Here is a 56,780-nt window from a genome sequence, read left to right as displayed (position 1 = left end):
GGCGCACTGCGCGACGGCTCAATCCACCACGCCGGGGGCGAACGGCCACGGCTGCGGGCATAACCTGCTGGGTACCGCGGCGCTTGCGGGCGCGGTGGCGGTAAAAAGCTGGCTGGAGCAGCACGGCGGCAGCGGAACGGTGCGTTTTTACGGCTGTCCCGGTGAGGAAGGCGGCTCCGGGAAAACCTTTATGGTACGTGAAGGTCTGTTTGATGACGTTGATGCCGCCGTCACCTGGCACCCGGAGGCCTTTGCCGGGATGTTTAACGTCAGCACGCTCGCCAACATTCAGGCGGCCTGGCGTTTTCACGGCGTGGCGGCGCATGCGGCCAACTCGCCCCATTTAGGGCGCAGCGCGCTGGACGCCGTGACGCTGATGACTACCGGCACCAACTTCCTTAACGAGCACATCATAGAGAAAGCGCGCGTCCATTACGCCATCACCGACACCGGCGGGATTTCGCCCAACGTGGTGCAGGCGCAGGCTGAAGTGCTGTACCTGATCCGCGCCCCGGAGATGGCCGACGCGCAGCAGATCTACCAACGCATCGAAAAAATTGCCCAGGGCGCGGCAATGATGACCGAAACCACCGTCGAATGCCGCTTTGATAAAGCCTGCTCCAGCTACCTGCCGAACCGCACGCTTGAGGCTGCGATGTACCGCGCATTGCAGCACTACGGCACGCCGGAGTGGACCGATGAAGAGCGCGACTTTGCCCGCGAAATCCGCGCCACGCTGACGCCAAACGATCTGCAGAACAGCCTGAAAAACATTGCCGCCACGGGGGGAGAAGCAGGCAAAGCCTTTGCCCGCCGCCATCAGGAGACGCTGCTGGTGGATGAAGTCGCGCCCTATGCCATCACCGATAACGTGCTGGCGGGTTCAACAGACGTGGGTGACGTCAGCTGGAAAGTGCCGGTCGCCCAGTGCTTCAGCCCCTGCTTTACCGTCGGCACGCCACTGCACACCTGGCAACTGGTGGCGCAAGGACGAACCTCCATCGCCCATAAAGGCATGCTGCTGGCCGGGAAAGTGATGGGCGCAACTGCACTCAATCTGCTGCAGGATGCAGACCTGCTGAAAACATGCCGTGAAGAGTTCGAACAACAAATAGAAGAAAAACCGTACGCGTGTCCGATCCCACCGGGCGTGACACCGTCACCTTTAAAATAAAAAAACACAACACAACAACACAACACTCCCGAGGAACGCCCATGAGTATGTCATCCATACCTTCGCATTCCCCATCCGGTAAGCTCTATGGCTGGGTTGAAAGGATCGGCAATAAAGTGCCGCACCCTTTCCTGCTGTTTATCTATCTGATTGTGATTTTGATGGTTGCCACCGCCGTGCTCTCGGCCTTTGACGTCAGCGTGCGCAGCCCGGCAGACGGCAGCCTGGTGGCGGTGAAAAACCTGCTCAGCGTTGACGGGCTGCACTGGTTTTTACCGAACGTGATCAAAAACTTCAGCGGTTTCGCTCCGCTGGGGGCCATTCTGGCGCTGGTGCTGGGCGCCGGGCTGGCTGAACGCGTGGGCTTGTTACCCGCACTGATGGTAAAAATGGCGTCCCACGTCAGCGCGCGCTACGCCAGCTACATGGTGCTGTTTATCGCCTTCTTTAGCCACATTTCATCCGATGCCGCGCTGGTGATTATGCCGCCGATGGGGGCGCTGATCTTCCTCGCCGTCGGGCGCCATCCCGTGGCGGGTCTGCTGTCGGCCATTGCGGGCGTGGGCTGCGGGTTTACCGCCAACCTGCTGATCGTCACCACCGACGTGCTGCTCTCGGGCATCAGCACGGAGGCGGCGAAAACCATTGATGCGGCCATGCACGTCAGCGTGATCGACAACTGGTACTTTATGGCAAGCTCGGTGATTGTCCTGACGATTGTCGGCGGGCTGATTACCGATAAGATCGTCGAGCCGCGTCTGGGCAAATGGGAAGGCCGTAGCGATGAAAAGCTGGAGACGCTGAGCAAAGAGCAGCGCTTCGGCCTGCGCGTGGCCGGGCTGGTCTCGCTGGCGTTTATCGCGCTGGTGGCGCTGATGGTGGTGCCGGAAAACGGCATACTGCGCGATCCGGTTAAGCATACCGTCCTGCCGTCGCCGTTTATTCAGGGCATCGTGCCGCTGATTATTCTCTTCTTCTTTGTCGTTTCGCTCGCCTACGGTATCGCTACCGGCAAAATCCGCCGTCAGGGCGATCTGCCGCAGCTGATGATCGAGCCGATGAAAGAGATGGCGGGCTTTATCGTGATGGTATTCCCGCTGGCGCAGTTCGTGGCGATGTTTAACTGGAGCAACATGGGCAAGTTTATGGCCGTGGGCCTGACCGACGCGCTGGAGGCTGCCGGATTAAGCGGCGTACCGGCATTTGTCGGGCTGGCGCTGCTGTCATCCCTGCTGTGCATGTTTATTGCCAGCGGCTCCGCCATCTGGTCAATTCTGGCGCCGATCTTCGTGCCGATGTTTATGATGCTCGGGTTCCACCCGGCGTTTGCCCAGATCCTGTTCCGCATCGCGGACTCCTCGGTGATCCCGCTGGCGCCCGTCTCACCTTTCGTTCCGCTGTTTTTAGGCTTCCTGCAGCGCTATAAGCCCGAGGCCAGACTGGGTACCTACTATTCGCTGGTTTTACCCTACCCGCTTATCTTTTTAGGGGTATGGCTGGTGATGCTGGTGGCATGGTATCTTGTCGGCCTGCCGATTGGGCCGGGGATATACCCGAGGCTAAATTAAAGGATTGAAAATGCTGAGATTACTCGAAGATAAAATTGCGACGCCGCTCGGGCCGCTGTGGGTGATCGCGGACGAGCAGTTCTGCCTGCGCGCCGTTGAGTGGGAAGAGCACAGCGACCGCATGGAGGAACTGCTTGATATTCATTACCGCGCACAGGGTTATGAACGCATCAGCGCCACCAACCCGGGCGGGCTGAGCGACAAGCTGGCGGCGTATTTTGAAGGCGATCTCAGCATCATTGACACTCTGCCAACCGCCACGGCAGGTACCCCTTTTCAGCGCGAAGTGTGGCAGGCGCTGCGGTCGATTCCGTGCGGGCAGGTCATGCATTACGGCCAGCTCGCGGAGCAGCTAGGCCGCGCAGGCGCCGCACGCGCGGTGGGTGCCGCCAATGGCTCTAATCCGGTCAGCATTGTGGTGCCCTGCCATCGGGTCATTGGCCGTAACGGCACCATGACCGGCTATGCCGGCGGCGTGCAGCGCAAGGAGTGGTTACTGCGTCACGAAGGGTATCTCTTGCTGTAAATCCCAGGCTTTTTGTGCTTAATTTTCTACCGGTTAGGCTAAAAATCCATAATCAAGCTGTGGAATTTCAAGAAGATGGCAACACGTTGCCGTCTCTTGTCCTTATTGAGGGTTTGTCAGGCTTACGTACTTACCAAAAAGATGTTAAAATTGACCAATATCAATTAAGGCTTGAGCAAACCTATGATCCCGGAAAAGCGAATTATACGACGCATTCAGTCTGGCGGTTGTGCTATCCATTGCCAGGATTGCAGCATCAGCCAGCTCTGTATCCCGTTTACCCTGAATGAGCATGAACTCGATCAGCTTGATAATATCATCGAGCGCAAAAAGCCGATTCAGAAAGGGCAGACGCTGTTTAAAGCGGGAGACGAACTGAAATCGCTCTATGCTATCCGCTCTGGCACCATCAAGAGCTACACCATCACCGAACAGGGTGACGAGCAGATCACCGGCTTCCACCTGGCAGGCGATCTGGTGGGCTTTGATGCCATCGGCACTGGTCACCACCCGAGCTTTGCTCAGGCACTCGAAACCTCAATGGTTTGCGAAATTCCGTTTGAAACCCTGGACGATCTGTCCGGTAAGATGCCTAACCTGCGTCAGCAGATGATGCGTCTGATGAGCGGTGAGATCAAAGGCGATCAGGACATGATTCTGCTGCTTTCCAAAAAGAATGCAGAAGAGCGCCTGGCCGCGTTTATCTACAACCTCTCCCGCCGCTTCGCCGAGCGCGGTTTCTCGCCGCGTGAGTTCCGTCTGACCATGACCCGTGGCGATATCGGTAACTACCTGGGCCTGACCGTTGAGACCATCAGCCGTCTGCTGGGTCGTTTCCAGAAGAGCGGAATGCTGGCCGTTAAGGGTAAATACATCACTATCGAAAACGGCGAAGCGCTGGCCGTTCTTGCCGGACACGCCCGCAACGTGGCGTAACTCTCCGCATGTTGATAACCAGACTGATAAATTCACGTGATTTATTGGTCTGGTATCATCGCTTCCGCTTTAAGACATTTTCACCGTAGCACGTCCCCACACAGCGCCTGAAAGGTTGTCGTTGAGGTTATGAATTGAGAGAAAGTTTGTTTTTCGTTTCAGTCGTGATCGCCTCAGTGACCTTTATATTCATCTGGATCATGCTTGTCGGTCCGATGAAGGGGGAGGAAAAAACCTACGTTCAGGATTCCACGACCTTTGCGATAGCGGTGATGGTGCTGCTGTTCATTGCGTTTATCGCGGTGACATCCACCGTGCTTTTCCTCTGATAAATTTTCATGAATTATTGATCTGGCAAAAGCTCCCCTCTGTTTCATTCAGGATATATAGGTTACTCTTTTAATTACAGACTGTGGTGACAGTAGTAAGGAGACCTGTATGGCCAAGTATCAAAACATGCTGGTAGCTATCGATCCGAATCAGGACGATCAGCCGGCATTACGACGTGCTGTGTATTTACATCAACGGATTGGTGGCAAAATCAAAGCATTTTTGCCGATCTATGACTTCTCGTATGAGATGACCACCCTTCTGTCGCCTGACGAGCGCACCGCTATGCGTCAGGGCGTCATCAGCCAGCGTACCGCGTGGATCCGTGAACAGGCGAAGTATTACCTGGAAGCGGGAGTGCCTATTGATATTAAAGTGGTCTGGCATAACCGACCCTTTGAGGCCATTATCCAGGAAGTGGTTGCCGGTGGGCACGACCTGCTGCTGAAGATGGCGCACCAGCACGACAAGCTGGAGTCCGTAATCTTCACTCCGACCGACTGGCATCTGTTGCGTAAATGCCCTTGCCCGGTCTGGATGGTGAAAGACCAGCCGTGGCCTGAAGGCGGGAAAGCCGTTGTGGCGGTGAATCTCGCGAGCGAAGAGGATTATCACAATTCGCTCAACGAGAAGCTGGTGAAGGAGACCATCCAGCTTGCCGATCAGGTTAACCATACCGAAGTGCATCTGGTGGGCGCCTATCCGGTTACCCCGATCAATATCGCCATTGAGCTGCCGGAATTTGACCCAAGCGTCTATAACGACGCGATCCGCGGTCAGCACCTGCTGGCGATGAAAGCGCTGCGCCAGAAGTTCAGCATTGACGAGAACATGACGCACGTGGAAAAAGGGCTGCCTGAAGAGGTGATCCCGGATCTAGCCGAACATCTGCAGGCCGGGATTGTGGTGCTGGGCACCATTGGCCGGACCGGTATCTCTGCTGCCTTCCTCGGCAATACCGCCGAACAGGTGATCGACCATCTGCGCTGCGACCTGCTGGTCATCAAGCCGGATGAGTATCAGACGCCGATTGAGCTGGACGACCCGGAAGACGATTAACGTAAACATCAAAGCCCGCCGCTCCGGCGGGCTTTTCTCATCAGCTCTCCATTACCGGCTTCGGCTGTTCACCTGACTCATCCTGCATCCACGGCGCGTGCAATACCATGCTGGGCAGCGCCAGCTTAATCTCCTGGGCGTTCAGCCCTTCAAGAATACGGATATTGATCTCCTGCTGGATGTCCATGTATTTGTTGTAATCCGCGGTATTAACGATATGGACGACTTCGAACGTCAGGCGGTCGCGGTCGAATCCCAGAAAATGGGCACGATCGAATTTTGTCTCGCCGACATCGGTAATGATCTGCCTGACCATATCCCCCACGTAGCGCAACTTATCGGGCGGCGTGTCGCTGGCAACGCCAAAGGTAAAGACGATGCGACGCGTCTGCATGCGTTTGTAGTTGTGAAGCGTCTGCTGAAGCAAAATGGCGTTGCCGCAGACGATCTGCTCCCCGCTCAGGCTGCGGATACGGGTCGTTTTCAGGCCAATGTGCTCTACCGTCCCCGCCACGTCGTTGAACACCACAAAATCGCCAATTTCAAACGGCTTATCAAAGCCGATAGAGAGCGAGGCAAACACGTCGCTGAGGATCGTTTGTACGGCGAGGGCGATGGCAATACCCCCTACCCCAAGGCTGGCAACCAGAGCAGTGATGTTGACGCCCGCGTTAGCAAGGATAGACAGCAGCATCACTGACCAGACGATGGCACGGAGAATAAGCCCCGTGATCACCAGCGTGACCGGGTTTTTATGGCTTCCAGGCGCCAGCATGACGTGACGAAGCCACGACACCACCCCCTGATCCATCCACAGCGCCACCTGGATGGCGAAAACCAGGAACCAGGCGTGGCTCACGGTGCCAAAGAGATGATTCGGCAAGTCAACGAAACGCAGGCTGAAGAGCAGCGCCACCACAAACAGCAGGAAGCGGCTGGTGCGGTTAAGCATATCGGTCAGGATAAAACGCATCCGGTTGGTGGTCGGGTGCTTGTCGCCCCAGGTGGTGATGCCTTTCTTAACGAACGCGATCAGGCGCGTTAGCAGCCAGTACACCAGCAGCGTCACAAAGACAACCGTGGCGGCGCCTATCCAGAATGTCGGCGTCATCATCAGCGCGATGATGTCGAAGCGGGACAGAAATTGCATTACACCTCCTCGTATTACACAAAGGGTAAAGTATAGACAGAGGAGAAACGCTGGCCGCAGAAATAGGAAAACCGCCCCGAAGGGCGGTTTGTCAGGAGAAAGCGAATTACAGCGCTTTCAGAATCGCATCCACGCTGGCTTTGGCGTCGCCAAACAGCATATGGGTATTCTCTTTGAAGAACAGCGGGTTCTGCACGCCAGCATAGCCGGTGTTCATCGAGCGTTTGAAGACAATGACGTTCTGCGCCTTCCACACTTCCAGAACCGGCATCCCGGCGATTGGGCTACGCGGATCGTCCTGTGCCGCCGGGTTAACGGTGTCGTTAGCACCAATAACCAGCACGGTGTCGGTGTCGGCGAAATCATCATTGATCTCGTCCATCTCCAGCACGATGTCGTATGGCACCTTCGCTTCCGCCAGCAGTACGTTCATGTGGCCCGGCAGACGTCCGGCCACCGGGTGAATACCAAAGCGAACTTTGATACCGCGCGCGCGCAGCTTCTCGGTGATTTCCGCCACCGGATACTGCGCCTGCGCCACCGCCATACCGTAGCCTGGGGTGATGATCACAGAATGCGAGTTTTTCAGCATTTCCGCGGTGTCTTCCGCGCTGATCTCACGGTGTTCACCCACTTCTTCGTCAGAGCCGGTAGAAGAACCGTCAGAACCGAAGCCACCGGCGATAACGCTGATGAACGAACGGTTCATCGCCTTACACATGATGTAAGACAGGATGGCACCGGAGGAACCGACCAGCGCACCGGTGACGATCAGCAGGTCGTTGCTCAGCATAAAGCCCGCAGCCGCCGCTGCCCAACCGGAGTAGGAGTTCAGCATCGAGACAACCACCGGCATATCCGCACCGCCGATGGACGCCACCAGATGCCAGCCAAACGCCAGCGCGATGATGGTCATCACCAGCAACGCCAGTACCTGCAGGCCCACGCTTTCGGTACGCACGAAGACCACCAGAAGCACAAACGACACCACCAGCGCCGCCAGGTTCAGCTTGTGACGGTTAGGCAGCATCAGCGGTTTAGAAGAGATCTTACCGCGCAGCTTGCCAAACGCCACGATAGAACCGGTGAAGGTTACTGCACCGATGAAGATACCGAGGAACACTTCGGTCAGATGAATGTTGACCAGAATCGGCTCCATGCCCGGTTCGTGATACAGGTAGCTGTTGAAGCCCACCAGCACCGCCGCCAGGCCCACGAAGCTGTGCAGAATCGCCACCAGCTCCGGCATCTCGGTCATTTCAACGCGCTTCGCCAGGCGAATACCAATCGCGCCGCCGATGATCATCGCCACCAGGATCCACGCCACGTTGCCGGTATCCGGCCCGAAGATGGTGGCAATCAGCGCAATCGCCATCCCGGCGATACCAAAGTTATTTCCCTGCTGAGACGTTTCGTGTTTGGAAAGCCCCGCCAGACTGAAAATAAACAGGATTGCAGCAACAATGTATGCGGCTGTCACTAATCCTCCAGACATATGCTACCCCTTAGCCTTTACGAAACATTTTCAGCATGCGCTGAGTCACGGTGAAACCACCGAAAATATTGATACTGGCGATCAGCACCGCGATAAAGCTCAGGAAGCTGATCCAGCCGCCGTGTCCAATCTGCAGCAACGCCCCTACCACGATGATCCCGGAGATAGCGTTGGTCACCGACATCAGCGGCGTATGCAGCGCATGGGAGACGTTCCACACCACGTAGTAACCCACAACGCACGAGAGTGCGAAGACGGTAAAGTGGCCGAGGAACTCTTTCGGCGCGACGTCAGCCAGCCAGCCGAACAGAATAATGACCAGCGCCATGATGGCGTATTTGCGCCACGGAGAAGCCGGTTTAGCCGGTTCTTTTGGCTCGGGTGCCGCTTTCGGCGCAGCCTGGGGCTGGGCTGAAACCTGAATAGGCGGCGCAGGCCAGGTAATTTCACCTTCGCGAACGACGGTAACGCCGCGCACCACCACATCGTCAAAATCGACGGTGATGTTGCCGTCTTTCTCTTTGCAGAGCAGCTTCAGCAGGTTAACGAGGTTCGTGCCGTACAGCTGAGACGACTGGGTTGGCAGGCGGCCAGGCAGGTCGGTATAGCCGATCACCTTCACGCCGTTAGCGGTCGTGGTCACCTGATTGGCAACGGTATACTCGCAGTTACCGCCGTTTTGCGCAGCCAGGTCGACAATCACGCTGCCCGGCTTCATGGAGTCGACCATCTCGCGGGTGATCAGCTTCGGCGCCGGTTTACCCGGAATAAGCGCGGTGGTAACAATAATGTCGACGTCTTTCGCCTGCGCGGCGAAGAGTTCCATTTCGGCTTTGATAAAGGCTTCGGACATCACCTTCGCGTAACCATCACCGCTGCCCGCTTCTTCCTTAAAGTCCAGCTCAAGGAATTCGGCCCCCATGCTCTGGACCTGTTCCTTCACTTCGGGACGGGTGTCGAACGCGCGCACGATAGCGCCCAGGCTGTTTGCCGCACCGATTGCGGCAAGACCCGCCACGCCCGCGCCAATCACCATCACTTTCGCCGGTGGGACTTTCCCCGCCGCGGTGATCTGGCCGGTAAAGAAGCGTCCAAATTCGTGGGCTGCTTCAACAATGGCGCGGTAGCCGGCAATGTTTGCCATGGAGCTCAGCGCATCCAGCGACTGCGCGCGCGAAATACGCGGCACGGAGTCCATCGCCATCACGGTCACGCCACGGGCCGCCAGCTTCTCCATCAGTTCAGGATTTTGTGCAGGCCAGACGAAGCTCACCAGCGTGGTGCCTGGATTCAGCAGCGCAATCTCACTCTCTTCCGGCGCGTTGACCTTCAGAATCACGGGCGACTGCCAGACTTCAGCACCGTCCACCACTTCCGCGCCAGCCTGAATAAAGGCTTCGTCATCGAAACTCGCCAGCTTGCCTGCGCCGCTTTCAACCGCGACGGTAAAACCCAGCTTAAGCAGTTGCTCCACCGTTTTCGGTGTTGCCGCTACGCGGGTTTCATTGGCTAACCGTTCTTTTGGTACCCCAATACGCATAGTTTTCCCTTCCATCGGTTTTTGATGATGGTTTGTCGATAAATGCCCGCGGTTTGTATCAATTTTCGCCAGCATGATAGCGACGAGAAATGAGTAACCCCGCAAAATAAAACAGTAACAAACTGTCTATAACCTACTGAAAATAGCGCTTGTGATCTACCGCCAGAAAACACTATTTCTTACTTTATCTGTGAAAAATAAGCGATCGGCGTCACTGACAGTGATATTTACCTTAAATTCATCGCCAGAACCGATAAATCGCGCAAGCGAAGCGGTAAAAACATGATATAGCGCCATAAGAGAACAAGTTATTAACATTAAATTAACTTGTAAAAGTCATATGCTTTATCAGTTTTGCTTGTCAAACGCCTGTTTTTTCAACATATCACTAAATGTTATCGAATTCGGTAATTGAGTGAGCACAGGCAGTGAAAAATGGCGCAGACAGCGACGGGTTTTAAATGCCATAATCGGGGCCGTCTCAAATAAACAACAATACCAGTACATGGTTTGCGCAAGGCGAAGGATTATTTTTATGAAGCTTAAGAACACACTCCTGGCGTCCGCACTTCTCTGTGCGACCGCCCTGTCTGCGAATGCCGCAACAGAGTTAACGCCAGAGCAAGCGGCAGCGTTAAAACCTTTTGACCATACGGTCATTGTGGGTCGTTATAATTCTATTGGCGATGCCGTCGCCGCCGCATCAAAAGCCGCGGATAAAAACGGGGCGGCCTCGTTTTACGTAGTTGACCAGTCCGATTACGGCAACAGCGGTAACCAGCGCGTGACCATTGCGCTGTATAAAGATAATGCACCAAAGGCTGACGCGCCGAAAAATCGCGTGATCAACGGTATCGTTGAGCTGCCGAAAGACCAGGCCATTGAGCTGGAACCTTACGACACCGTTACCGTTCAGGGCTTCTATCGCAGCCAGCCAGAAGTGAACGATGCCATCACCAAAGCCGCGAAAGAAAAAGGTGCCTACTCTTTCTATATCGTGCGTCAGGTGGATGCTAACCAGGGCGGCAACCAGCGCATTACCGCATTCATCTACAAAGAAGATGCGAAAAAACGCGTTCTGCAGAGCCCGGATGCCATCCCTGCGGATTCTGAAGCGGGTCGCGCGGCGATAGCCAAAGGCGGCGAAGAAGCGAAGAAAGTTGAAATTCCGGGCGTAGCGACCTCTGCGGCGCCAAGCGCTGAAGTGGGCCGTTTCTTTGAAACGCAGTCCACGAAAGGTGGCCGTTACTCCGTGACGCTGCCGGACGGCACCAAAATTGAAGAGCTGAACAAAGCCACTGCCGCGCAGATGGTGCCGTTCGACAGCATCAAGTTTACCGGCAACTACGGCAATATGACGGAAGTCTCTTATCACGTCGCGAAGCGTGCGGCGAAGAAAGGGGCGAAGTATTACCACATCACCCGCCAGTGGCAGGAACGTGGTAACAACGTGACCATCAGCGCCGATCTGTACAAGTAACAAAACCGTTGACGAAAGGCGGCGCAATGCCGCCTTTTTTGTTACTTTTTTTGAAAATCTGCCACACATCATTGCATGCTTTCGTTACACTCCGTAAAATCCCGCGCCTTAGTGTGATCCACCATTTTTATGCGCCTTAGCGAAATAATTATTCTGGATTGGGACTTTTCATAACAGGAAGCCAATGGAAAAGAAACTTGGCCTGAGTGCTTTAACTGCACTTGTATTGAGCTCAATGCTGGGCGCGGGCGTATTCAGTTTACCGCAGAACATGGCGGCCGTCGCAAGCCCTGCCGCCCTGCTCATTGGCTGGGGCATTACCGGTGTCGGGATATTGCTGCTGGCGTTTGCCATGCTGCTGCTGACACGCATTCGCCCGGATCTGGACGGCGGCATTTTCACCTATGCACGTGAAGGTTTCGGCGAGCTAATCGGCTTCTGTTCCGCCTGGGGCTACTGGCTGTGCGCGGTCATCGCCAACGTCTCTTATCTGGTAATTGTCTTCTCGGCGCTCAGTTTCTTTACCGATACCCCTGAGCTGCGCCTGTTTGGCGACGGCAATACCTGGCAGTCTATCGTCGGCGCCTCGGTGCTGCTGTGGATTGTTCACTGGCTGATTTTGCGCGGTGTCCAGACCGCCGCCAGCATCAACCTGGTGGCGACGCTGGCGAAGCTGGTGCCGCTTGGCCTGTTTATCGTGCTGGCCTTTATCGCGTTTCGTCTTGACGTGTTTTCGCTTGATTTCAGCGGCATTGCGCTGGGCGTTCCGGTCTGGGAGCAGGTGAAAAACACGATGCTGATTACCCTGTGGGTATTTATCGGCGTTGAGGGTGCCGTCGTGGTTTCTGCCCGCGCGCGCAATAAGCGCGATGTGGGCCGCGCCACGCTGCTGGCCGTCCTGGCGGCGCTGGGCGTGTATCTGCTGGTGACCCTGCTTTCGCTGGGCGTGGTAGCGCGTCCTGAACTGGCCGAAATGCGTAACCCGTCCATGGCAGGACTGATGGTGAAAATGCTCGGCCCGTGGGGCGACGTGGTGATTGCCGCAGGGCTGATCGTCTCCGTCTGCGGCGCTTACCTGAGCTGGACCATCATGGCGGCTGAAGTGCCGTTCCTGGCCGCGACGCACAAGGCGTTTCCACGACTGTTTGCTCGTCAAAACCAAAATAATGCGCCATCAGCCTCACTCTGGCTGACCAACATCAGCGTTCAGGTCTGTCTGGTGCTGATCTGGCTCACAGGTTCAGACTATAACACCCTGCTGACCATCGCCTCGGAGATGATTCTGGTACCCTATTTCTTAGTGGGTGCGTATTTGTTAAAAATCGCCACGCGTCCGGCGCACTATGTTGTGGGCGTAGGGGCCTGTATTTACGGCCTGTGGTTGTTGTATGCTTCCGGGCCGATGCATCTGCTGCTGTCGGTTGTGCTGTATGCGCCGGGTCTGCTGGTGTTTATCTATGCCCGCCGCACGCATCAGCTGGAGAACGCGCTGAAACGCCGTGAAATGGCCTTAATCGGGCTGTTACTGGTTGCTGCCGTACCGGCAACCTGGATGTTAATGGGATAGCACTGTCTTTCCCATTGTTGAACTGTAAAGGAGAATACGATGGGAAATGCACCGCTTCGCCCAATACTGATCACCGGTGGAGGCCGCCGTATCGGCCTCGCCCTCGCCCATCACTTTCTCAACCTTCGGCATCCGGTCATTGTCAGCTACCGTACGGAATACCCGTCGATTGAGGGGCTGCGCAAAGCCGGAGCGATCTGCATTCAGGCTGATTTTTCCACCGACGAAGGCATTCTGGCCTTTGCCGAACAGGTTAAATCCACCGCGACGGGGTTGCGTGCCGTGATCCATAACGCCAGCGCATGGTGTGCCGAGAAGCCCGGCACGTCCCTCAGCGATACGCTCTCCGCCATGCTGCAGATCCACGTTAACGCCCCTTATCTGCTTAACCACGCGCTGCAGGATCTGCTGCGCGGCCACGGGCATGCGGCGGGCGACATTATTCACTTTACCGATTATGTGGTGGAGCGCGGCAGCGACAAGCATATCGCCTACGCGGCCAGCAAAGCCGCGCTGGATAACATGACCCGCTCCTTTGCCCGCAAGCTCGCGCCCGAGGTAAAGGTGAACGCCATCGCCCCGGCGATGATTTTGTTTAACGAACACGATGATGCGGAATACCGCCAGCAGGCGCTGAATAAGTCGCTGATGAAAATTGCCCCAGGCGAGAAAGAGGTGATCGACCTTGTAGATTATCTGCTCACCAGCTGCTATGTCACCGGCAGAACCTTTGCCGTGGACGGCGGCCGCCCGCTGCGCTAGTGAAAGCGGCTCCAGAAGAAGATTAACACCCAGGCGCTGAGCCCCCAGCAGACCACTGCCCCGCCCAGCGCCAGGGGAAGCCGCAGAAAACCGGTGAAATACCACAGGGAAAGCAGGTAGAGAAAGTACGGAATGATTGACCACATGCCAAACACGATGGTCGTGCGTAGCGCTTCCGTACCCCGCTCAGAGGCCACAATATAGTGGGCAATCAGCGCAAAGGTCGGGAACAGCGGGATAAGCCCGGCAATATAGTAGTTTTTGGTTTTTGCCAGAATGCCAATCAGTAACACCACCAGCGCCCCCAGCGCGACTTTGATCACCAGCCCCATATTTTTTCCTATAACAATCAAATAACAAGAAACGTCAGAATAACGGAAGCGGCGTTAATTTTGAAAGATTAATGGAAGGTTAAGGTTCCGCGGTGTATTTTGGCTTTTTTCACGAAAACAGACGCTGTATGAATAAGATTGTATATGTTGAAGACGAACCCGAAGTCGGGCAATTGATCGCCGCCTATCTGGGTAAACATGATATGGACGTCATTGTCGAGCCTCGCGGCGATCGTGCCGAAGAGGTGGTCGTCCGTGAAAACCCGGATTTAGTGCTGCTGGACATCATGCTGCCAGGCAAAGACGGCATGACGCTCTGCCGGGACCTGCGCGCCCGCTGGGATGGTCCTATCGTTCTGCTTACCTCACTGGACAGCGATATGAACCATATTCTGTCGCTGGAGATGGGCGCCAATGATTACATTCTGAAAACCACACCGCCTGCCGTCCTGCTGGCCCGCCTGCGTCTGCATTTGCGCCAGCACGCCAGCATCGAACGCGAAGCGCCCGCGCCGTCCCTGACGCCGCACAAAGCGTTGCGCTTCGGTACGCTGTCTATTGACCCGGTTAACCGCCAGGTCCTGCTTTCCGGCGAGCTTATCGCCCTTTCTACCGCAGACTTTGACCTGCTGTGGGAGCTGGCCACGCATGCCGGGCAAATCATGGACCGCGACGCGCTGCTGAAAAACCTCCGTGGCGTGAGCTATGACGGTATGGATCGCAGCGTTGACGTGGCGATTTCGCGATTACGCAAAAAACTGCAGGATAACGCCACCGAGCCCTACCGCATTAAAACCGTGCGTAACAAGGGTTATCTGTTTGCCCCACACGCCTGGGAAACTTGATCGTCGGATAGGATAATCTGCGCGAATTGAAGGCATTGCGCGAAAACGCCCTCCTTTCGCGCATTTATTTTTACGTTTGCGCAACATTTAACTTGCTAAGCACGCAAACTATTCCATAATTAGCTTCTCGACTCTCCTTTCTTCAGCTCATCCCGCTCTTGCGATCGTTTTACTCATTTTCGCCGTGAAGCTTTCACGACATCGCTCCCAGAAATCTTGAAATGAGGATTTAAGCCCATGAATTATGTATAGCTACGGTCAGGTAGAAGCGATAAAAACCAATCTTGAGTGGATTGTTAATCAGGCAACCCTTAACCACACCTCACCCTCACGCACCGATCAAAAAGCGCTCTTTGACCTCCTGGAACTCATCCAGTCTTACGAAATACTGCTGGATCTCATCAGCGAATACGGGGTGGATGTGATTGATACGCACATTGCGGAAGGCCTGGCCGTGACCGAAAAACTCATCGCCAAGGTAAAAAACAGCGCGAAATCCATATAACACGCTCGACAGTCGTGAAAAAACCGAAAGGTTTTCATGTATATTCTGCACATAGCGTTTTTTCGGCGAGATCCAATGAAAAAGCTGTTTGTGCAGTTTAGTGTGCAGAAAATCTGCAATTTAGTGGAAAGGCTATAGCTTCTCTCCCATTCGCAAAGCTATTCAAGGCTCGTCATTTTCTGGTAATCATTAGGTGTTATTCCTGTCAGGCGATAAAATACTCGCCTCATAACATCCGGCCCAGAAAAGCCACATTCAACGGCAAGTTTCTTCGCTGGCATTTTTTCCTTTTCAATCAGTACTTTTGCTCTAGATACGCGCTCGCGTTCGAGCCACTGCGCCGGGGTAAGGCCAATTTCCTGCCGAAATATCCGCGTAAGGTGCCTCTGGCTGAAGTTAATATGCTCTGCCATCATAGCAACCGTTGTCACGTCTTTAATATTCGCGATTGCCCATCTCTGGAGCTCCTGAAGAGCTGTACGGCCATCAAGCGAAAGCGTATTGCTCCTCATAAAGTGAGACTGGTTAACTGGACGCCGGAAAAACATGACCATTTGATCGGCGACTTCTGCCGCAACCTCCCTACCGAGATCTTCTTCAACAAGTCGCAGTGCCAAATCCAGGCCTGAAGTAACGCCCGCCGCCGTTCTCACTCGCCCATCGTCAACATACAACGCATCTGCCTCTACGATTATTTGGGGATGCCTGGCGGAAAGGGTTTTCGCACATGCCCAATGCGTGGTCACTCTTTTTCCATTTAGCTTTCCGGTGAGCGCCAGGAGTAATGCCCCCGTACAAACTGAACCAAACCGCTTGCTTGACTCGCAGAGTGCGTTAATTCCATCCAGCACACGGGGGTCCGGCTGGTAATAAGCAATATCCGGCGCGCCGGCAACAAGGAATGTATCTGCCGTAAGCCCACCGCAGTCTGACAGGGTTGCATCTGCCGTTATCTTTACGCCTGACGAAGACCGAATCACAGGATCGGTAACCGAAACAACGCGCAGCGAGTAAAAGCTGCGCTTAAGAACCCGGTTAGCCTCAGCAAACACATCTATGGGACCACAGACATCAAGCATCTGAACGCCTGGCACCGCCAGAATAAAAACGTTATGACTCATTTTAAGTCTCCGGAGTCCTGAATCATCTCTATGTCCTATAAAGTCTTTAAAATACATTTTGGGACATTCAAGGTAAACCTTATGCTGTATACCTACAACAGAGAAGAGGAGTTTTTCATGATTCGCACAACCGAAGATATCAGTATCCCGGACAGCAAAATGGCCCGTGAAGCCACCGAGTTCATTCGTGACACGGAATCCGATCTGCTTTTTAACCATTCAAGCCGCGTTTACCAATGGGCGGCTCTGGCCGGTCAGAAAAGAGAGGTTAAAGCCGATGCTGAGCTTTTGTACATTGGATGTATGTTCCATGACATTGGCCTGACTCGCGAATACTGTAGCTGCGATAAACGTTTTGAAGTAGATGGTGCAAACGAAGCACGGAAGTTTCTGGAAAGTTATGGCATCGGAACTCAGGATATTGATAAGGTGTGGACAGCAATTGCCCTCCACACCACGCCGGGTATTCCGGAATTCATGGCGCCGGAAATAGCGCTACTTACGGCAGGAGTAGAAATGGACGTGCTGGGAATTGATTTTGAAGTATTCTCACAGGAAGAAATCAGCGCAGTTACCCAGCGTTTCCCACGGACACCGCATTTTAAGGAGGACATTATTCAGGCCTTTTATGACGGCATCAAACACAAGCCGCACACGACATTTGGTAACGTAAAAGCGGATGTACTTGCAGACAAGGATACACTCTTCAAACCTATGAATTTCTGCAGCATTATCCGACAGTCTCGCTGGCAAGGCTGATAACGGACAGCCTGAATAGTACCTGATGGAGGCATCAGGTACTATTCAGGCATGGGGATGTTCGGATAAGAGTAATAGTGCGAAAGTCTCCTTCCGGTCAACTGACAGTATGCCAGTGAAGCCACATTGCATCGCATTGCGTCTTATCCATCCGGTACCAAAGAGTTTTTCTCCGGATTCGGGGAAGATATAAATCTAGATTTCGCAGCTTAAGTACAACTTGCTAAGAATTTCGGCATCAGCGGCGAATTGCATAAGTTTGTAAAAAATTCAACACCTTCAGAAACAAACGCTCGCATCAGATTGAACATTTCAAAATTACCAGCAGTTAAATCGATTCCCTTACAGGTTTAATGTATCTGTCGATGTAAGTCATGAACGTCTATTTATCCACTCAAGGTAATAGCAGGTGATTTATCCGCTGTAGGGATATCCCTTTTAAATCCACTTACAAATGCGCTCGTGTTGGAAGAATATCATGTATGGTATTCTTTAGTTGTTTATATTTAGTACATTGCCCTCAGTAGTTACATCCTATGCTCAATTACATTGTCATTAATTAGTTAGCGAGATAAGAATGAAATCAAACGTAAAGTATACTTTTCATCACTTCGGCATCCCGTTACAGGATGGCGTTTTTGAAGGTGCATACAGCGAAAAAGCGGGGATGTATACAGTTGATAACCCAGGTCAGTTTCGTGTGCAGTGGCATAGATTTAAAGATAGTTCTCCACTCCACAATCTGATAAAAACTGTGCCTCATGTCGCCTTCAAAGTGGACAACCTGCTAAGAGCTATCGAAGATGAAGAAGTAATTCTTGGTCCCTATGAGCCCATTGATGGTTTCTTTGTTGCCATGATTAATGACAATGGCGCACCGATTGAACTCATAGAAACTACACTCTCAGATGATGAAATCTGGGAAAGAGCAAGGTCCGGTCAAGGCGACCTTTACAGGAAGTAATTTTATCCGGGAGCCGTTGTGAAAGTGGCTCTCTGTGAATACTTATTTGAAGCCTGGCAAATAAATCTGAACTTCGCTCATCATCCACTCACGAGCCACATGAAGAAATTGTTTCCTACCACCAGCTTCCCACCGGGCCATTTTGCTGGCGCAATGACTAACCTCTTTCGTTTCGGTATTAATAATATGATCAAGCTTGTTCAGCCGAGAAATTGCTTCAAAACTGAAAGAGAAGACAGGCCTACCGAACGATAAAACGATCGGGCATTCGCCGCAGACGCCCCTATCAGCTGCGTCATACATACGCGTGCTGGATGTTGTCGGCAGGTGCTAATCCTGCTTTTATAGCGAATCAGATGGGTGATAAGAATGCAGAGATGGTCTTCCATGTATACTCTGCGAGGATAAATGTTCTCGATAGCGATCAGGTACCATTTTTGAATCAGCGCTTTGGCGGATATGCTAATGCCCCTAAAGTGCTCCTGAAGGTCAAAACAAAGTAGTTAATTACTTGATGTCCCGGTGATATTTAATGAAAAAGCTGTTTGTGCAGTTTTATCTTTTACTGTTTGTCTGCTTCCTGGTGATGACCATGCTGGTCGGCCTGGTTTATAAATTCACCGCCGAACGTGCGGGCCGGCAGTCGCTGGACGATCTGATGAAAAGCTCGCTCTATTTGATGCGCAGCGAGCTAAGAGAGATCCCGCCACACGACTGGGCGAAAACCCTGAAAGAGCTGGATCTCAATCTGTCATTCGATTTACGCATTGAGCCGTTGAAAGATTTCGATCTGGACCCGCCCGCCATGCAGCGTCTGCGCGACGGGGACATCGTCGCGCTGGATGAGAAATACACCTTTATCCAGCGCATTCCGCGCAGCCATTATGTGCTGGCCGTCGGGCCGGTGCCCTATCTCTATTATCTCCATCAGATGCGCCTGCTGGACATGGCGCTGATGGCCTTTATCGCCATTTCGCTCGCATTTCCGGTCTTTATCTGGATGCGGCCCCACTGGCAGGACATGCTGAAGCTGGAATCCGCCGCGCAGCGTTTTGGCGAGGGGCATTTTACTGAACGCATTCACTTCGACAGCGGTTCCAGCTTTGAGCGTCTGGGCGTGGCCTTTAACCAGATGGCCGATAACATCAACGCCCTGATCGCCAGTAAGAAGCAGCTTATCGACGGAATTGCGCACGAGCTGCGCACGCCGCTGGTTCGCCTGCGCTACCGTCTGGAGATGAGCGAGAATCTGACCGAGGCAGAGAATCAGGCGCTTAACCGCGACATTGGCCAGCTTGAAGCGCTGATTGAGGAGCTGCTGACCTACGCGCGTCTCGACCGCCCGCAAAACGAGCTGAACCTCACCACGCCGGATCTGCCCGCCTGGCTGCAAACCCACATTGATGACGTTCAGAGCGTAAACCCGCAGCGCACGCTGTTGACGCGCGTCACGCCGGGTGACTACGGCGCGCTCGATATGCGCCTGATGGAGCGCGTGCTGGACAACCTGATGAACAACGCCATGCGCTACAGCGAAAGTACGCTCCAGATTGGCCTGGATTTGCAGGGCAACCGGGCCAGCCTGACGGTGGAGGATGACGGACCGGGAATTGCCCCGGAAGCGCGAGAAACCGTGTTTGAACCGTTTGTCCGCCTCGATCCCAGCCGCGATCGCGCCACCGGCGGATGCGGCCTGGGGCTGGCGATTGTCTACTCTATCGCGCAGGCGATGGGCGGCACGGTGCATTGCGAGGAGAGCGAGCTCGGCGGCGCACGCTTCTGTTTTAGCTGGCCGGTGTACCATAACATCGCCCTTCCCGTCCCTGCCTGACCTCAACCGCACGCTGGCCTGACCCGGCGTGCTGTGCTATATGATAAGTATGTTGTAACTAATGAGAGTGTTTATGGCGAACTACGATCTCATCGAACGGCTTAACGGCACGTTTCGGGAAATAGAACACGAACTCCTGACCCTGACCGAGCGTTTGCAGGCCTGTCGCCTGCTGGCCGCGCGCGTCTTTACCCTGCCGGAAGTGGCTAAGGGAGCCGAGCACGATCCGCTGGACACCATCGAGGTCGAACAGCACATCGGCAGCGCGGCCCTTGAGCTGGCGCTAAAACACTATCGTCGCCTGTTTATCCAGCAGCAGTCAGAAAACCGCAGCAGCAAGGCCGCCGTGCGCCTGCCGGGGGTCATCTGCCTGCAAACCGATGCGACATCGCGCGAAGCGCTGGAAAGCCAGATTGCGCATATCAACACCCTGAAAGCGGCCTTTGAAAAGATCATCACCGAAGAGTCCGGCCTCGCGCCTGCCGCGCGGTTTGAGTGGGTGCACCGCCAGCTTCCGGGGCTGATTACCCTGAATGCCTATCGGACGCTGACGGTACTGCGTCACCCCGCTACGCTGCGCTTCGGCTGGGCGAATAAGCACATCATTAAAAACTTCACCCGGGATGAGATTCTGGCCCAACTGGAAAAAAGCCTGAAATCGCCGCGCACGGTCGCCCCGTGGTCGCGGGAGCAGTGGATTGAGCGCCTGGAGCAGGAGTACCACAGCATCGCCTCGCTGCCAGCGGATGCGCGCCTGAAGATAAAGCGCCCGGTGAAGGTGCAGCCTATCGCTCGCGTCTGGTATTCCGGTCAGCAAAAGCAGGTACAGTATGCCTGCCCGACGCCGCTGATTGCGCTTTACGATGCCGATCAGGGCGCGGTGGTACCCGATATCGGGGAACTGCTGAATTACGATGCTGACAATGTTCAGCACCGTTACAGACCTCAGGCGCAGCCGCTACAGCTGATTATTCCTCGGCTGCACCTGTACGTGGCGGGATGATTATTTCAGGCTACCGACCATCGCTTCCGGGCGAACCCAGGCGTCAAACTCCGCCTCTGTGAGATAGCCCAGCGCCAGGGCGGAGGCTTTCAGCGTCAGCCCCTCTTTATGCGCTTTTTTGGCGATCTCGGCGGCCTTGTCGTAGCCAATATGGGTATTGAGCGCGGTGACCAGCATCAGAGATTCATTGAGCAGCTGGCTGATGCGTTCGCGATTGGGCTCAATCCCTACCGCGCAATGCTCGTTAAAGCTCTCCATCCCGTCCGCCAGCAGACGAACAGATTGCAGCACGTTGTGGATCACCATCGGGCGATAGACGTTCAGCTCGAAGTTGCCGGACGCACCGCCCATGTTGACGGCCACGTCGTTGCCCATCACCTGGCAGCAGAGCATGGTCATGGCTTCGCACTGGGTCGGGTTCACTTTACCCGGCATGATGGAACTGCCCGGCTCGTTTTCCGGGATGCTGATTTCACCGATGCCGCAGCGCGGGCCCGAGGCCAGCCAGCGCACGTCGTTAGCAATTTTCATCAGCGAGGCCGCCAGTCCCTTCAGCGCGCCGTGGGTGTGGACCAGCGCATCGCAGGTCGCCAGCGCTTCGAACTTATTGGGCGCCGTGACGAACGGCTGTCCGGTGATGGCAGCAAGCTCCTCCGCCACGCGCACCGCGTATTCTGGATGGGTGTTTAACCCGGTACCGACCGCCGTCCCACCGAGCGCCAGCTCCGCCAGGTGCGGCAGGCTGTTCTCGATATGCTTCAGGTTGTGTTCCAGCATCGCCACCCAGCCGGAAATCTCCTGGCCGAGCGTCAAGGGCGTGGCGTCCTGCAGGTGCGTACGGCCAATCTTGACGATGTCGCGGAAGGCCTGCGCTTTCTCGTTAAGCGTGGATTTGAGCACGTTGAGCTGCGGAATAAGCTGCTCGCGAATGGCGATTACCGCCGCCACGTGCATCGCCGTCGGGAAGACGTCGTTAGAGCTCTGGCTTTTGTTGACGTCATCGTTCGGGTGGACCTTACGTTCCATGCCGCGCACGCCGCCCAGCAGCTCGCTCGCCCGGTTCGCCAGCACTTCGTTCATGTTCATGTTGCTCTGGGTACCGGAACCGGTCTGCCAGATAGCAAGGGGAAATTCGTCAGGATGCTTGCCCGCCAGCACTTCGTCTGCGGCGTTGATAATGGCGGTGGCTTTATCGGTGTCCAGCAGGCCCAAATCCTGGTTCACTTTCGCGGCGGCGCGTTTGGTCAGCGCCAGCGCCTGAATCAGCGAGACGGGCATTTTTTCGGTCGAAATACGGAAGTGCTCCAGCGAACGCTGGGTTTGCGCGCCCCATAGCTTGTCGGCCGGGACGTCGATGGCGCCCATCGAGTCTTTCTCATGGCGTACCGTGGTCATTACTTTCTCCTTGATAACAAAAGAGGGATTGCTCACATGCTTAAGGGATAAGTATTGATTACTTCTGAGAAACGGTATGGCGCTTTGTGCGCTCTTTTTGATGTCGGGTGGCGGCTGCGCCACCCGTTTTTTTCAATTTACTTCACGCATGCCGAACACTGGGACGACTGGATCTGCTTGAAGAAGTCGTTGCCTTTGTCATCCACCAGGATAAACGCCGGGAAGTCTTCCACTTCGATTTTCCAGATCGCTTCCATACCCAGCTCCGGGTATTCCACGCACTCGAGGCTCTTGATGCTGCCCTGCGCCAGTACCGCCGCCGGGCCGCCGATGCTGCCGAGGTAGAAGCCGCCGTGCTTGTGGCACGCGTCCGTCACCTGCTGGCTGCGGTTGCCTTTCGCGAGCATGATCATGCTGCCGCCGTTGGCCTGCAGCTGATCAACGTACGAGTCCATACGCCCTGCCGTGGTTGGGCCTAACGAGCCGGAGGCATAGCCTTCAGGCGTTTTCGCCGGGCCCGCGTAGTAGATCGGGTGATCTTTAATGTACTGCGGCAGCCCTTCGCCCTTGTCCAGACGCTCCTTCAGCTTCGCGTGCGCAATGTCGCGGCCCACGATGATCGTGCCGTTCAGGGAGAGACGGGTCGAGACCGGATACTGAGAAAGCTGCGCCAGAATCTCTTTCATCGGACGGTTCAGGTCAACGCGAACCGCTTCACCCTCACCCGCTTTACGCAGCGCTTCCGGGATGTATTTGCCCGGGTTATTTTCCAGCTTTTCGATCCACACGCCTTCGCGGTTGATCTTGGCCTTGATGTTGCGATCCGCAGAGCAGGAGACGCCCATCCCGACCGGACAGGAGGCACCGTGGCGCGGAAGACGGATCACGCGCACGTCGTGGGCAAAGTATTTGCCGCCAAACTGCGCCCCGAGTCCCAGGTTACGCGCTTCTTCCAGCAACTCCTGCTCAAGCTGCACGTCGCGGAACGCCTGACCGTGCTCGTTACCTTCAGTAGGCAGGCCGTCGTAGTATTTGGTCGAGGCCAGCTTGACGGTTTTCAGCGTGCTTTCAGCCGAGGTTCCGCCAATCACGAAGGCGATATGGTACGGCGGGCACGCCGCGGTGCCGAGGGTACGCATCTTCTCAACCAGGTAATTTTTCAGCTTGCCCGGAGTGAGCAGCGCTTTGGTTTCCTGGTAGAGATAGGTTTTGTTGGCTGAACCGCCGCCTTTGGCGATGCAGAGGAATTTGTACTCGTCACCGTCGACGCTGTAAAGGTCAATCTGCGCGGGCAGGTTGGTGCCGGTGTTGACCTCTTTGTACATGTCCAGCGCCGCGTTTTGCGAGTAGCGCAGGTTGTCTTCGGTGTAGGTGTTGTAGACGCCGTGAGCCAGTGCCGCTTCGTCACCGCCGCCGGTCCAGACGCGCTGGCCTTTTTTACCGACGATGATCGCCGTGCCGGTATCCTGGCACGTTGGCAGAATGCCTTTCGCCGCGATATCGGAGTTACGCAGGAACTGCAGGGCAACGTACTTGTCGTTTTCGCTGGCTTCCGGGTCGCTCAGAATATCGGCAACCTGCTGCTGATGCGCGGGGCGGAGCATAAAGGAGGCATCGTGGAAAGCGTGCTGCGCCAGCAGCGTCAGCGCCTGCGGATCCACCTTGAGGATCTCTTGTCCTTCAAACTCAGAGACGGAGACGTGATCGCGGGTTAACAGGTAATACTCGGTCTGATCCTTACTGAGGGGGAAAGGATCCTGATAATGGAAGGGTTTATTCGACATTGTTCTCTCACTTACTGCTTCGGTCTGTTTATTCAGGGCAGATGTTCCGCTGCCCGGCTTAAAAGCGAGTCAGCTTATCCTACACAATTTTTTAACAAAAACTGAGACTAGTACGACTTTTTACATCCACAGGTTACTTCCACGTGGTTTATTGCTTTAATACCCGGAGTTAATTCCACATTTGAATCAGGGCTTGATAATGCAAAAACTCATTAACTCAGTGCAAAACTACGCCTGGGGAAGTAAAACTGCGTTAACGGATCTCTACGGTATCGCGAACCCGAACAACCTGCCGATGGCGGAACTGTGGATGGGGGCGCACCCGAAGAGCAGCTCAAAAATTGAAGACGCCAGCGGCCAGGTACGCAGCCTGCGTGACGTAATTGATGCCGATAAAGCCGCACTGCTGGGCGACAAGGTGGCTCAGCGCTTTGGCGAACTGCCGTTCCTGTTTAAGGTGCTGTGCGCCGACCAGCCGCTCTCCATCCAGGTTCACCCGAACAAGAAAGCGTCTGAAATCGGCTTTGCCAAAGAGAACGCGGCGGGCATCCCGCTGGACGCCGCCGAGCGTAACTACAAAGATCCTAACCACAAGCCGGAGCTGGTGTTCGCACTGACGCCGTTCCTGGCGATGAACGCCTTCCGCGAGTTTTCAGAGATTATCTCCCTGCTGCAGCCGGTCGCGGGTGCCAACAAGGCTATTGCCCACTTCCTCGAAAACCCAAACGCGGACGCGCTCAGCCAGCTATTTGCCAGCCTGCTGAATATGCAGGGTGAAGAGAAATCTCACGCGCTGGCGGTGCTGAAAGCGGCCCTGAACAGCCAGCAAGGGGAACCGTGGGAGACCATCCGCCTGATTTCCGAGTTTTACCCTGACGACAGCGGCCTGTTCTCCCCTCTGCTGCTGAACGTGGTGAAGCTGAACCCGGGCGAAGCGATGTTCCTGTTCGCGGAAACCCCGCACGCCTACCTGCAGGGCGTAGCGCTGGAGGTAATGGCCAACTCTGACAACGTGTTGCGCGCGGGCCTGACGCCGAAATATATCGACATCCCTGAGCTGGTTGCCAACGTGAAGTTTGTAGCGAAGCCTGCCGCGGAGCTGCTGACTCAGCCGGTGAAAAACGGCGCAGAGCTGGACTTCCCGATTCCGGTTGAGGATTTTGCGTTCTCCCTGCACGACCTCAATCAGACGGAAACGACAATCGCACAGGAAAGCGCGGCGATCCTGTTCTGCGTCGAGGGCGAAGCAACGCTGCGCAAAGGCGAGCAGCGTCTGGTTCTCCAGCCTGGCGAGTCAGCATTCGTTGCAGCCAATGAGTCCCCGGTCAGCGTGAGCGGCACCGGTCGCCTGGCGCGCGTTTTTAATAAGCTTTAAGCACTTACTGAATTTTTTAACAACTCTTGCTAAGCTAGTTGAAGGCTTAATATCTCCGGGCGGTTTTTACCGCCTGGTTTCATTTTAGGGATAGTCGCAATGAAAAAATCGGTCGTAGCGGTTGGAGTGATTGTAGCGTTAGGCGTGGTCTGGACGGGTGCCTCCTGGTTTACCGGGAAACAGCTGGAAGGCCGTCTGGCTGAGATGGTGGCGCAGGCTAACGGAGAAATTAAGCGCAGCGCGCCGGAGGCGGGTCTGGAGCTGAGCTACCAGAACTATCAGCGCGGCGTGTTCACCAGCCGCATGCAGCTGGTGGTGAAGCCGGTGGCCGGTGCGGCAAACGGCTGGCTGAAGCCGGGGCAGAGCGTGGTGCTGGATGAAGTGGTAAGCCACGGTCCGCTGCCGCTGGCGCAGTTAAAGTCGTTTAACCTGATCCCGTCCATGGCGTCCGTTCATACCGTACTGGTGAATAACGACGTCACCAAACCGCTGTTTGACCTGGCGAAGAATGAATCACCTTTCGACATTAACACCCGTATTAGCTACTCCGGTGATACCAGTTCTGATATCGCGCTGAAACCGCTGAACTACGAGAAAGAGAACGAAAAAGTCGCCTTCAGCGGCGGCCATTTCAAACTTGATGCGGATCGGGACGGCAACGTCTTCTCCATGACGGGTGAAGCGGAAAGCGGCCTGGTCAACGCCGTGAACGAATATAACCAAAAAGTTCAGCTCACCTTCAACAACCTGAAAGCCGACGGCAACAGCCGTATGACCGACTTTAAAGAGCGTATCGGCGATCAGAAGCTCTCCGTGGATAAAATTGCTATCGCAATTGAAGGAAAAGAGATGGCCGTGCTGGAAGGCATGGACGTTAACGGTCAATCCGACGTATCCAAAGACGGTAAGAGCATCAATACCCAGCTGGATTACACGCTGAAGAGCCTGAAAGTGCAGAATCAGGATCTGGGCACCGGCAAGCTGTCGCTGAAGATCGGCAATATCGACGGCCAGGCATGGCACGAATTTAGCCAGAAATACAGCAAAGAGAGCCAGGCGCTGCTGACCGACGCCGCGCTGCAACAGAACCCGGAAGTGTACCAGCAGCAGGCGATGGCGGTGCTGTTCAATAACCTGCCAATCCTGCTGAAAGGCCAGCCGGTGGTCACCGTTGCGCCGCTGAGCTGGAAAAACAGCAAAGGCGAAACCAGCTTTAACCTGTCGCTGTTCCTGAAAGATCCTGCAGCCGCCACGGGTGAACCGCAGACGCTGGCGCAGGAAGTGGATCGCAGCGTGAAGTCGCTCGACAGCAAGCTGACCATCCCGATGGATATGGCGACCGAGTTTATGACCCAGATTGCGAAGCTGGAAGGCTACGGCGATGAAGATGCCGGCAAGCTGGCGAACCAGCAGGTGAAAGGTCTGGCGGCGATGGGTCAAATGTTCCGCATCACCAAAGTGGAAGACAACACCATTTCCACCAGCCTGCAGTATGCCAACGGTCAGGTAACGCTGAACGGCGACAAAATGCCGCTGGAAGAGTTTGTTGGCATGTTTGGTATGCCGACGCTGGGAATGCCGGAACCGGCTGAACCCGCAGCGCCAGCCGTACCGGCGGCACCGCAGCAGTAAGCAGAAAACCCCTCGCAAGAGGGGTTTTTTATTGCCCTTATCCTTTCCATCCCTCCAGGAAATCCAGCAGCAAGGCGTTAACTTTCTCAGGCTGTTCCTCCTGAGGAAGATGGCCGCACTCGTCGATACCCTGCGCCCGCAGGTTATCCGCCATTTCAGCCCAGACGCTTTGCATATCGAAGAGCTTTCCGACCGCGTGAAAATCATTGCCCCACAGCGACATTACCGGACAGGCGATTTTTACGTCAGCGTCGGCAAGATCCTGCGCCACGTCTTCCGCGTTGGCGCGATAGTCAGCCATCGCGCCTCGCACGGCTCCGGGCGCCTGATACGCGCGAACATAGGTGTCAAACGCCTCGCCGCTGATGGTTGACGGATCGTAGGTCCAGTCCGAGAAAAAGTGGCGCAGCCAGATATTTTCACGTCCTGCAATCAGCGCTTCCGGCAGATCGGGCACAAGATGGAACAGGAAGAACCAGTATGCGCGGGCGATGGACGCATTCAAATCGCGCGCCACGATACGCGTTGGCACGTTATCCATGACCACCAGACGATCCACCAGCTCAGGGTAATCTTTTGCGAACCGCGTCGCGACGCGCGCCCCGCGATCGTGCCCCACCAGCACCACCTTCTGTAACCCCAGCGCACGCATCAGCTCCCGGATGTCCCGGGCCATGTTCCGTTTATCATAGCCAGAAGCCGGTTTATCCGTTTCGCCATATCCTCGCAAATCCGGCGCGATGATGCGGTAGTGCCGGGACAATACAGGTATCTGGTAGCGCCAGGCATAGTTTGTTTCAGGAAAACCGTGCAGAAGAATAACCGGCGCGCCTTCACCCTCTTCAACCACAAACTGGCGAATGCCGTTTGCCGTTACGGTGTAACTTTTCATATTCGTAACCTCACTTTATTTCAGCAGAGGCACGTTGGCCGCACGTTGATAAGGACCGTAATTTACAGGGTTCCAGCTATAGCCCTGCTGCCAGGCGGTGATATGCCCAATACCGGGGAAAGGCAGATGCGCAGCGGCCATCCACTCGCCATCTTTCGCCAGGGCGTTAAACTCCTGCGCCCGGGACGAGATGGCTTTTTTCGAATCGACATCAAAGCGAATAGACACTTCAGGATGCGGGAACTGGACGGCTGGCGCATGAATCAGATCCCCAATGAAGTTAATAGCCGTCCCCTGCGACGCAAAGCGATAAACGGTACTGCCGGGCGTATGGCCAACGGCATAGGCCGTCTGGACTTCCGGGATCGGCGAAGCTGGCGGAACGAAGGTTTTAAGATGTCCGGAGGCTTTATACTCAGACAGTGCTTTTCGGGCAATAGCGAAATACGCTTTCGCATTAGCCGGCGCGCTCGCTTCTTTTGCAGGATCAAGCCAGTAGTCGGCCTCCCCCTGCGGTACGTAGACGGTGGCATTGGGGAACAACGCTTTACCGTTCGCATCGCTCAGGCCACAAACATGATCAAGATGAAGATGCGTCAGGAAAATGGTATCAACCTGCTCGGGACGATAGCCTGATGCTTTCATATTGTTAACCAGCTGGCCGGCCGTTTCCGGCACGCAGTGCCCCGCTCCGCTGTCAATCATGACCAGATGTTTACCGGTATTAACCAGGAAAGCGTTAAAAGCGGTCGGCATGCGGTCGGCATCGATTTTATGCTGAGCCAGCAGTTTACGAACCTTGTCGTCTGAAAGACCGTGGAGTAATGACGGCGAAAGGTCGTTATAGCCGTCGAACAGCGCCGTGACCTCATATTCCCCTACCGCCAGACGATAATATCCGGGGACCTGCTGCTTCACCTGCGCAGGTGCGTCAGCCCAGGCGGCACTTACCAGTAACAGGCTGCTGAATGCCAGAACCGTTTTCAACTTTTTCATCTTCACTCCAGATTGATATTTTTCAGGTTGTGAAGAGACTATGGCAGCGTAACGATAAATACTGTAGATATGTACTTTGATAAGGCAGCATAACGAAAAGCGATACAATGAAACTGGAAGACGTTGAAGTGTTTGTCGAAGCGATTAAGGCGGGTAGCCTGGCGGGCGCCGCGCGTCGGCTCTCAATGAGCGCCATGGCGGCGTCACGCTCTCTTAACAATCTTGAGGCTGAGCTGGGGGTCAGGCTGGTGCATCGCACCACGCGATCCCTCTCACCGACCAGCGATGGTGACGTTTTTTTGCCGCATGCGCAGGCGTTGCTGGAAGATAAAAATAACGCGCTGGCCGATCTGTTTCCCGATGGTACGCACCTGTCCGGACGCCTTCGCATTACCGCCTCAGCGGCGTTTGGACGCAAGATCGTTGCACCGATGTTGCCGCTGTTTATGCAGCAACATCCTGCCCTGCAGGTCGACCTGCTGGCAACCGATGAGCAAATTGATATTGTCGGGAAAGGCATAGACGTGGCGTTACGCATTGCACCGCTGCGCGATAACCGGTTAGTTGCACACCGCATCTGTGATAACCCCCGCGAGCTTTGCGCCAGCGCGGAGTATCTCGCCGCGTACGGTTCACCGAAATTGCTTAACGATCTGGCTGGACATAGCTGCCTGACCACCTCAGATACGACACACTGGTCGTTTGAGAAGGGTGAACAGCGCTACAAACAAAAGGTGTCAGGCCGATTCTCGGCTAACTCTATTGAGGCGATTTTCGAGGCTTGTCTGGGGGGACTCGGCATCGCAAATTTATCTCGCTGGTACGTAGAGCCTGCCATTGCTGAGGGTAAACTCGTGCGGATCGTCCTGGAAGATGCTCAGCCGGAATCGCAGGCCATTTGGGCGGTTTACCCGACCTCCCGGCTGATCCCGGCAAAAGTACGAAAATTTGTAGAAGCCCTGGAGACACATCTGACGCTCAACCCGCTAACGCAGCAGAGCTGAGTTATTTCACCGTCACCAGCCGCGCCGCCACAATCTGGTGCCCGGACTGGACATCCGTGTTGTCGATGCGCTGCATAATTCTGTCTGCCAGCGTGTAGCCCATCTCCCGCGCAGGGGTGGTAGCCCAGACTATCGGCAGGTCATCCAGCGCGTTTTCACCAACGTCGGCGAACGCCCCTAACGCCACCTGATGGCCGAAGAAGGTTTCCACCCCGCCCTCGCCGCTCTGACGCCCGGCGCGGATCAGGCCAAACCAGGCACCCATGGCAATCACATCGTTGTAGCAAATCACGGCGCTGATCGTCGGATTGCTTCGCAGCAGCGCGCCTATCGCTTCCGCCGCTTTCTTCTGGCTGGATTCACACTCCACGACCCATTCGCTGTGGAACGGCAGGCCGTATTTAATCAGCGTCGCGCAGTAGCCGCCGACCCGCTCGGCGCGCGTCAGGGAGGAGCTTTTCCCTCCCAGCCAGGCAATGCGCTGATGCCCGCGGCGAATAAGATGTTCGGTCAACATTTGCGCGGCCTGCATGTTATCCGGGCGCAGCGTATCGGCCTCGTCCAGATAGCTGGCGCGCGAGGCGAACACCAGCGGCACGCCTTTTTCGGCGGCACGCTCGCACAGTTCGCTACCCACGCCCGACGCTCCGGCGACGATCACTCCGTCAACCCCCTGGGTCAGCAGCATATCGAGACGGGAGAGAAGCTGCCCGGCCTCGCGCCCGCCGTGCAGCAGAAAGACCATCCGCCCCTGCGCTTCCAGCGCTTCGGTTAACCCGGCGGTCAGCTCCGCATAAAAAGGTGACGTCAGGTCACGGACAATCAGGCCAATCACCCCGCTTTGCCCGCCGCGCAGCGCCGACGCCTGACGGTTACGCACAAAGCCCAGCTGTTCAACCGCCTCGTTCACCCTCTGACCGGTTGCGGGCGAGATGCGCCCTTTACCACTGAGCACGAGAGAAACGGTGCTGACGGAAACCCCCGCCGCCAGCGCGACATCGTTGATGGTGACTTTTTTCGCTACAGCCATGTGTCAGCGTGACTCCCTGAAATGAGATCGGTAAAACGTTTTATCAATACGTTATCTTTATACTACCAGTCAAAGCCTGAGAATGTGATTTAGCGCGCACTAAACTTTGATAAAACGTTTTATCTTCTCGCAGCATTGAAGCAGGCAAACTGATTTTAACAATAAAGGAGTCGTTTTATGACGGCGAAAACAGCACAAAAAATATCGCTGTGGGAGTTTTTCCAGCAACTGGGTAAAACCTTTATGCTGCCCGTGGCGCTCCTCTCGTTCTGCGGGATCATGCTCGGGATCGGCAGTTCGCTGAGCAGTAAAGACGTCATCACGCTGATCCCGTTCCTCGGTACTCCCGTGCTGCAGGCGATCTTTATCTGGATGAGTAAGGTCGGCTCCTTCGCGTTTAGCTTCCTGCCCGTGATGTTCTGCATCGCCATCCCGCTGGGCCTGGCCCGCGAGAATAAAGGCGTCGCGGCGTTTGCCGGGTTTGTGGGTTACGCCGTGATGAACCTGGCGGTTAACTTCTGGCTGACCGCGAAAGGCATTCTGCCGACGACCGATGCTGCCGTGCTGAAGGCCAACAACATTCAGAGCGTGATTGGCATCCAGTCTATTGATACCGGGATCCTCGGAGCGGTGATCGCCGGGGTCATTATCTGGATGCTGCACGAGCGCTTCCACAATATCCGCCTGCCGGATGCCCTGGCCTTCTTCGGCGGTACCCGCTTCGTGCCGATTGTCACCCTGGTGGTCATGGGTCTGTTCGGCCTGATCATTCCGCTGATCTGGCCGGTCTTTGCGATGGGCATCAACGGCATTGGCCGCATCATCAACGGCGCGGGAGATTTTGGTCCGATGATCTTCGGCACCGGCGAGCGTCTGCTGCTGCCGTTCGGCCTGCAGCATATCCTGGTGGCCCTGATTCGCTTCACCGAAGCGGGCGGTACCATGGAGGTGTGCGGTCACGACGTGAGCGGTGCGCTGACCATCTTCCAGGCGCAGCTGAGCTGTCCGACTACCCACGGCTTCTCTGAAAGCGCCACCCGCTTCCTGTCTCAGGGTAAAATGCCGGCCTTCCTCGGCGGCCTGCCGGGTGCCGCGCTGGCGATGTACCACTGCGCGCGCCCGGAAAACCGACATAAAATTAAAGGGCTGCTGATCTCCGGCGTGATTGCCTGCGTCGTGGGCGGCACCACCGAGCCTATCGAATTCCTGTTCCTGTTTGTTGCGCCGGTGCTGTATCTCATCCACGCGCTGCTGACCGGCCTGGGCTTTACCGTGATGGCGGTGCTGGGCGTCACCATCGGCAACACCGACGGCAACGTGATTGACTTCGTGGTGTTCGGGATCCTGCACGGCCTGTCAACCAAGTGGTATCTGGTGCCGGTCGTGGCGGCTATCTGGTTCGCGGTGTACTACGGTATCTTCCGCTTCGCCATCACCCGCTTTAACCTGAAAACGCCGGGCCGCGATACCGATACCGCCACCAGCGTTGAGCAGGCGGTGGCCGGTACCGTGGGCAAATCCGGGTATAACACCCCTGCCATTCTGGCTGCGCTGGGCGGTGCGGATAACATTACCTCGCTGGATAACTGCATCACCCGCCTGCGTCTGTCGGTGGCGGATATGTCAAAAGTGGATACCAACGCCCTGAAAGCCAACCGGGCCATCGGCGTGGTACAGTTAAATCAGCACAATTTGCAGGTGGTTATCGGCCCGCAGGTTCAGTCGGTGAAAGATGAGCTGGCAACCCTGATGCGAACAGTAGAAGCCTGATGCCTCAACCCCCTCTCATGAGGGGGTTTTACTTTAAGGATTAACGTCATGTTTGATTTTTCTACCGTCGTGGATCGTCACGGCACCTGGTGTACGCAGTGGGACTACGTCGCCGACCGCTTTGGCGCGGCGGATCTGCTGCCCTTCACCATCTCGGATATGGACTTCGCCACCGCCCCCTGCATTACCGACGCGCTGCATCAGCGCATCAACCACGGCGTGCTGGGCTACAGCCGCTGGAAAAACGACGAGTTTCTTGCCGCTGTTGAGCACTGGTTTCGGCAACGCTTTAACAGCCGCATTGATAAAGAAACCATCGTTTATGGCCCTTCCGTCATCTACATGGTGTCAGAGCTGATCCGCCTCTGGTCAAAGCCCGGTGACGGCGTGGTGGTCCACACACCGGCGTACGATGCGTTTTACAACGCCATTGGAGGCAATGCGCGTCAGGTTGTGGCTGTTGAGATGGAAAAGCAGGCGGCTGGCTGGCAGGGCAATATGGCGGCGCTTGAAGCGGCCCTGGCGAAACCGGAAAACAAAATTCTGCTGCTGTGCAGCCCGCAGAACCCGACCGGCAAGGTCTGGACGCGGGATGAATTGACGCAGATGGCGGAACTCTGTGAGCGCTATGACGTGGCAGTTATCAGCGATGAAATTCATATGGACATGGTGTGGGGGGCGCATCGCCACACCCCGTGGAATGCGGTAGCGCGCGGCAAATGGGCGCTTCTCACCTCCGGCTCGAAAAGCTTTAATATTCCGGCACTGACGGGCGCATACGGCCTGATCGGCGATGAAGAGAGCCGTAACGGCTATCTCAGCGCGCTAAAAGGACGAGATGGGCTCTCTTCCCCTTCCGTGTTGGCGCTGACGGCCCATATCGCCGCCTATCAGCAGGGAGAGCCGTGGCTGGAAGCCTTGCGTCGTTATCTGGAAGAGAATCTGTTGTATATCGCACAGGAATTAAACAGTGCTTTTCCGAAACTGAACTGGCAGCCGCCGGAAGCAACCTATCTGGCCTGGATTGACCTGCGCCCGCTGAACATTGATGACAGGGCACTGCAAAAAGTGCTGATCGCGCAGCAAAAAGTCGCCATCATGCCGGGATACACGTACGGAAACGAGGGTAACGGCTTCGTGCGCCTTAACGCCGGCTGCCCACGCAGCAAGCTGGAACAAGGGGTTCAGCGCCTCATCGCCGGGATCAACACGCTCCTGTAATTTGTTTGCGCAACGGAATATTCCCTTGCGCAAATAGCTTTTTACCCCGTTTTGTTTTTATAATATGGCGCACTTTAACCCGAAAAGAGTGCGACCATGATTGATACACGCCTGCCCTTAACTGATATTCATCGTCACCTTGACGGTAACATTCGTGCCCAAACCATCCTCGATCTTGGCCGCCAGTTCAACTTAACGCTTCCCGCTCAGACGCTTGAGTCGTTGATCCCGCACGTACAGGTCACATCCAATGAACCGGACCTGGTCAGCTTCCTGAGCAAACTCGACTGGGGCGTGAAGATGCTGGCCTCGCTGGATGCCTGCCGCCGCGTGGCGTTTGAAAACATTGAAGACGCGGCCCGCAACGGCCTGCACTACGTCGAGCTGCGCTTCTCGCCAGGCTATATGGCGATGACCCACAACCTGCCCGTTGCAGGCGTGGTGGAAGCCGTCATTGAAGGCGTCCGCGAAGGGTGTAAAACGTTCGACGTTCAGGCCCGCCTGATCGGCATTATGAGCCGCACGTTCGGCGAAGCCGCCTGCCTGCAGGAGCTGGAAGCGCTGCTGGCGCACCGTGACGCCATCACCGCCGTTGACCTTGCCGGCGATGAGCTGGGCTTCCCCGGCAGCCTGTTCCTCTCCCACTTCAACCGCGCGCGCGATGCCGGCTGGCACATTACCGTCCATGCGGGTGAAGCAGCGGGCCCGGAAAGCATCTGGCAGGCCATCCGCGAGCTGGGCGCCGAGCGTATCGGCCACGGCGTGAAGGCGGTAGAAGACCGCGCCCTGATGGATTTCCTGGCGGAGCAGCGCATCGGCATTGAGTCGTGCCTGACGTCCAACATTCAGACCAGCACCGTGGCAACGCTGGCGCAGCACCCGCTGAAAACGTTCCTTGAGCACGGCGTGCTGGCCTCGCTGAACACGGACGATCCGGCGGTTCAGGGCGTGGATATCATCCACGAGTACAACATCGCCGCACCGCAGGCGGGCCTGAGCCGCGAGCAGATCCGTCAGGCGCAGATCAACGGGCTGGAGATCGCCTTCCTGACGCCTGCGGAGAAGCAGGCGCTGCGGGATAAGGTGGCAACCGCGTAAACCCTTTGCCGGGTGGCGGCTAGGCCTTACCCGGCATACAAAAGCATTTAAAACTTATGCCAGACAGAGCGTGGCGCGATGTTTGGCAGATTCGATCCCCAGCTCAATCAGCTCCATAATCTGAATCGCCTGGCTGGCCGGAACCGGATTCTCTCCCGTGCCGTTCAGCGCATCGCGGATGGCAGCATAATAAGCCGGATAGTTACCCGGGATCGTTAACAGGGTTTCCTCAACCAGCTCCTCACCTTCCGTCCGTGTCACGACGCCGTCGCGCATATCATAGCCCCAGTCTTCCTGCGGCAGACGTTCACCGTTTTTGAGGCGATCTTCCTGCGGATCGAGGCCAAACTTCACGTAGCTCCCGCGCGTGCCGTGGATGATATAGCGGGCAGATTCCGCGGCCGCGACCATCGTGCTGTGCAGCACAATCCGCCGCTGCGGGTAACTCAACACCGCGTGGAAGTAATCCGTTGTCTGCGCACCGGGCCTCAGCTGGGCCAGATCGACCGTCATGCTCACCGGCAGCCCAAACAGATTCACGGCCTGGTCCAGCAGATGCGGGGCTAAATCGTACCAGATGCCGCTGCCCGGACCAGCCTGCTCGCGCCAGCGGTTTCTCACCTGCGGACGGAAGCGGTCAAAGTGCGATTCAAAAAAAACGATCTCTCCTAACGTGCCTTCCCCGAGAAGCGTTTTAACCGTCAGGAAGTCGCTGTCCCAGCGGCGGTTATGGAAAACGGACAGCACTCTGCCCAGGCTTTTTGCCAGCGCCTCCAGCTCACGCGCCTGTGACAACGTCACGGTGAAGGGTTTGTCAACAACGACGTGCTTCCCGGCTTCCAGCGCGGCTTTCGCCAGCGGGAAGTGCGTGTCGTTCGGGGTGGGAATAACAATTAAATCGATATTCGGATCGTTGAAAAGGTGTTTAGGCTCGGAGACAACCGGCACTGCGGGCCAGTCAGCATGGACTTTGGCGGCGTCGCTGCTGGATACCGCCGCCAGCGCCATTCCCGGCGTTCCGGCTATCAGAGGCGCATGAAACGTTTTGCTCGCGTACCCGTAGCCTATAAGCCCGACGCGGATGTTATCACTCATCGTGTTGTCCTCTTTTTGCGTTTCTTATTTCATACTGGCCTTTCTGGCATTGCCCTCATTAATAATGAGCCATGGCGCTTAAAATAGCAGGCTGTAACGGCTATTTTTGTTACATAGTATTAACCTTCTGATTTTGTTTAAGGGAATCGTTCCCAAAGCGCTTGCCGTCAGAGAAACAGCGCTGTAACATTTGCGACCTGTATTTATGGATAAATTACAACAGTGAATCATGGCATCAATTATTAATCGAATCATTGAATTAGCGGGATGGATTGTTCTTGGGGTTTCGGTCATTTTGCTCGGCGTAGCCAGCCATATTGATAACTACCAGCCGCCGGAGCCTGCTGCCGTCACCCATCCTAAGTAACCGGTTGCTGCTTTAAAGAGTGACATAATGTGTCAGTTTCGTATTGCCAGCCCTGGTGAACGCGGTTAACCTTCTCTTCCAGGCATCACCTTCGGTGCCTGAATTTCAGCAAAGAAAACTCCTAATTTCGTCGCGTTATCTGAGTGGGCTGTTTACGTCTGTATTAATCCGTTTATTATTCGACCGAATTACCTTAACTGGTATTACTCACTTTTATATGGAAAATTATTAATATGACAGTTCAGGACTATTTATTAAAATTTCGCAAGATCAATTCGCTTGAGAGCCTGGAAAAACTGTTTGACCATCTGAACTACACCCTGTCGGATAATCAGGACATCATCAATATGTATCGCGCCGCTGACCATCGCCGTGCGGAGCTGGTGTCCGGCGGACGCTTGTTCAACGTCGGCGAGGTCCCGAAGTCCGTATGGCGTTACGTTTTATAAGAAAGTAGCCATCCGCGCGAAATGTTATATACTCTCCGCCCTGCAAACTGGCTGTACAACATTTCGCGCAGATAATGGGAGAGTTCATGACCGCAACGCCTGGAGAACGCATCGGAGGCTGGTTAATCGCCCCACTGGCATGGCTGCTGGTTGCTTTATTAAGCGCATCGCTTGCGCTGCTGCTTTATACCACCGCACTGATTACCCCTCACGCTATTCAGACCCTGATGTCGCAAAGCGTGCTGAATATAGCGATGTGGTTTGTGTCTTTCGTTTTCGCGATTGGGATGTGGTACTACACCCTGTGGCTGACTATCGCCTTCTTTAAGCGCCGCAAGAGTGTGCCTAAGCACTACATTATCTGGCTGCTGGTCTCGGTCCTGCTGGCGGTTAAAGCGTTTGCTTTCTCGCCCGTGTCTGACGCGCTTGCTGTCCGCCAGCTGCTTTTCCCGTTACTGGCTGCGGCGCTACTGGTGCCCTATTTCAAACGTTCAACGCGTGTGAAAAACACCTTCGTGAACCCGTAATAACCTTACAGATAACCTGTTGTCGCCTGCCCCGGTTTGTCCGATAATAGGCGGCTTTTTTATTTCAGGCTAAATAATGACCGATTACTTACTGCTCTTTGTCGGCACCGTGCTGGTTAACAACTTCGTTCTGGTGAAGTTCCTTGGCCTGTGCCCGTTTATGGGCGTGTCCAAAAAGCTGGAAACGGCGATGGGCATGGGGCTGGCGACGACCTTCGTCATGACGCTGGCGTCTATCTGCGCGTGGTTGATTGACACCTGGATCCTCATCCCGCTGGGGTTAATCTATCTCCGCACGCTGGCGTTTATTCTGGTCATTGCGGTGGTAGTGCAATTTACCGAAATGGTGGTGCGCAAAACCAGCCCGGCGCTCTATCGCCTGCTGGGTATCTTCCTGCCGCTGATCACCACCAACTGTGCGGTGCTTGGCGTGGCGCTGCTGAACATCAACCTTGGCCATAACTTCATGCAGTCGGCGCTGTACGGTTTCTCCGCCGCTGTCGGTTTCTCATTTGTTATGGTGCTGTTCGCGTCGATTCGCGAACGTCTGGCAGCAGCGGATATCCCTGCGCCATTTCGCGGTAATGCCATTGCGCTGGTGACCGCGGGTTTAATGTCTCTGGCCTTTATGGGCTTTAGTGGTCTGGTGAAGTTGTAATGAATGCTATCTGGATTGCCATCGCCTCTATCAGCGTCCTGGGGTTGGTGTTTGGCCTTATCCTGGGTTACGCCTCCCGCCGTTTCGCGGTAGAGGACGATCCTGTTGTTGAAAAAATTGATGAGCTTTTGCCGCAAAGTCAGTGTGGACAGTGCGGCTACCCGGGCTGCCGCCCTTACGCTGAAGCGGTAGGCATTCAGGGTGAAAAAATTAACCGCTGTGCGCCCGGCGGCGAAGCGGTGATGCTGAAAATTGCCGCCCTGCTTAACGTCGATCCGCAGCCCGTTGATGGCGATGCGGAAGTCCAGGAGCCGGTCCGTGCCCTCGCGGTGATCGACGAAGCAAACTGCATCGGCTGCACCAAATGTATTCAGGCCTGTCCGGTCGACGCCATTGTTGGCGCGACCCGCGCCATGCACACCGTTGTGGCGGATCTCTGCACCGGCTGTAACCTCTGCGTGGCCCCCTGCCCGACGCAATGTATAGAGCTGCGCCCGGTTGAAACGACTACCGAAAGCTGGAAGTGGGATCTTCAAACCATTCCGGTTCGCAATATTCCTGTGGAACAACATGCTTAAGTTATTTTCTGCTTTCAGAAAAGAGAAGATCTGGGACTTTGACGGCGGTATCCATCCGCCAGAGATGAAAACCCAGTCCAACGGCACGCCGCTGCGTCAAATTCCGCTGGCGACGCGTTACGTCATGCCGCTCAAGCAGCATATTGGCGCTGAGGGCGAGCTGTGCGTGAAAGAAGGCGATACGGTGCTGCGCGGTCAGCCGCTGACCTTCGGACGCGGACGTATGCTGCCGGTACACGCCCCTACTTCCGGGAAAGTGGTGGCAATTGCCCCTCATACGGTGGCGCATCCGTCCGCGCTGTCGGAACTGAGCGTGATTATTGAAGCCGACGGTGAAGATCGCTGGATTGACCGTGACGGCTGGAGCGACTACCGCAGCCAGAGCCGCGAAGCGCTCATCGAGCGTATTCATCAGTTCGGCGTCGCCGGGCTTGGCGGCGCAGGCTTCCCGACCGGCGTCAAGCTGCGCGGCGGTGGCGATAAGATTCAGACGCTGATTATCAACGCCGCCGAGTGCGAGCCGTACATCACCGCCGACGATCGTCTGATGCAGGATTGCGCCGCCCAGGTGGTGGAAGGTATCCGCATCCTTGCGCACATTCTGCAGCCGCGGGAAGTGCTGATCGGTATCGAAGACAATAAACCGCAGGCCATCTCAATGCTGCGCGCCGTGCTGGCCGGTAGCCATGATATCGCCCTGCGCGTCATTCCGACCAAGTACCCCTCTGGCGGCGCAAAGCAGCTGACGCAAATCCTCACCGGCAAGCAGGTCCCGCACGGCGGACGCTCGTCGGATATCGGCGTGCTGATGCAAAACGTCGGCACCGCTTACGCCGTCAAGCGTGCGGTGATTGACGGCGAGCCGTTGACCGAGCGCGTGGTAACACTGACCGGAGAGTCTGTCTCTCGTCCGGGTAACGTCTGGGCGCGCCTCGGCACGCCGGTGCGCCATCTGCTGGAACAGGCTGAATTTTGCCCTGCCAGCGACCAGATGGTGATCATGGGCGGTCCGCTGATGGGCTTTACCCTGCCGTGGCTCGACGTTCCGGTAGTGAAAATCACCAACTGCCTGCTCGCCCCTTCCCCAACCGAAATGGGGGAGGAGCAGGAAGAGAAAGGCTGCATCCGCTGCAGCGCCTGTGCCGATGCCTGCCCGGCGGATCTCCTCCCGCAGCAGCTGTACTGGTACAGCAAAGGCCAGCTACACGATAAAGCCAAAGCCCATAACCTGGCCGACTGCATCGAATGCGGCGCCTGCGCCTGGGTCTGCCCAAGCAACATTCCTCTGGTGCAGTATTTCCGCCAGGAGAAGGCCGAGATTTATGCCATCTCCATGGAAGAAAAGCGCGCCGCGGAAGCCAAGGCACGTTTCGAAGCGCGTCAGGCGCGTCTCGAACGTGAGAAGATGGCTCGTCAGGAGCGACATAAGCAGGCCGCCGTTCAGCCTGCCGGGAAAGATCAGGATGCAATCAACGCCGCACTGGCGCGAGTTCGCGAGAAAAAAGCCAGTGCCGCCCAGACGCTGGTGATCCAGGCCGGTGAAAAACCGGATAACAGCGAAGCGATTGCCGCCCGCGAAGCGCGTAAAGCTGCGGCCCGCGCCCGTCAGGCGGAAAAAGCGCAAGCGGCGCAACCGGAAGCTGAAATCGATCTACGCAAAGCCGCCGTCGAAGCGGCAATAGCCCGTGCCAAAGCGCGCAAGGCCGGGGAGCAGCCAGTGGTGGTTGAACAGGAACCGGTCGATCCGCGTAAAGCTGCCGTTGAAGCGGCGATTGCCCGCGCCAAAGCGCGCAAAGCAGCGCAGCAGGCGCCAGCCGCAGAACCTGAAGCACCGGTCGACCCACGTAAAGCTGCCGTTGAAGCAGCGATAGCCCGCGCCAAAGCGCGCAAAGCAGCACAGCAGGAAGAGCAGCCGCAGGCCGCCAACGATGACCCGCGCAAGGCCGCCGTCGCCGCCGCCATTGCGCGCGTTCAGGCAAAGAAAGCCGCACAGCAAGCCGTAAACGAGGATTAAATGGTTTTCAGAATCGCAAGTTCCCCTTACACCCACAATCAGCGCCAGACCTCGCGCATCATGATGCTGGTCTGCCTGGCGGCGCTACCGGGCATTGCCGTTCAGTGCTGGTTTTTCGGCTGGGGAACTCTGTTCCAGATAGCTCTTGGATGCGCCAGCGCCGTCGCCGCGGAAGCCCTCGTGCTGAAGCTGCGCAAGATGGCGGTTTCCCGCATCCTGGCGGACAACTCCGCTCTGCTGACCGGCCTGCTGCTGGCCATCAGCATTCCCCCGCTTGCCCCGTGGTGGATGGTGGTGCTCGGCACCGTGTTTGCCGTGATTATTGCCAAACAGCTCTATGGCGGCCTCGGTCATAACCCGTTTAACCCGGCGATGATTGGCTACGTGGTGCTGCTGATCTCCTTCCCGGTACAGATGACCAGCTGGCTGCCACCGCACGAGATTGCAGCCACGGTCCCCGGCTTTATGGATGCTCTGCAGGTGATCTTTACCGGCCATACGGCGCTGGGTGCTGATATGAACGCGCTGCGTATGGGCGTGGACGGAATCAGCCAGGCGACGCCGCTCGATACGTTTAAAACGTCCCTGCATGCCGGGCACAGCGTTGAGCAAATTATGAAGTCCGCCATCTACAGCGGCGTGCTGGCGGGAGCCGGCTGGCAGTGGGTCAACCTGGCGTATCTGCTGGGCGGCCTGTTCCTGTTGCAGCAGAAAGCCATCCGCTGGCATATTCCGGTCAGCTTCCTGGTAACGCTGGCGTTCTGCGCCACGCTGGGCTGGGTATTCTCTCCTGAATCGCTAGCCAGCCCGCAGATGCACCTGCTCTCCGGCGCGACCATGCTGGGTGCCTTCTTTATCCTGACGGATCCGGTGACGGCCTCAACGACTAACCGCGGACGCCTGATCTTCGGCGCGCTGGCTGGCCTGCTGGTTTGGCTCATCCGCAGCTTCGGTGGCTACCCGGACGGCGTGGCCTTTGCCGTCCTGCTCGCCAATATTACCGTTCCGCTCATCGACTATTACACGCGCCCCCGCGTGTACGGCCATCGCTAAGGGTTTCGCCATGTTAAAAACGATGCAAAAACACGGCGTCACGCTGGCTGTCTTCGCCGCGGTCCTGACGGGGCTGACGGCACTGGTTAATGCGCTGACCAAAACGACCATCGAAGAACAGGCCTCGAAGCAGCAAAAGGCGCTGTTCGATCAGGTGATCCCGTCCGATTTCTACGATAATGACCTGCAAAAAAGCTGCTTTGTGGTAGACGCGCCGCAGCTTGGGAAAGGCCCGCACCGCGTTTTTATCGCCCGTAAAGGGGATAAGCCGGTAGGCGCGGTAATGGAAGCCACGGCGCCTGACGGTTACTCCGGCGCCATACAGCTGCTCGTGGGCAGCGATTTTTCCGGCACCGTGCTGGGCACCCGCGTGACGGAGCATCATGAAACGCCGGGCCTGGGCGATAAAATCGAAACGCGTTTAAGCGACTGGATTTTGCACTTTGCCGGTAAAGTGATCCATGGTGAAGATGACACCGCGTTTGCGGTGAAGAAAGACGGCGGCGAGTTTGACCAGTTCACGGGCGCAACCATCACCCCGCGGGCGGTGGTAAACGCCGTAAAACGAGCCGGGCTGTACGCTGAAACGCTGCCCGCGCAGATCAACAATCTTCCGGCCTGTGAGGAGTAATCATGAGCCAGGTTAAAGAGGTTATTGTCCAGGGATTGTGGAAGAACAACTCCGCGCTGGTACAGCTTCTGGGTATGTGCCCCCTGCTGGCGGTGACATCCACCGCCACCAACGCGCTCGGTCTGGGTCTGGCAACCACGCTGGTATTGACCCTGACCAACCTCTCCATCTCTGCCCTGCGACGCTGGACGCCGTCGGAAATTCGTATTCCGATTTACGTCATGATCATTGCGTCGGTGGTCAGTATTGTCCAGATGCTGATTAACGCCTACGCGTTTGGTCTGTACCAGTCGCTCGGGATCTTCATTCCTCTTATCGTCACCAACTGTATCGTGGTCGGGCGTGCGGAAGCGTTCGCGGTGAAAAACAGCCCGGCCATGTCGGCGCTGGATGGTTTTTCCATTGGCATGGGCGCCACGTGCGCCATGTTCGTGCTGGGCTCGCTGCGTGAAATCCTCGGCAACGGTACGCTGTTCGACGGCGCAGATGCGCTGCTGGGCGGCTGGGCTAAAGCGCTGCGCGTTGAGGTGTTTCACACCGATACGCCGTTCCTGCTGGCGATGCTGCCGCCCGGCGCGTTTATTGGCCTCGGCATGATGCTGGCAATAAAATACCTGATTGATGAGAAACGTAAGCGCCGCGCGGCTGAGCGCAGCGTTCTGGAAGGGACACCCGAGAAGGCCTCATGAATAAAGAAAAGCGCATTGCGATCCTGACCCGTCTGCGGGACGAGAACCCGCACCCGACGACGGAGCTGAATTTTACCTCCCCGTTTGAGCTGCTGATCGCGGTGTTGCTCTCTGCGCAGGCGACTGACGTGAGCGTCAATAAAGCCACTGCCCTGCTCTATCCGGTCGCCAATACGCCGAAGGCCATGCTGGAGCTGGGCGTGGAAGGCGTGAAGTCCTATATCAAAACAATCGGCCTGTTTAACAGCAAAGCCGAGAACGTAATTAAGACCTGTCGGATCCTGCTGGAACAGCACGGAGGCGAAGTACCGGAAGATCGCGCCGCGCTGGAAGCCTTGCCGGGCGTGGGGCGTAAAACCGCGAACGTTGTGCTCAATACCGCGTTTGGCTGGCCGACCATCGCCGTTGATACGCATATATTCCGGGTCTCAAACCGGACCAACTTCGCCCCAGGGAAAAATGTCGAGCAGGTAGAAGAGAAGCTGTTAAAAGTGGTTCCTGCCGAATTCAAGGTTGACTGCCACCACTGGCTGATTTTGCACGGTCGTTATACCTGCATAGCCCGAAAGCCGCGCTGCGGCTCCTGCGTTATTGAAGATCTCTGCGAATATAAAGAAAAAGTCTATCCCTGACCGTCATAATCCCTTGCCAAAAGAAGGGCTACCGTTCGTTCTTCTTTTGGCCGTTATTTGTCCGCTCTTACTTTCTTCTGACTTGTCACTTGTTCGGCTCTATAACGCTCAAACAGGTTAATACTTTTTTCATAGCCAAAAATTTCTATACATCTGTGATCGCGATCACTCTGATAACGTCATGTTGATTTTTTGTAGTCAAAGTCATCGCAAACCCTTTGCCGGGCAAGATTTAAATGCGTTTAGCCGGAAGATAAGACCAGCTATTTTTCAGAATATGGGCTATATCACTACAACAAGCGGCAAATAGCAGAACATATCGCCAAAACCCCATCGCACTGGGTGTATACCAGTCGAAAAAACTACCTTTAGTTATCGTATAAAATTTAACGCTAAATAACATTTGTAGAAACCGACAATTATACCGTTCAAGATATATGTAACAGATTATTACAAACGTATTGCCAGACGGGGCAGGATAGTGAACATTACCCGCCGTTTCTCCTCCCAATATAACTATAAGGCGGATGGGCTACGGCCATCACGCTATGAACACCCCCGTTAATATGGGATGTAAAAAAAGAGGTATATGTGTCGACTGCAAACAATAAACCAACAGATGAAAGCGTGAGTCTGAACGCTTTTAAACAACCGAAAGCGTTTTATCTCATCTTCTCTATCGAGTTATGGGAGCGTTTTGGTTACTACGGCCTGCAAGGGATCATGGCGGTTTACCTGGTTAAACAGCTGGGTATGTCCGAAGCCGATTCCATCACGCTGTTCTCCTCCTTTAGTGCCCTCGTTTACGGTCTGGTTGCTATCGGCGGCTGGCTGGGTGATAAAGTTCTCGGTACTAAGCGCGTCATTATGCTGGGTGCCATTGTTCTGGCTATTGGCTATGGTCTGGTTGCATGGTCAGGACATGATGCGGCTGTGGTCTACATGGGCATGGCAACCATCGCCGTGGGTAACGGCCTGTTCAAAGCGAACCCGTCTTCCCTGCTCTCAACCTGCTACAGCAAAGATGACCCACGTCTGGACGGTGCATTTACCATGTACTACATGTCCATCAACATCGGTTCCTTCTTTTCCATGCTGGCAACCCCATGGCTGGCCGCGAAATTCGGCTGGAGCGTGGCGTTTGCGCTGAGCTTCGTGGGTATGCTGATCACCGTGGTAAACTTCCTGTTCTGCCGCAACTGGGTGAAAGACTACGGTTCAAAACCTGACTTCGAGCCTGTCCACATGGGCAAGCTGCTGGCTACCATCGTGGGCGTTGTCGTCCTGGCGGCGATCGCCACCTGGCTGCTGCACAACCAGGGTATCGCTCGTGCCGTTCTGGGCGTAGTTGCGCTGGGCATCGTGGTCATCTTCGCGAAAGAAGCGTTCGCTATGAAGGGTGCAGCCCGTCGTAAGATGATTGTGGCGTTCATTCTGATGCTGGAAGCGATTATCTTCTTCGTGCTGTACAGCCAGATGCCAACCTCTCTGAACTTCTTCGCTATTCGTAACGTTGAGCACTCTATCCTGGGTATCGCATTCGAACCTGAGCAGTTCCAGGCGCTGAACCCCTTCTGGATCATGATCGGTTCCCCGATTCTGGCCGCAATCTATAACAAGATGGGCGATCGTCTGCCAATGCCGCACAAGTTCGCGGTGGGTATGGTGCTCTGTTCTGGTGCGTTCCTGGTGCTGCCGCTGGGGACTAAGTTTGCGTCCGACGCCGGTATCGTGTCCGTTAACTGGCTGATCCTGAGCTACGCGCTGCAGTCTATCGGCGAACTGATGATCTCCGGTCTGGGTCTGGCGATGGTTGCACAGCTGGTTCCACAGCGTCTGATGGGCTTCATTATGGGTAGCTGGTTCCTGACCACTGCCGGTGCGGCTATCATCGCCGGTAAGATCGCGAACCTGATGGCTGTGCCAGAAAACGTGACCGATCCGCTGCTCTCCCTGAACGTCTACGGTACCGTGTTCATGCAGATTGGTATCGCTACGGCGGTTATCGCGGCGCTGATGCTGCTGACCGCGCCGAAACTGAATCGAATGACTCAGGACGACGACAAGACGGCGGAAGTGAATAAAACCGCTACCGCGTGATATCTGAGAGAAACGACAGAACAGAAGCCGCTAAGAGATTAGCGGCTTTTTTTTTGTCCCTTCGCGCACTAACATAGCTGAAACCTCAGCAAAAAGGAGTTACCGATGAAACTGTTCTACAAACCGGGCGCGTGCTCTCTTGCTTCCCATATCACCCTGCGCGAGAGCGGCAAAGATTTCACGCTGGATGGCGTTGATCTGATGAAAAAGCGCCTGGAAAACGGGGATGACTTTTTTGCGATTAACCCAAAAGGGCAGGTTCCGGCCCTGCTGCTGGATGACGGAACTCTGCTGACCGAAGGCGTGGCGATTATGCAATTCCTGGCGGACAACGTACCGGATCGCCAGCTCCTTGCCCCTACCGGCAGCGTCGCACGTTATAAAACGCTGGAGTGGTTGAACTATATCGCCACCGAGCTGCACAAAGGTTTTACCCCCCTCTTCCGCCCGGATACGCCGGAAGAGTACAAGCCTACCGTGCGAGCTCTGCTGGAGAAAAAGCTGCAGTATGTTAACGAATCGCTGAAAGACGATCAGTGGATTTGTGGTTCACGCTTCACCATTGCCGACGCGTACCTGTTTACCGTACTGCGCTGGGCGCGTGCGGTTAAGCTGAACCTGGAAGGGTTGGACCATATCGCATCGTATATGGCGCGCGTGGCGGAGCGTCCAGCAGTGGCCGCTGCGCTAAAAGCGGAAGGGTTGAATTAAGCGAGGCGTCTGTGTTGCCGGGTGGCGCTGACGCTCACCCGGCCTACGAACTCAGGACGATTATAGCCGTGTGGCGCTGAAATAGTGCTCCGGCTTCGCGATACGATCCTGTGCCACGACCACCTGCAGTTCATATTCCTGCATCTCTTTCGTCGCAATCATAATTTCGTACACCGCTGCCGTCACGTGCTCCAGCGCGTCTTTCACCGTTGCACCCTGCAACAGTTTCACCAGCAGCAGTCCGCTGGTCACATCACCCACGCCCACCGGCTGACGCGTGCCGAAATCCACCAGCGGACGGCTGATATGCCATGCGTCATCTTTCGTCACCAGCAGCATCTCAAAACGCTCCTGGGTCAGCCCTGCGCGGGCGAGATGTTTTACCAGCACAATCTCCGGCCCCTGGGCTATCAGCTCGCGAGACGCGCGTACAGCCTCTTCTACGCTGTTAACCGGATGCTCGCAGAGGATCTCCAGCTCAATCAGGTTGGGCGCAATGATATCGCTGGCGGGCAGCGCATGGCGAACGTGAAATTCCGCTACGCCAGGCGCCACAATGCAGCCTTTCTCCGGGTGTCCCATGACGGGGTCGCAGAAATATTTTGCCGCCGGGTTTGCCGCTTTCACCTGACGGACGATGCCGAGGATGTGTTCCCCCTGCTCCGCTGAGCCGAGGTAGCCGCTCAGAACGGCGTCGCAGCGCTTGAGCTGGTCGATATCCGCAATACCCTGCACAACCTCTGTGAGATGCGAAGGCGGCATCACGCAGCCGGTCCATTTGCCGTATTGCGTGTGGTTAGAGAACTGCACGGTATTGAGAGGCCAGACGTTGGCGCCGAGGCGGCGCATCGGGAATTCCGCTGCGCTATTGCCAGCATGTCCAAACACAACGTGGGACTGAATGGCGAGGATGTTCTTCATCTTTTTCTTACCAAACCCTGAACAAACAAAAAGGGCGTGGTTTCCCACGCCCCTCGAGACTTTTACTTACTTCCAGCAGACCAGACAGTAGTTTTTCTTACCGCGGCGCAGCAGCGTGTAGCGGCCATACAGACGATCGCTGTCAACGAAGGTGTATTCCGGATCAGCCTGCTTTTCACCGTTGATGGTGATAGCGTTGGAGGCGATGGTTTTACGCGCCTGACCACGGGAAGGCTGGAGCTCAGAGTCCACCAGCGCCTGCATCAGGTCAGCCCCTTTTTCCATCTCAACCATCGGCACGCCGTCCTGCGCCAGCTGTTCGAAGTCCGCTTCGCTCAGATCGCTCAGCGTACCGTTGAACAGGCTTGCGGTGATGCGTTTTGCCGCGGCCAGGCCCTCTTCACCATGAACCAGTTTGGTCACTTCGTCCGCCAGCACGTACTGGGCACGCGGCGCTTTACCGCTGTTCTTATCTTCCTCTTCCAGCGCATTGATCTCGGCAATGTCCATGAAGGTGAAGAACTTCAGGAAGCGGTAAACATCGGCATCCGCCGTGTTGATCCAGAACTGATAGAATTTGTACGGGCTGGTTTTCTTCGGATCGAGCCATACCGCGCCGCCTTCGGTTTTACCGAATTTGGTGCCGTCTGCTTTGGTGATCAGCGGAACGGTCAGGCCGAAGACCTGGTTCTGATGCAGACGACGGGTCAGGTCGATACCGGAGGTGATGTTCCCCCACTGGTCAGAGCCGCCGATCTGCAGAGAGACGCCGTGCAGCTTGTTCAGGCAGGCAAAGTCATAGCCCTGCAGCAGGTTGTAGGAGAACTCGGTAAAGGAGATACCCTGATCGTCACGGTTCAGACGCTGCTTGACCGCTTCTTTGTTAATCATCTGGTTAACAGAGAAGTGCTTGCCGATGTCACGCAGGAAGGTCAGCACGTTCATGCCGCCAAACCAGTCGTAGTTGTTAGCAGCAATGGCAGAGTTATCACCACAGTTGAAGTCGAGGAACGGTGCAACCTGTTTGCGGATCTTATCCACCCACTCCTGCACGGTATCTTCGGTGTTCAGCTTACGCTCCGCGGCTTTAAAGCTCGGGTCACCAATCAGACCGGTCGCGCCGCCCACCAGGGCAACAGGCTTATGGCCCGCCATCTGGAAGCGTTTCAGGCATAACAATGGAACAAGATGCCCCAAATGCAAGCTGTCAGCGGTGGGATCGAAGCCGCAATAGAGCGCGATCGGGCCTTGCGCCAGTCGCTCTGCTAACGCTTCCTCGTCCGTCACCTGGGCCACGAGGCCCCGCTCTTGCAATTGTTTAATCAAGTTACTGCTTGCCATCAAATTCTCCATGTATAAACGACTGCACCTTTGCCGGTACACGACTTTTCGCCTGATGCGAAAGGACCATAGAATAAAGCGCAAGCGCGGTGTGCGCTAGCGCTTAAATCAACAAATTTCGGGGATTACGGGGCCAGTCTGTCGATTTTCCAGCCGCCATTCTCGCGCTGGTATAAAAAGCGGTCATGCAGGCGATGCTCACCGCCCTGCCAGAATTCCATCTGCTCAATCGGAATGCGGAAGCCGCCCCAGAAGCTCGGCAGCGGAATTTCCCCCTGCTGGAACTTCTGTTTCAGCTCCAGGAATTTACTTTCCAGCACGCCGCGGGCAGAGATCCGGCTGGACTGTTTTGATACCCAGGCGCCAATCTGGCTGTCGCGCGGGCGGCTGTGGAAATACTTCACCACCTCAAGGGTCGAGAGACGTTCCGCTTTCCCGGTGACCATCACCTGACGTTCAAGCATATGCCACGGGAACAGCAGGCTGATGCGCGGGTTGTTTTCTAAGTGGTGCGCCTTGCGGCTGCCCAGATTGGTATAGAACACCAGCCCTTTCTCGTCGTAATGCTTAAGCAAGACGATGCGCTGATACGGTTGACCGTTTTCATCTACCGTCGCGACGACCATGGCCGTTGGGTCGGCCAGCTTCGCGTCGCAGGCCTGTTTCAGCCAGCGCTCAAAAAGCACGAGGGGTTCAGCGGGAAGATCCTGGCGACGCAGGCCGCCTTTGGTGTATTCACGGCGCAGATGCGCAATTTGCTGCAGTTCGTCGTTATCTGACATGGCGTTAGCTGATCTTGAGATTGGGTGGCGCTATTGTGCGCCGCCCCTGTAAAAATCTCAACGCTTCGGATTTTCAAGCTGGCAGTTGTTCAGCACAATGCGGTCGCGTTTGTAGACCGTGGCGCTGTCGCCTTTCGACCAGAATACATAGATGCCGTCCGAATAACGCGCCCCGGAGGCCGAGATACCCTGCTTAAGGGTTAGCAGCTTGTTATCGTAAACGAAGCTGGCTTCCTGACGCGGGTTATTCAGCTTGACGGTCAGCGGTTTTTCATCGCAGCGATACTCCAGCGTATCGGTCTGCATGCGCTCAAGGAACTGGTTATAGACGCTGCATCCTGACAGCAATAAAGGCGCGGCAATAAGAAGAAGTTTTTTCATGGGCGTATTCCGAAGACTTTCCTGGTCCTGGAGGGCATGGCTGCCCCCCTGTTTTATTCCATTCTAACGACGAGGCGCCGCGCTGAATTTCAGTTAACTCTGATTATGACGAGGATTTGCAGGGAAAATCGCCCCGAGGACGCTGGCCTCGCGCGCGCCGGTTACCGACGGCAAATTCCCTGGCAGCCCTGCGATAGTGCGCCAGGCAAGCCAGGCGAAAGCCAGCGCTTCCATATCATCCCCGCTGATGCCGGCCTCGTCCGTCGTGGTCACCTCAGTGCCCGGCAGCAGCCCGGCAAGACGCGCCATCACCAGCGGGTTTCGGCTTCCCCCGCCGCACACCAGCAGGCGTTCGCAGCCGCCGCTGAGCAGCACTTGCTCAGAGATCGACACGGCCGTTAATTCGGCAAGCGTCGCCTGGACATCCTGCGGGGCGAGTGCCGGGAACAGCGCAAGCTGGCGCTCGAGCCAGCCAAAGTTGAAGTATTCTCGTCCCGTGCTTTTCGGCGCCGGTAAGGCAAAATAAGGGTCGCTGAGCATGGACTGCAGCAGCGGGAGAACCACTTTACCTTCGCTCGCCCACTCGGCGTTTTTATCGTACGGTTGACCGCACTGCCGCCAGATCCAGGCATCCATTAACATATTTCCCGGGCCGGTATCGTAGCCGCGAACGGGCTGCCCCGGAATAAGCATCGAGAGGTTAGCAATCCCGCCTATGTTGAGCACCATGCGGCGTTCTGTAGGGTGCGCCAGCAACGCCTGATGGAAGGCAGGCACCAGCGGCGCGCCCTGGCCGCCAAGCGCAATATCGCGGCGCCGAAAATCCCCGACGACCGTTACGCCCGTCTTCGCCACAATCTGGTTGTTATCGCCGATTTGCAACGTATGCGGCGCGTCGCCAGTCGGCTCATGCCAGACGGTTTGTCCATGACACCCGATGGCGACCACATCCTGGGGACGAAGATGTTCTTTTTGCATTAACGCCTGCACCGCATCCGCAAACAGCGCACCCAGCCGAACATCAAGTTGACCAAGCTGGGAGAGGGTTAACTGCTGCCCCTGACAGATGCTCAGAATGTCCTCTTTCAGCGAAAGGGGGATTGGCCAGGTCAGGCTCGCCTGCTGTGCCACCATATGTTCGTCAATGGCGGCCAGAACGACATCTACCCCATCCAGACTGGTGCCCGACATCACACCAATGTAGCGACCCGATTTCATGCGCTTTCCTTACGTTGCGTGGGCTAAGGATATCCACTCAACCATAAACAGCGCTCCTTTGCCATCCGACGATAATATTTTTTAACAATGTCTTGCCGGTATGGCGAGTGGCTCCTGTTTATGTCTCGTTAAGTCAAATTCAAGTACAATTTTCTTATTGTTAGTGCAAAGATATGAACTATGGCTCTTTATGCCATATAATTTAGCCATAACGGATGCCTCCAGATGGGCGTTTTTGGTGAACAGGAGATTCAAATGATTGTACGTGTACTGGGCGTTTCGCTGATTGGTTTAACCCTGGCTGGCTGTGTGAACGACAGCTCGCTGTCTGGCGACGTTTACAGCGCTTCTGAAGCAAAACAGGTTCAGAGCGTGACTTACGGTACCGTTGTTAACGCCCGTCCTGTACAAATTCAGGGTGGTGATGAAAACAACGTGATGGGCGCAATCGGCGGTGCTGTACTGGGTGGTTTCCTGGGTAATACCGTTGGCGGCGGCACGGGCCGTTCTCTGGCAACCGCAGCGGGCGCTGTAGCGGGTGGTGTCGCGGGTCAGGGCGTTCAGGGCGCGATGAACAAAACCCAGGGTGTAGAGCTGGAAATTCGTAAAGACGACGGCAGCACCATTATGGTTGTTCAGAAGCAGGGCAACACCCGCTTCTCTGCGGGTCAACGCGTCGTGCTGGCGAGCAACGGCAGCCAGGTTACCGTTTCTCCGCGTTAATTAAAAATGGATGTGGTCATCAGGCCACATCCATTTACAATATATATCACCCTCACAAATATATTTACAGAATACATTCATCCCACGCATTATTAAACGCGCCATATATTGTTTCTGCGCAAAGTATTTAGCGTGCTAATTGATTAAACTCTTCGCAATCATCTCTTCATAATTATTTTAATTTGTAAAACTTTATATGCTTGCGAATAGTCGTTCTGTAAAAGGTCGTTATATCTCGTTCTGTTTCGGTTGCTTTGTCGTCATCGGAATATTACAGGTTTTATTTTCAAAACTGGTTGACTGGGTTCCGTCCTTTTCGCCTCTTTTGTTCCCCACACTCACCATTTTTTTACTCGTGTTTCACCTGTTTATTGCCTGTTTTATGGCAATGAAATACTGGTGTGATAAGCGGCGGCTCTATCTGATTGCCATCTCATTTGCCTTTGCCGGTTCGGCCTTGCTGATGGTCGGAACATTGACCAGCTTTCCGGCGTGGCTGGATCTCTATCAGTTCAACGTTGTGAACTACAACGATGCGATGATCTACTATATGTTCCGCCACCTCTTAATGGCGGTGCTGATGATCGTTTCGGCATTACTTTATCCCACGCGCAATCTGCCCCTTTCACGGCTGGCGCATATCATCATCGTTAGCGGTTCATTTCTTTTTACCGCATGTATGGTGATTCTGGCCTGGATGTATTCCAGCCATTCCCCGTTTTTATCCCTCGATCTGGTTGATAATGAAACGCGGCAGTTTATGGTTCTCTGGAGCCACAGCATTAATATTTCATTAATCGTTCTCTGGGTCGTGACACTAGCCACGCTGATGTTTATTACGCGCGTGCGTAATCTGTTCTGGGTAGGCGGTAATTTTCTGTGTGTCTGCTATGTCGTCACGCTCGCTATGCTGTTGGTAGGCGGACATGCAGAAGATATATCCTGGTATCGCGCCCGATTATTTGAAACCGTCGCGACGCTGATTATTATTTTTGTGCTGCTCTATGATGTCTTCAGGTTGTATCGTGACTCCCATTTGAAGTATCAGCAGTCGTATCAAAATTCGATTCGCGATCCGCTCACGCGCCTTTATAACCGCAGCTATTTTTATGAATCGTTAAACCAGGCGCTGGGCATCGCCAAACCCAGCCGCCCGGTTTCGGTTATCGTCAGCGATCTCGATCGTTTCAAGCGTATCAACGACAACTACGGTCACCTGCAGGGAGATAAAGTCCTGCAGTTTGTCGCCAATCTGCTGATGGACTCCGTACGTCCGCAGGATATCGCAGCGCGAATCGGCGGCGAAGAGTTTGTCCTGATGCTGGCAAACACCTCCGCAGAAGACGCATATCAGGTGGCGGAGCGCATTCGGTTGAAGCTAAGCGGTTTTGATAAAATTAGCAGCGAGGGTCAGTTACCAGAGCCGATTACCATCAGCATGGGGGTGTTTACGGCAACCTCTTCGTCGGTAAGCGCAGAAGCGTGCGTGGAAAGTGCCGATAAGGCGATGTATGAAGCGAAAGAGACGGGCCGTAACCGCGTCGTTGTCTTTAAGTAAAAACAAGGCCTTGCAGATGCAAGGCCGTGTTGTCTGGTCAGTCGCGAGACTGTAGCTCGTGAATGTTTTGCTCAAGGCGCGCAATGAGGCTGATGAGCATTTCCAGCTCCGTCGGTGAAACCCCTGAAAGGATTTCACCGCGCGTTTTGGTGATCACCGCTTCCATTTCAGTGATGATAGGCGCCGCTTTCTCCGTCAGCTTAATGCGCTTGGCGCGACGATCGCTGGCGCAGGTTTGCCGGGAGATCAGTCCCTTCTCTTCCAGTTGGTCAAGCGTGCGCACCAGCGACGGTTGCTCAATGCCTATCGCTTTAGCCAGTTGAATTTGCGACTGGTCGGGCGGCAGCTGATGAATGTTGTGCAACGTGACCCAATGCGTCTGCGTCAGTTCCAGAGGTTTCAGGCGATGGTCAATCAGAGCACGCCAGACGCGTACCAACCTTGCCAGATCAGAACCTAATGGCGATTCCAATTTCATCTCCTTATAATTAGCTTGCTAAGTTATTATACTGATTTTAGAATAGTGTGCAGCATTTGTATTGGCAAAACAAATGCAATACTGCATTCATCGGACTCAAAAGTATGACTTACACTGAATTATGATGCTTCTTCATACTCAGACAAGCCAACGCGGCATTCTGTTCACTGCAAAGGATTTCTGCCTGTGATCTTTTTTCATCGCTCAGAAGGTTTACCCCTTCAGGACCTGATCTTCGGTGCGTCAGTCTACTTTCCTCCCTTGTTTAAAGCCGTGCTGGTGGGCTTTGTTCTCTGGCTCATCGCGCATCGCCTGCTTCGCGACTGGATGTACTCCGGCGAAATCTGGCACCCCATGCTGATGGATCTCTCCCTGTTTGCCCTCTCCGTATGCCTGGGCCTTGCTGTTCTGATCGTGTGGTGAATATGCCTCTGAAAACGCTGAAGTACTTTTCCACCCTGTTCGTTCTTGTCCTCGCCCTGGCTGCTGGCTGGTGGTTGTGGAATTATTATATGCAGTCCCCCTGGACCCGTGATGGCAAAGTTCGCGCTGAGCAGGTCAGCATCACCCCCCAGGTCTCGGGAAGTATCACAACGCTGCTGGTTAAGGATAACCAGTACGTTAAAAAGGGAGAGGTGTTATTCCGCATCGACGACACCCCGTATCACATTGCAATTCTGAACGCCCAGGCGCAGCTGGCAAAAGCCCAGTCTGACCTTGCAAAGGCCAATAATGAGGCCAATCGCCGCCGTCACCTGTCGAAAAACTACATCTCCGCGGAAGATTTAGATACCGCCAATATCAACGTCAAGGCCATGCAGGCGAGCGTCAACGTGGCTGAGGCCACGCTGAAGCAGGCGCAGTGGGAGTTAACCCAAACCGTGGTCACCGCCCCCGTCGACGGATGGGTGACCAACCTCTCCACTCGGGTGGGAAATTATGCCACCGCCGGTCAGCCGGTTTTTGCTCTCGTCGACAGCCACTCGTTCTATGTCGTGGGCTATTTCGAGGAGACCAAGCTTCGTCATATCCGTGAAGGCGCACCCGCCGCCATAACGCTGTATAGTGGCCCGCAAAAGTTACAGGGTCACGTTTCCAGCATTGGCCGCGCCATTTACGATCAAAGCGTTGAAACGGATTCCGGGCTGGTGCCGGACATCAAGCCGAACGTACCGTGGGTGCGCCTTGCTCAACGCGTGCCTGTGCGCGTGGAGTTTGACCGTTTACCCGAGGACATCACGCTGGTTTCCGGCACCACCTGCACTGTCTCTATCGGAACCCGTTAATGAAGCTGCAGGCGCTCTCCTGGCAAAACACGCCGTGGATGAAAGCGACGCGCCCCCAGTGGCGCTACGCGCTGCGTAACGGCATTGCCATGTGCCTGGCGCTGACTGTCGCCTATTATCTGAACCTGGATGAACCCTACTGGGCGATGACCTCCGCGGCGGTGGTAAGCTTCCCCACCGTTGGCGGGGTGATCAGCAAAAGCCTTGGCCGTATCGCAGGTAGCCTGCTGGGCGCCACCGCGGCGTTAATTATCGCGGGCCACACGCTGAACGATCCGTGGCTGTTCCTGCTGAGCATGGCGGCATGGCTGGGTTGCTGTACCTGGGCCTGCGCCCATTTCACCAATAACGTGGCCTATGCTTTCCAGCTGGCGGGCTATACCGCCGCCATTATCGCCTTCCCGGTCGTCAACGTGCTCGACACCACCGAGCTATGGGATATCGCACAGGCGCGCGTCTGCGAAGTCATTGTCGGGATCCTCTGCGGCGGATTTATGATGATGATCCTGCCCAGCACCTCTGACGGCTCTGCGCTTATCACTGCGCTGAAAACCATGCATACCCGGCTGCTGGAACATGCGAGCCTGCTGTGGCAACCGGATACAAGCGATGACATCCGCCTCGCGCATGAAAAGGTTATCGGGCAGATCCTGACCATGAATCTGTTGCGAATTCAGGCGTTCTGGAGCCATTACCGTTTTCGCCGTCAAAACACGCTGCTTAACTATTTGCTGCACCAGCAGCTGCGCATGACCAGCGCTATCTCCAGCCTGCGCCGAATGCTGCTCAACTGGCCGACACCGCCAGAAAACACCCGCGCGGTAATCGAAACCCTGCTCGCGGCGCTCGCGCGACCGGATGCGGACATCTATACCGTCGCGAAGATCATCGCCCCGCTCGCTCCGGTGGATGAGTTTGATTATCGCCATCGCGCCTTCTGGCAGCGGCTGAATTACTTTTGTCGGCTATACCTGCGCAGCAGCCGCTGGATTAAGGCGGTAGAGAATGCTACCCCGGTCACGGAGTTCGCCGTTCCCGGCAGCCCGGCTCTCGCACGTCACACCGATTATCTGGAAGCGCTGTGGAGCGGTTTTCGCACCTTCAGCGCACTGATGCTGGTGGGGGCGTGGAGCATTACCACGCAGTGGGAGTCAGGCTCGGCGGCGTTAACGCTTGCCGCTATCAGCTGCGTGCTTTACTCCGTCGCGGCCTCGCCGTTTAATTCGCTTACGCTGCTGCTGCGAACACTTGTTTTGCTATCACTGTTCAGTTTTGTGGTGAAGTTTGGCCTGATGGTGCAGATAAGCGATCTCTGGCAGTTTCTGCTATTCCTGTTTCCGCTGTTAACTACGATGCAGCTCCTTAAGCTGCAAATGCCGAAACTGGCGGGTCTGTGGGGGCAGCTGATTGTCTTTATGGGCTCGTTTATCTCCGTGACGAATCC

At 55.6% G+C, this 56,780-nt stretch carries 56 protein-coding genes and 1 pseudogene (2 of these 57 cut by a window edge); 39 read left to right on the top strand and 18 right to left on the bottom strand.

Annotated elements, in window-relative coordinates:
* From IM295_RS21995 to uspE, 6 genes are all read left to right on the top strand, one after another.
* Positions 1-1,174: the 3' portion of a M20 family metallopeptidase gene (locus IM295_RS21995; protein ID WP_193067324.1), read on the top strand. 272 nt of this gene lie to the left of the window's left edge; the window shows 1,174 of its 1,446 coding nt (coding positions 273-1,446); the start codon falls outside the window, past its left edge; it ends in the stop codon at positions 1,172-1,174.
* Between the two features lie 41 nt (positions 1,175-1,215).
* Entirely contained in the window at positions 1,216-2,742 is a 1,527-nt protein-coding gene (gene abgT, locus IM295_RS21990) for a p-aminobenzoyl-glutamate transporter (protein ID WP_045261473.1), read from the top strand.
* Positions 2,743-2,752: 10 nt separating this feature from the next.
* Positions 2,753-3,268 carry a methylated-DNA--[protein]-cysteine S-methyltransferase gene (gene ogt, locus IM295_RS21985; protein WP_028012946.1) on the top strand — a complete coding sequence of 172 codons (516 nt, stop codon included), beginning with the start codon at positions 2,753-2,755 and terminating at the stop codon, positions 3,266-3,268.
* A 183-nt stretch (positions 3,269-3,451) separates the two neighbouring features.
* Complete coding sequence (gene fnr, locus IM295_RS21980; RefSeq protein ID WP_006174991.1) at positions 3,452-4,204, top strand: fumarate/nitrate reduction transcriptional regulator Fnr; 753 nt, start codon at positions 3,452-3,454, stop codon at positions 4,202-4,204.
* A gap of 176 nt (positions 4,205-4,380) precedes the next feature.
* Positions 4,381-4,533 carry a hypothetical protein gene (locus IM295_RS21975; protein ID WP_223824746.1) on the top strand — a complete coding sequence of 51 codons (153 nt, stop codon included), beginning with the start codon at positions 4,381-4,383 and terminating at the stop codon, positions 4,531-4,533.
* A gap of 109 nt (positions 4,534-4,642) precedes the next feature.
* Positions 4,643-5,593 (top strand): universal stress protein UspE, encoded by a 951-nt coding sequence (uspE, locus tag IM295_RS21970; RefSeq protein WP_028012944.1) that lies wholly within the window; start codon positions 4,643-4,645, stop codon positions 5,591-5,593.
* Between the two features lie 40 nt (positions 5,594-5,633).
* Here the strand turns inward: uspE and IM295_RS21965 are convergent, their stop codons facing one another.
* The 3 genes from IM295_RS21965 to pntA all read right to left on the bottom strand — a co-directional run bounded on the left by IM295_RS21965 (position 5,634) and on the right by pntA (position 9,778).
* Entirely contained in the window at positions 5,634-6,743 is a 1,110-nt protein-coding gene (locus IM295_RS21965; RefSeq protein WP_192986071.1) for a mechanosensitive ion channel family protein, read from the bottom strand.
* A gap of 106 nt (positions 6,744-6,849) precedes the next feature.
* Complete coding sequence (gene pntB, locus IM295_RS21960; protein WP_013096868.1) at positions 6,850-8,238, bottom strand: Re/Si-specific NAD(P)(+) transhydrogenase subunit beta; 1,389 nt, start codon at positions 8,236-8,238, stop codon at positions 6,850-6,852.
* A 10-nt stretch (positions 8,239-8,248) separates the two neighbouring features.
* A complete protein-coding gene (gene pntA, locus IM295_RS21955) occupies positions 8,249-9,778 on the bottom strand; it encodes a Re/Si-specific NAD(P)(+) transhydrogenase subunit alpha (RefSeq protein ID WP_028012942.1) in 1,530 nt (509 codons plus the stop codon).
* 535 nt (positions 9,779-10,313) lie between these two features.
* On the opposite strand from pntA, the gene ydgH reads away from it, so the two are divergent.
* From ydgH to folM, 3 genes are all read left to right on the top strand, one after another.
* Positions 10,314-11,258: a DUF1471 family protein YdgH gene (ydgH, locus tag IM295_RS21950; protein WP_193067323.1), complete on the top strand. Its 945-nt coding sequence runs from the start codon at positions 10,314-10,316 to the stop codon at positions 11,256-11,258.
* Positions 11,259-11,442: 184 nt separating this feature from the next.
* Complete coding sequence (locus tag IM295_RS21945) at positions 11,443-12,825, top strand: amino acid permease (RefSeq protein WP_028012940.1); 1,383 nt, start codon at positions 11,443-11,445, stop codon at positions 12,823-12,825.
* Positions 12,826-12,864: 39 nt separating this feature from the next.
* Entirely contained in the window at positions 12,865-13,587 is a 723-nt protein-coding gene (folM, locus tag IM295_RS21940; RefSeq protein ID WP_041910292.1) for a dihydromonapterin reductase, read from the top strand.
* Here the strand turns inward: folM and IM295_RS21935 are convergent.
* The gene (locus tag IM295_RS21935; RefSeq protein ID WP_193067322.1) at positions 13,584-13,919 is read right to left on the bottom strand and encodes a GlpM family protein; all 336 of its coding nucleotides are present in this window, start codon (positions 13,917-13,919) and stop codon (positions 13,584-13,586) included. The genes folM and IM295_RS21935 overlap by 4 nt on opposite strands.
* Positions 13,920-14,047: 128 nt before the next feature.
* Between IM295_RS21935 and rstA the strand changes: the two genes are divergently transcribed.
* Both rstA and IM295_RS21925 read left to right on the top strand, forming a co-directional pair.
* On the top strand, positions 14,048-14,764 hold the full coding sequence (gene rstA, locus IM295_RS21930) for a two-component system response regulator RstA (RefSeq protein WP_028012938.1): 717 nt from the start codon (positions 14,048-14,050) through the stop codon (positions 14,762-14,764).
* Positions 14,765-15,008: 244 nt separating this feature from the next.
* On the top strand, positions 15,009-15,269 hold the full coding sequence (locus IM295_RS21925) for a hypothetical protein (RefSeq protein WP_193067321.1): 261 nt from the start codon (positions 15,009-15,011) through the stop codon (positions 15,267-15,269).
* Between the two features lie 158 nt (positions 15,270-15,427).
* Here IM295_RS21925 and IM295_RS21920 read toward each other — a convergent pair whose 3' ends face one another.
* Complete coding sequence (locus IM295_RS21920; protein WP_126326097.1) at positions 15,428-16,390, bottom strand: GlxA family transcriptional regulator; 963 nt, start codon at positions 16,388-16,390, stop codon at positions 15,428-15,430.
* 117 nt (positions 16,391-16,507) lie between these two features.
* Here IM295_RS21920 and IM295_RS21915 point away from each other — a divergent pair, with 117 nt between their 5' ends.
* Both IM295_RS21915 and IM295_RS21910 read left to right on the top strand, forming a co-directional pair.
* Positions 16,508-17,149, top strand: a complete 642-nt coding sequence (locus IM295_RS21915; protein WP_193052096.1) for an HD domain-containing protein — start codon at positions 16,508-16,510, stop codon at positions 17,147-17,149.
* Positions 17,150-17,726: 577 nt separating this feature from the next.
* Entirely contained in the window at positions 17,727-18,113 is a 387-nt protein-coding gene (locus IM295_RS21910; RefSeq protein ID WP_047368427.1) for a hypothetical protein, read from the top strand.
* A 42-nt stretch (positions 18,114-18,155) separates the two neighbouring features.
* On the opposite strand, the pseudogene IM295_RS23320 reads toward IM295_RS21910, so the two are convergent.
* A pseudogene (locus tag IM295_RS23320) lies at positions 18,156-18,329 on the bottom strand (KilA-N domain-containing protein); the annotation flags it as partial.
* A gap of 35 nt (positions 18,330-18,364) precedes the next feature.
* Here IM295_RS23320 and IM295_RS21905 point away from each other — a divergent pair.
* The 3 genes from IM295_RS21905 (at position 18,365) to tus (ending at position 20,947) form a co-directional block, all read left to right on the top strand.
* Complete coding sequence (locus tag IM295_RS21905; protein ID WP_370551818.1) at positions 18,365-18,616, top strand: tyrosine-type recombinase/integrase; 252 nt, start codon at positions 18,365-18,367, stop codon at positions 18,614-18,616.
* Between the two features lie 29 nt (positions 18,617-18,645).
* On the top strand, positions 18,646-19,944 hold the full coding sequence (gene rstB / locus IM295_RS21900; protein ID WP_028012933.1) for a two-component system sensor histidine kinase RstB: 1,299 nt from the start codon (positions 18,646-18,648) through the stop codon (positions 19,942-19,944).
* 73 nt (positions 19,945-20,017) lie between these two features.
* Positions 20,018-20,947: a DNA replication terminus site-binding protein gene (gene tus / locus IM295_RS21895; RefSeq protein WP_193067320.1), complete on the top strand. Its 930-nt coding sequence runs from the start codon at positions 20,018-20,020 to the stop codon at positions 20,945-20,947.
* Here the strand turns inward: tus and fumC are convergent, their stop codons facing one another.
* Together fumC and fumA are read right to left on the bottom strand one after the other, a co-directional pair.
* A complete protein-coding gene (gene fumC / locus IM295_RS21890) occupies positions 20,948-22,342 on the bottom strand; it encodes a class II fumarate hydratase (protein ID WP_047368424.1) in 1,395 nt (464 codons plus the stop codon).
* A 137-nt stretch (positions 22,343-22,479) separates the two neighbouring features.
* Entirely contained in the window at positions 22,480-24,126 is a 1,647-nt protein-coding gene (fumA, locus tag IM295_RS21885) for a class I fumarate hydratase FumA (protein WP_193067319.1), read from the bottom strand.
* A 199-nt stretch (positions 24,127-24,325) separates the two neighbouring features.
* Here fumA and manA point away from each other — a divergent pair, with 199 nt between their 5' ends.
* Together manA and IM295_RS21875 are read left to right on the top strand one after the other, a co-directional pair.
* Positions 24,326-25,501, top strand: coding sequence for a mannose-6-phosphate isomerase (manA, locus tag IM295_RS21880; protein ID WP_028012929.1), 1,176 nt, complete (start codon positions 24,326-24,328; stop codon positions 25,499-25,501).
* 99 nt (positions 25,502-25,600) lie between these two features.
* Positions 25,601-27,133, top strand: coding sequence for a YdgA family protein (locus IM295_RS21875; RefSeq protein ID WP_047365362.1), 1,533 nt, complete (start codon positions 25,601-25,603; stop codon positions 27,131-27,133).
* Between the two features lie 37 nt (positions 27,134-27,170).
* Here the strand turns inward: IM295_RS21875 and IM295_RS21870 are convergent, their stop codons facing one another.
* Positions 27,171-28,025, bottom strand: coding sequence for an alpha/beta fold hydrolase (locus tag IM295_RS21870; protein WP_193067318.1), 855 nt, complete (start codon positions 28,023-28,025; stop codon positions 27,171-27,173).
* Positions 28,026-28,040: 15 nt separating this feature from the next.
* Positions 28,041-29,021, bottom strand: coding sequence for an MBL fold metallo-hydrolase (locus tag IM295_RS21865; RefSeq protein ID WP_193067317.1), 981 nt, complete (start codon positions 29,019-29,021; stop codon positions 28,041-28,043).
* Between the two features lie 107 nt (positions 29,022-29,128).
* On the opposite strand from IM295_RS21865, the gene IM295_RS21860 reads away from it, so the two are divergent.
* Complete coding sequence (locus IM295_RS21860; RefSeq protein ID WP_193067316.1) at positions 29,129-30,025, top strand: LysR family transcriptional regulator; 897 nt, start codon at positions 29,129-29,131, stop codon at positions 30,023-30,025.
* A gap of 1 nt (position 30,026) precedes the next feature.
* Here IM295_RS21860 and IM295_RS21855 read toward each other — a convergent pair whose 3' ends face one another.
* The gene (locus tag IM295_RS21855) at positions 30,027-31,055 is read right to left on the bottom strand and encodes a Mal regulon transcriptional regulator MalI (protein WP_028012924.1); all 1,029 of its coding nucleotides are present in this window, start codon (positions 31,053-31,055) and stop codon (positions 30,027-30,029) included.
* A gap of 177 nt (positions 31,056-31,232) precedes the next feature.
* On the opposite strand from IM295_RS21855, the gene malX reads away from it, so the two are divergent.
* The 3 genes from malX (at position 31,233) to add (ending at position 35,144) form a co-directional block, all read left to right on the top strand.
* Positions 31,233-32,825 carry a maltose/glucose-specific PTS transporter subunit IIBC gene (gene malX, locus IM295_RS21850; RefSeq protein ID WP_028012923.1) on the top strand — a complete coding sequence of 531 codons (1,593 nt, stop codon included), beginning with the start codon at positions 31,233-31,235 and terminating at the stop codon, positions 32,823-32,825.
* A 48-nt stretch (positions 32,826-32,873) separates the two neighbouring features.
* Complete coding sequence (locus IM295_RS21845) at positions 32,874-34,046, top strand: MalY/PatB family protein (protein ID WP_193067315.1); 1,173 nt, start codon at positions 32,874-32,876, stop codon at positions 34,044-34,046.
* A 96-nt stretch (positions 34,047-34,142) separates the two neighbouring features.
* Positions 34,143-35,144 (top strand): adenosine deaminase, encoded by a 1,002-nt coding sequence (add, locus tag IM295_RS21840; protein ID WP_047368418.1) that lies wholly within the window; start codon positions 34,143-34,145, stop codon positions 35,142-35,144.
* Positions 35,145-35,198: 54 nt separating this feature from the next.
* On the opposite strand, the gene IM295_RS21835 is transcribed toward add, so the two are convergent.
* Positions 35,199-36,239 carry an oxidoreductase gene (locus IM295_RS21835; protein ID WP_193067314.1) on the bottom strand — a complete coding sequence of 347 codons (1,041 nt, stop codon included), beginning with the start codon at positions 36,237-36,239 and terminating at the stop codon, positions 35,199-35,201.
* A gap of 241 nt (positions 36,240-36,480) precedes the next feature.
* Between IM295_RS21835 and blr the strand changes: the two genes are divergently transcribed.
* From blr to gstA, 12 genes are all read left to right on the top strand, one after another.
* Positions 36,481-36,606 carry a division septum protein Blr gene (gene blr / locus IM295_RS21830; protein ID WP_168733269.1) on the top strand — a complete coding sequence of 42 codons (126 nt, stop codon included), beginning with the start codon at positions 36,481-36,483 and terminating at the stop codon, positions 36,604-36,606.
* 233 nt (positions 36,607-36,839) lie between these two features.
* Positions 36,840-37,055: a transcription modulator YdgT gene (gene ydgT / locus IM295_RS21825; protein WP_013096896.1), complete on the top strand. Its 216-nt coding sequence runs from the start codon at positions 36,840-36,842 to the stop codon at positions 37,053-37,055.
* An 86-nt stretch (positions 37,056-37,141) separates the two neighbouring features.
* Complete coding sequence (locus IM295_RS21820; protein ID WP_025758365.1) at positions 37,142-37,582, top strand: DUF2569 domain-containing protein; 441 nt, start codon at positions 37,142-37,144, stop codon at positions 37,580-37,582.
* Positions 37,583-37,658: 76 nt separating this feature from the next.
* Positions 37,659-38,240: an electron transport complex subunit RsxA gene (gene rsxA / locus IM295_RS21815; protein ID WP_028012919.1), complete on the top strand. Its 582-nt coding sequence runs from the start codon at positions 37,659-37,661 to the stop codon at positions 38,238-38,240.
* Entirely contained in the window at positions 38,240-38,818 is a 579-nt protein-coding gene (gene rsxB, locus IM295_RS21810) for an electron transport complex subunit RsxB (protein ID WP_028012918.1), read from the top strand. Before rsxA ends, rsxB begins: the two co-directional genes overlap by 1 nt.
* Positions 38,811-40,832 (top strand): electron transport complex subunit RsxC, encoded by a 2,022-nt coding sequence (gene rsxC / locus IM295_RS21805; protein ID WP_193067313.1) that lies wholly within the window; start codon positions 38,811-38,813, stop codon positions 40,830-40,832. Before rsxB ends, rsxC begins: the two co-directional genes overlap by 8 nt.
* On the top strand, positions 40,833-41,885 hold the full coding sequence (gene rsxD / locus IM295_RS21800) for an electron transport complex subunit RsxD (protein ID WP_063153897.1): 1,053 nt from the start codon (positions 40,833-40,835) through the stop codon (positions 41,883-41,885).
* 10 nt (positions 41,886-41,895) lie between these two features.
* Entirely contained in the window at positions 41,896-42,516 is a 621-nt protein-coding gene (rsxG, locus tag IM295_RS21795) for an electron transport complex subunit RsxG (RefSeq protein ID WP_028012915.1), read from the top strand.
* A 2-nt stretch (positions 42,517-42,518) separates the two neighbouring features.
* The gene (locus IM295_RS21790; protein WP_023617347.1) at positions 42,519-43,205 is read left to right on the top strand and encodes an electron transport complex subunit E; all 687 of its coding nucleotides are present in this window, start codon (positions 42,519-42,521) and stop codon (positions 43,203-43,205) included.
* Entirely contained in the window at positions 43,202-43,837 is a 636-nt protein-coding gene (gene nth / locus IM295_RS21785) for an endonuclease III (protein WP_028012914.1), read from the top strand. Before IM295_RS21790 ends, nth begins: the two co-directional genes overlap by 4 nt.
* A 591-nt stretch (positions 43,838-44,428) precedes the next feature.
* Positions 44,429-45,937 carry a dipeptide/tripeptide permease DtpA gene (dtpA, locus tag IM295_RS21780; protein WP_193067312.1) on the top strand — a complete coding sequence of 503 codons (1,509 nt, stop codon included), beginning with the start codon at positions 44,429-44,431 and terminating at the stop codon, positions 45,935-45,937.
* 105 nt (positions 45,938-46,042) lie between these two features.
* Positions 46,043-46,648, top strand: a complete 606-nt coding sequence (gene gstA / locus IM295_RS21775; RefSeq protein WP_028012912.1) for a glutathione transferase GstA — start codon at positions 46,043-46,045, stop codon at positions 46,646-46,648.
* Positions 46,649-46,708: 60 nt separating this feature from the next.
* Here gstA and pdxY read toward each other — a convergent pair whose 3' ends face one another.
* From pdxY to anmK, 5 genes are all read right to left on the bottom strand, one after another.
* Positions 46,709-47,569 (bottom strand): pyridoxal kinase PdxY, encoded by an 861-nt coding sequence (pdxY, locus tag IM295_RS21770; protein WP_193067311.1) that lies wholly within the window; start codon positions 47,567-47,569, stop codon positions 46,709-46,711.
* Between the two features lie 66 nt (positions 47,570-47,635).
* The gene (tyrS, locus tag IM295_RS21765; protein ID WP_047368414.1) at positions 47,636-48,910 is read right to left on the bottom strand and encodes a tyrosine--tRNA ligase; all 1,275 of its coding nucleotides are present in this window, start codon (positions 48,908-48,910) and stop codon (positions 47,636-47,638) included.
* A 125-nt stretch (positions 48,911-49,035) separates the two neighbouring features.
* On the bottom strand, positions 49,036-49,692 hold the full coding sequence (pdxH, locus tag IM295_RS21760) for a pyridoxamine 5'-phosphate oxidase (RefSeq protein WP_028012909.1): 657 nt from the start codon (positions 49,690-49,692) through the stop codon (positions 49,036-49,038).
* Between the two features lie 57 nt (positions 49,693-49,749).
* A complete protein-coding gene (gene mliC / locus IM295_RS21755) occupies positions 49,750-50,073 on the bottom strand; it encodes a C-type lysozyme inhibitor (RefSeq protein WP_028012908.1) in 324 nt (107 codons plus the stop codon).
* 93 nt (positions 50,074-50,166) lie between these two features.
* Positions 50,167-51,291: an anhydro-N-acetylmuramic acid kinase gene (gene anmK / locus IM295_RS21750; protein WP_028012907.1), complete on the bottom strand. Its 1,125-nt coding sequence runs from the start codon at positions 51,289-51,291 to the stop codon at positions 50,167-50,169.
* Positions 51,292-51,546: 255 nt separating this feature from the next.
* On the opposite strand from anmK, the gene slyB reads away from it, so the two are divergent.
* The gene (slyB, locus tag IM295_RS21745) at positions 51,547-52,014 is read left to right on the top strand and encodes an outer membrane lipoprotein SlyB (protein WP_028012906.1); all 468 of its coding nucleotides are present in this window, start codon (positions 51,547-51,549) and stop codon (positions 52,012-52,014) included.
* Between the two features lie 196 nt (positions 52,015-52,210).
* Positions 52,211-53,572 carry a GGDEF domain-containing protein gene (locus IM295_RS21740; protein ID WP_193067310.1) on the top strand — a complete coding sequence of 454 codons (1,362 nt, stop codon included), beginning with the start codon at positions 52,211-52,213 and terminating at the stop codon, positions 53,570-53,572.
* A 37-nt stretch (positions 53,573-53,609) separates the two neighbouring features.
* Here IM295_RS21740 and slyA read toward each other — a convergent pair whose 3' ends face one another.
* Positions 53,610-54,050: a transcriptional regulator SlyA gene (gene slyA, locus IM295_RS21735; protein WP_028012904.1), complete on the bottom strand. Its 441-nt coding sequence runs from the start codon at positions 54,048-54,050 to the stop codon at positions 53,610-53,612.
* A 186-nt stretch (positions 54,051-54,236) separates the two neighbouring features.
* On the opposite strand from slyA, the gene IM295_RS21730 reads away from it, so the two are divergent.
* The 3 genes in view from IM295_RS21730 to IM295_RS21720 are tightly spaced (at most 2 nt apart) and all read left to right on the top strand, a layout consistent with a single transcriptional unit that may run on beyond the window.
* Positions 54,237-54,473, top strand: coding sequence for a DUF1656 domain-containing protein (locus IM295_RS21730; RefSeq protein ID WP_028012903.1), 237 nt, complete (start codon positions 54,237-54,239; stop codon positions 54,471-54,473).
* Between the two features lie 2 nt (positions 54,474-54,475).
* A complete protein-coding gene (locus tag IM295_RS21725; RefSeq protein ID WP_047365383.1) occupies positions 54,476-55,336 on the top strand; it encodes an HlyD family secretion protein in 861 nt (286 codons plus the stop codon).
* Positions 55,336-56,780, top strand: partial view of an FUSC family protein gene (locus IM295_RS21720; protein WP_193067309.1) — the 5' portion only. 589 nt of this gene lie beyond the right edge of the window; only the first 1,445 of its 2,034 coding nucleotides appear in the window; the start codon lies at positions 55,336-55,338; the stop codon falls past the right edge of the window. Before IM295_RS21725 ends, IM295_RS21720 begins: the two co-directional genes overlap by 1 nt.

The sequence above is a fragment of the Enterobacter cloacae complex sp. P14RS genome, assembly GCF_014895895.1.
Taxonomy (GTDB): domain Bacteria; phylum Pseudomonadota; class Gammaproteobacteria; order Enterobacterales; family Enterobacteriaceae; genus Enterobacter; species Enterobacter bugandensis.
The sequence above is the reverse complement of the archived record's forward strand: the minus strand, read 5'-3'. Positions and strand labels throughout refer to the sequence as shown.

Excerpts from the sequence above, each read along its gene's own strand:
- abgT (WP_045261473.1), top strand. The coding sequence starts at position 1,216 with ATGAGTATGTCATCCATACCTTCGCATTCCCCATCCGGTAAGCTCTAT.
- ogt (WP_028012946.1), top strand. The coding sequence starts at position 2,753 with ATGCTGAGATTACTCGAAGATAAAATTGCGACGCCGCTCGGGCCGCTG.
- fnr (WP_006174991.1), top strand. The coding sequence starts at position 3,452 with ATGATCCCGGAAAAGCGAATTATACGACGCATTCAGTCTGGCGGTTGT.
- uspE (WP_028012944.1), top strand. The coding sequence starts at position 4,643 with ATGGCCAAGTATCAAAACATGCTGGTAGCTATCGATCCGAATCAGGAC.
- IM295_RS21965 (WP_192986071.1), bottom strand. The coding sequence starts at position 6,743 with ATGCAATTTCTGTCCCGCTTCGACATCATCGCGCTGATGATGACGCCG.
- pntB (WP_013096868.1), bottom strand. The coding sequence starts at position 8,238 with ATGTCTGGAGGATTAGTGACAGCCGCATACATTGTTGCTGCAATCCTG.
- pntA (WP_028012942.1), bottom strand. The coding sequence starts at position 9,778 with ATGCGTATTGGGGTACCAAAAGAACGGTTAGCCAATGAAACCCGCGTA.
- ydgH (WP_193067323.1), top strand. The coding sequence starts at position 10,314 with ATGAAGCTTAAGAACACACTCCTGGCGTCCGCACTTCTCTGTGCGACC.
- IM295_RS21945 (WP_028012940.1), top strand. The coding sequence starts at position 11,443 with ATGGAAAAGAAACTTGGCCTGAGTGCTTTAACTGCACTTGTATTGAGC.
- folM (WP_041910292.1), top strand. The coding sequence starts at position 12,865 with ATGGGAAATGCACCGCTTCGCCCAATACTGATCACCGGTGGAGGCCGC.
- IM295_RS21935 (WP_193067322.1), bottom strand. The coding sequence starts at position 13,919 with ATGGGGCTGGTGATCAAAGTCGCGCTGGGGGCGCTGGTGGTGTTACTG.
- rstA (WP_028012938.1), top strand. The coding sequence starts at position 14,048 with ATGAATAAGATTGTATATGTTGAAGACGAACCCGAAGTCGGGCAATTG.
- IM295_RS21925 (WP_193067321.1), top strand. The coding sequence starts at position 15,009 with ATGTATAGCTACGGTCAGGTAGAAGCGATAAAAACCAATCTTGAGTGG.
- IM295_RS21920 (WP_126326097.1), bottom strand. The coding sequence starts at position 16,390 with ATGAGTCATAACGTTTTTATTCTGGCGGTGCCAGGCGTTCAGATGCTT.
- IM295_RS21915 (WP_193052096.1), top strand. The coding sequence starts at position 16,508 with ATGATTCGCACAACCGAAGATATCAGTATCCCGGACAGCAAAATGGCC.
- IM295_RS21910 (WP_047368427.1), top strand. The coding sequence starts at position 17,727 with ATGAAATCAAACGTAAAGTATACTTTTCATCACTTCGGCATCCCGTTA.
- rstB (WP_028012933.1), top strand. The coding sequence starts at position 18,646 with ATGAAAAAGCTGTTTGTGCAGTTTTATCTTTTACTGTTTGTCTGCTTC.
- tus (WP_193067320.1), top strand. The coding sequence starts at position 20,018 with ATGGCGAACTACGATCTCATCGAACGGCTTAACGGCACGTTTCGGGAA.
- fumC (WP_047368424.1), bottom strand. The coding sequence starts at position 22,342 with ATGACCACGGTACGCCATGAGAAAGACTCGATGGGCGCCATCGACGTC.
- fumA (WP_193067319.1), bottom strand. The coding sequence starts at position 24,126 with ATGTCGAATAAACCCTTCCATTATCAGGATCCTTTCCCCCTCAGTAAG.
- manA (WP_028012929.1), top strand. The coding sequence starts at position 24,326 with ATGCAAAAACTCATTAACTCAGTGCAAAACTACGCCTGGGGAAGTAAA.
- IM295_RS21875 (WP_047365362.1), top strand. The coding sequence starts at position 25,601 with ATGAAAAAATCGGTCGTAGCGGTTGGAGTGATTGTAGCGTTAGGCGTG.
- IM295_RS21870 (WP_193067318.1), bottom strand. The coding sequence starts at position 28,025 with ATGAAAAGTTACACCGTAACGGCAAACGGCATTCGCCAGTTTGTGGTT.
- IM295_RS21865 (WP_193067317.1), bottom strand. The coding sequence starts at position 29,021 with ATGAAAAAGTTGAAAACGGTTCTGGCATTCAGCAGCCTGTTACTGGTA.
- IM295_RS21860 (WP_193067316.1), top strand. The coding sequence starts at position 29,129 with ATGAAACTGGAAGACGTTGAAGTGTTTGTCGAAGCGATTAAGGCGGGT.
- IM295_RS21855 (WP_028012924.1), bottom strand. The coding sequence starts at position 31,055 with ATGGCTGTAGCGAAAAAAGTCACCATCAACGATGTCGCGCTGGCGGCG.
- malX (WP_028012923.1), top strand. The coding sequence starts at position 31,233 with ATGACGGCGAAAACAGCACAAAAAATATCGCTGTGGGAGTTTTTCCAG.
- IM295_RS21845 (WP_193067315.1), top strand. The coding sequence starts at position 32,874 with ATGTTTGATTTTTCTACCGTCGTGGATCGTCACGGCACCTGGTGTACG.
- add (WP_047368418.1), top strand. The coding sequence starts at position 34,143 with ATGATTGATACACGCCTGCCCTTAACTGATATTCATCGTCACCTTGAC.
- IM295_RS21835 (WP_193067314.1), bottom strand. The coding sequence starts at position 36,239 with ATGAGTGATAACATCCGCGTCGGGCTTATAGGCTACGGGTACGCGAGC.
- ydgT (WP_013096896.1), top strand. The coding sequence starts at position 36,840 with ATGACAGTTCAGGACTATTTATTAAAATTTCGCAAGATCAATTCGCTT.
- IM295_RS21820 (WP_025758365.1), top strand. The coding sequence starts at position 37,142 with ATGACCGCAACGCCTGGAGAACGCATCGGAGGCTGGTTAATCGCCCCA.
- rsxA (WP_028012919.1), top strand. The coding sequence starts at position 37,659 with ATGACCGATTACTTACTGCTCTTTGTCGGCACCGTGCTGGTTAACAAC.
- rsxB (WP_028012918.1), top strand. The coding sequence starts at position 38,240 with ATGAATGCTATCTGGATTGCCATCGCCTCTATCAGCGTCCTGGGGTTG.
- rsxC (WP_193067313.1), top strand. The coding sequence starts at position 38,811 with ATGCTTAAGTTATTTTCTGCTTTCAGAAAAGAGAAGATCTGGGACTTT.
- rsxD (WP_063153897.1), top strand. The coding sequence starts at position 40,833 with ATGGTTTTCAGAATCGCAAGTTCCCCTTACACCCACAATCAGCGCCAG.
- rsxG (WP_028012915.1), top strand. The coding sequence starts at position 41,896 with ATGTTAAAAACGATGCAAAAACACGGCGTCACGCTGGCTGTCTTCGCC.
- IM295_RS21790 (WP_023617347.1), top strand. The coding sequence starts at position 42,519 with ATGAGCCAGGTTAAAGAGGTTATTGTCCAGGGATTGTGGAAGAACAAC.
- nth (WP_028012914.1), top strand. The coding sequence starts at position 43,202 with ATGAATAAAGAAAAGCGCATTGCGATCCTGACCCGTCTGCGGGACGAG.
- gstA (WP_028012912.1), top strand. The coding sequence starts at position 46,043 with ATGAAACTGTTCTACAAACCGGGCGCGTGCTCTCTTGCTTCCCATATC.
- pdxY (WP_193067311.1), bottom strand. The coding sequence starts at position 47,569 with ATGAAGAACATCCTCGCCATTCAGTCCCACGTTGTGTTTGGACATGCT.
- tyrS (WP_047368414.1), bottom strand. The coding sequence starts at position 48,910 with ATGGCAAGCAGTAACTTGATTAAACAATTGCAAGAGCGGGGCCTCGTG.
- pdxH (WP_028012909.1), bottom strand. The coding sequence starts at position 49,692 with ATGTCAGATAACGACGAACTGCAGCAAATTGCGCATCTGCGCCGTGAA.
- mliC (WP_028012908.1), bottom strand. The coding sequence starts at position 50,073 with ATGAAAAAACTTCTTCTTATTGCCGCGCCTTTATTGCTGTCAGGATGC.
- anmK (WP_028012907.1), bottom strand. The coding sequence starts at position 51,291 with ATGAAATCGGGTCGCTACATTGGTGTGATGTCGGGCACCAGTCTGGAT.
- slyB (WP_028012906.1), top strand. The coding sequence starts at position 51,547 with ATGATTGTACGTGTACTGGGCGTTTCGCTGATTGGTTTAACCCTGGCT.
- IM295_RS21740 (WP_193067310.1), top strand. The coding sequence starts at position 52,211 with ATGCTTGCGAATAGTCGTTCTGTAAAAGGTCGTTATATCTCGTTCTGT.
- slyA (WP_028012904.1), bottom strand. The coding sequence starts at position 54,050 with ATGAAATTGGAATCGCCATTAGGTTCTGATCTGGCAAGGTTGGTACGC.
- IM295_RS21725 (WP_047365383.1), top strand. The coding sequence starts at position 54,476 with ATGCCTCTGAAAACGCTGAAGTACTTTTCCACCCTGTTCGTTCTTGTC.